We start from the raw sequence: 57,418 nt of genomic DNA on the forward strand, positions 1-57,418 counted from the left end.
AGCGTTTCCTTTATTGAGGACAACGGCTACGAGATGATCGGGCATCAAAGAGAAGCCTATATTGACGGTATCTGGAACAAGGACAGTGAGGACGACTGGCTCACAGAAATCCAGTTTCCTGTACGCAAAATTCAGCGAACCTAACGCATAGAACAGGATACAAAAAAGCATGGAATCTTTTCTAGGAATCCATGCCTTTTTGTATGGCGCTCTTTTTCATTCAGACTCTGCAACATCATAGCAGCCTGCACGTAAGGCAAGCAGCTTCCAGATATCCTGATATACGCTGCCTTCATCCTCCACGTCAATCATCAGCCAGCGCTGTCCATTCCCTTCTGCTGTTTCCTGAATGATTTCCTGCATTGCATCACCGAGGTGCGGCAGCAGTGCTTCCAAATACGGCGCTTCTTTCTTGCCGATGACGATCAGCAGGGTGAAATACTGCTCCCGTGCATACAGGGTACAAAGATTTCTGCCTCTTTTTTTGAACTTCATATTCCATCCGTATTCCCATGTGCATCTGCTGAATTCCATTTGCGGTTCACAGGAAAAGATGTCCTTCATTGCCTGCAGAAATTTTTCAAACAGCTTGTTATGGATGACGGCGTAAAAATCCTCAATCTGCGGGATGTGTGTGCTGTCCTGCTGTATATCCATATAGTACCTCCTCATGCTTCATGTTTACAGTATACTAGGATTTCTTGCGTTTGTCTTGTCACAGAATGCGCAGGTTACAAGATTCGTACCGGATATGCAAGCAGGACTACATAGATGAATGTACGGTTTTATTCAGGGTATGGGCATGGTATAATGGGGGTAGAGATTTATGACGCACTATATTTCAATATATTGTAACGGGTGTTAGTAAGCTATTATGGAAATCGGCACAGAATTCCCTGTCATAGAGAGAAGGCGCTATGAGCCTTGATTATCTGTGATTCTGATGATGGCTGTAGGCTGTAAAGGAAGCGGCAATCCGGGAATCGAAAGGAGTATAGGATGAAATATTTTGGTGAAGGCTTAAGTGAACAGCATAAAAAGCTGCAGCATATGATTCGAAAGGAGCAGGAGCTGGAGGCAGCGAAGGAGCTGTTTCTTTCCCTTCATGCGGCATTGCATGCGTCCGCGGTTTCCGAAATGCCCTGCAATGAGGTGGATGCTCTTTTACAGGATTTACAGGAATATGAGTATGCAATTATGCCGACAAGGGAAGCGGAAACAATTGCCTGGGTTATCTGGCATATCGCACGCATTGAGGATCTGACAATGAATATGCTGGTGGCAAGGCAGGAGCAGGTATGGAATCCCGATTGGAAGCAGCGATTGCAGATCAGGCTGGACGATACAGGTAATGCGTTAACGGATGATGAAATCATGGATTTCAGTAAAACGGTTTGTATTCCTGAGCTGCTGGCATATCGAAATGCAGTCGGACGCAGAAGCAGACAGCTTGTACAGGAGCTTACGTTTGCGGATATGAAGCGTCACGTTTCACAGCAGGACCTCGCACGGATTCGTTTATGCGGGGGTGTAAGTGAGCATCCGGATTCCTTATGGCTTTTGGAATTCTGGGGCAAAAAGGACGTTGCCGGTATTCTTCTCATGCCGCCGACCCGTCATATTCTGCTGCATCTGAATGACTGCTGTCGCTGGAAGCTGGAAATCAGAAACAGAAAGCACCTGTATCGCAGCTGAGGATACAAGGCAAGCGGAGTGCATAGAAAAAGCGGATAGTGAAAGGATACGGTGCTTATTCGATTTCGGGGGATAAATAATAAGAGAATTCAAGCCTGTTGTATTTTTCAATGGAAATGGAATTCTCGTTTTTTTGTACTCTGAAGGAAGAATGAGTCAAGGATAGCTGCTATCCGTTTGTGATAAACAAAATCCGGGTAATCCATATCCATGTTATTGACAACATGATGCAGGGCTGCTGGTTACATGAAGAATGATGTGTGCTTCTACTTTCGTATAGGATTCAAAATGCCTTTACAGCGTGTTTTCTGTATGACGAACCGTACCGCTCAGAAGGCTGTAAAGGTTGCTGTGGGACTGCTTCTGTATGCATGAACTGGAATGGAAAAACGGGAAGGGTCTTTGTCATTCCATAAAGCATTGCGGTATATACAGCTTACTCGAAGAGGACATATTTTTTAGCGAGTGTCTGCCTGCCTTTATAGTTACTTATGGAAGGAAAATAGTATAGAAAACCTTCCATGATATTGTAAGGATTTCCATGATATGAAGAATTGCAGAGAGCTGATTCGATCCGATTTTCCAATACAGCAGCTTTAGAAACAGCAAGCAGAGCTATAGCATCAAGTGCATTCAATTATGCTGCTTTTAAAGACTCACTTAGCGGTGACCATAGCATAAAGGATGATTGAGCATGCGCTTTAGAACGAGGAACATGAGGATCAGCACTACATTCCCTGGGCTTGTCCGGATTCTGATATCCCGATGCCGCAAGGCTGTAAAAAATGGAATAGAAAATCTGTACAGCAGGTCAGATTGTGACAGTTTTGTCACAGACATAGACAGGGTGATATTTATTTTTTATAATACAGAAAAGGAAAGGTAGCGGATGCTTATGAAATTGCTGTTTGTTGAGGATGATCAGGCCATTGCGATGGGTCTTGTGTATACATTGAAAAAGGAAGGCTATGAGGTGGTGTGGTGCGACCATAAACGTTCGGCACTGCAGCAGCTGGATCAGCAGACGTTTGATTTGCTGCTGCTGGATGTCGGTCTTCCTGATGGAAGTGGCTATGATATCTGTACGTATGCAAAAAGCCGGCAGGATGTGCCGGTGCTGTTTTTGACTGCGCTGGATGATGAGGGGAATGTAGTGATGGGGCTGGACATGGGCGGTGACGATTACATTACAAAGCCGTTTCGAATCAATGAGCTGCTCAGCCGGATGCGAAGCGTACAGCGCCGCTATCACCGTCAGGAGGAGGATATTGTTCAGATACAATATCTAAGCATCTATCCTAAACAGGGAAAGGTATACAGGGAACAGGAGGAGGTGCTGCTTACTGCACTGGAATATCGTCTGCTCATGGTGTTTATCAATCATCCTCAGCAGGTGCTCAGCCGCTCTCAGCTGCTGGAGGGAATCTGGGATGCTGCCGGTGATTTTGTCAATGATAATACACTTACCGTTTATATTAAACGTCTTCGTGAAAAGCTGGAGCGCGATCCGCAGAATCCGTCGATCATTGTGACGGTGCGGGGGCTGGGCTACCGTCTGGAGCTTCATCATGCTGCGTAATACAGAGCTGCGTATCGCAATTTGGGCCAGCCTTGCGCTCATGCTGGTTACCGCCTGTCTTTTGCAGCCGATTTCAACCGCCGCCATGCTGATTACTTTTATTACACAGGGGATGCTTCTTACAATATATCTGCTGCTCAGCCGGTACCGCTATGCACAGCTGAAAAAGCTGTCAATGTATTTACAGCAAGTATATCAGGGCGATGGAGCATTTGATATTCCCCAATACAGGGAAGGAGAGCTCAGCATACTGCACAGTGATCTCTATAAAATCACGCGCACGCTGCAGCTGCAAAAGGAGAGTCTGCAGAAGGATAAGCTGTTTCTGGCAGATTCTCTTTCCGATATTTCCCATCAGCTGAAAACACCGCTGACCTCCATGATGATTATGAGTGAGCTGCTTCAGGATGAGGAATTACCCAGAAAGCAGCACAATCAGTTTGCGGATGCTTTGCGCCAGCAGCTGAAACGCATGGAGTGGCTGGTTTCCACACTGCTGAAGCTATCCCGCATTGATGCGCAGGTTTTACAGTTTCACCCGCAGCAGCTATCGGTGTATCAGCTTTTGCAGGAAAGTCTGGAGCCTCTGCATATCATGATGGAGCTGAAGGAGCAGACCTGTACACTCGTCTGTGATGAGGGGCTGGAGGTTACACTGGATATGAAATGGAGTGTGGAGGCATTGGGAAATATACTGAAAAACTGTGTGGAGCATACGCCGCAGCAGGGCAGTATTCATATTTCTGTACAGGATAATCCGCTGCATACCTGTATTCGAATCCAGGATAGCGGAAAGGGGATCCCGGCAGAGGAGCTGCCGCATATTTTTGAACGCTTTTACAGGGGAAGGAATGCCTCGATAGACAGCGCGGGAATCGGTCTTGCCATGAGTAAGGCGGTTTTTCAGCAGCAGAACGGCGATGTGGAGGCGATTGCCAGCGAACAGGGAGCCTGCTTTCTCATTCGCATTTACAAGGATGTGACAATTTTGTAAGCACGCCGTCACGAGGGTGTCATACCGATGCGGTATGCTGTAGAGGAGGAGGTAGCTTATGGAATTTTTAACAAATAACAGGCAGAATTCCCCCATCTCTGCGACGATAAGCAGATGGTGGGATGAATGCAGCCATTTTCCTTTATCCTTCACACAGGATAAATACGATTAAATTTCTTAGATTCAAAAAAAGCAAAAACATTTGAGAAATTTTGCTAATGCTTTTTTATGCATGTTGAGTGAAAAAATCAAGAGATGAGCACAATTACATATATGTGATATGACTTTGTTAAATAAGGAATTCCTGAATAATCTTCCATCTATATCTTAAGTCAAATAAATGCGTAAGTCCTGTCCTTTTTCTTTATGAATATGGTAAATCAGACCGCCTTGTGGTATACTATGAGTATAAAAATAGTTTCGGTCGATATTATGAGATGAGGTGTATTTATGCTAGATTTAGACAGTAATGCTCATTCAGTGTTTGCTCTCCATTACCATTTGATCATGACAACCAAATATCGGCGTCGTGTGTTCGATGATGTCATCAGTGATCGTGCAAAAGATATCTTTCTTCATATTGCCAGATCCTATAACATCTCTCTTCAAGAATGGAATCATGATGTCGATCATATTCATATCCTGTTCTCTGCTCACCCTAACTCTTGTCTTACGAAATTCATCAATGCGTATAAGAGTGCCAGTTCACGTTTATTGAAGAAGGAGTTTCCTGAAATTCGTGAAAAGCTTTGGAAAGAAGCATTTTGGAGTCAGAGCTTCTGTTTGATCAGTACAGGAGGTGTCACCACCGACATCATCAAAGCTTATATCGAAAGTCAAGGTGAGAAGAATGGTGTCAAGAAAAGGGTATCAGTTTAGAATCTATCCAAACAGGGAGCAAGAGATTTTCTTTACCAAAACATTTGGTTGTGTCCGTTTTTTGTATAATCATATGTTAGATGACAAAATCAAATATTATGAAGAAACTAAGAAAATGAAGCAAACGACACCTGCATCCTATAAGAAGGATCATCCATTTCTCAAGGAAGTAGATTCTTTGGCATTAGCAAACGCTCAACTACATTTAGAAGCTGCTTTCAAAAAGTTCTTCAAAGAAACAGATATCGGTTTTCCCAAATGGAAATCAAAGCATCAGGCGAAACAAAGTTACACGACAAATATGGTCAACGGAAATATCCGATTGTTTAGTACGATACAAAACCAGACGACCTATCTACGTTTACCAAAGGCAGGTAATATAAGGATCCATATGCATCGCATACCACAGGGGGTCTTAAAAGCAGTGACGATAAGCAAACAGCAGGACCGTTATATTGCGACATGTCTGTTTGAATATGAAAATAAAGTAGAAAGTAAAGAAGTGGTACATGTGTTAGGTCTTGATTATTCGCAAAAATATTTATATGTAGATAGTGAAGGTCAGGTATGTGACTATCCCCATTTTTATCGTGCGAGTGAGAAGCGATTAGCAAGAGAACAGCGCAAACTTTCCAAGATGGTCAAAGGAAGTAATAACTATAAGAAGCAAAGAAACAAGGTAGCCAAGCTGCATGCCCATGTAGCACAGCAAAGAAAAGATTTTCTACATAAAGAAAGCAGGAAGATAGCCAATTCCTGGGATATGGTAGTTGTAGAAGATATCGACATGAAAGCTATGAGCCAAGGATTACAGCTAGGAAAGAATCTCATGGATAATGGCTTTGGCATCTTGAGAAATTATTTGAAGTACAAGTTAGAAGATGGAGGAAAACGATTTATAAAGGTCGATAAATGGTATGCCAGTACGCAGATATGTAATCACTGTGGAGCAAAGAGAAAGATAGGACTGAATGAAAGAATCTATCAATGTCCGAAATGTGGTCATATAGAGGATCGTGATATCAATGCAGCGAAGAATATACGTGATGAAGGTATACGATTACATAGAGGTTAGAAAATAAGGATTACAAAGAACCGCTGGACGAGCGGGGATAGCTTGCTTATGCTTAGGACATCGGTTCTATCGAACAAGAAGCTCCCACTTCTATGCTAGTCATAGCATAAGTGGTGAGAGTACGTCACGAGTAGAGCATTTAACAAAACGGTACGGACAGGGGGAGGCGCAGGTGAGTGCGCTGGATGATGTGTCCTTCTGTGTGGAGCAGGGTGAATTTGTCGCCATTGTAGGGCCGAGCGGAAGCGGTAAATCCACGCTGCTGCATCTGCTGGGCGGTGTGGATCGGCCAACCGGCGGCAAGGTGTATGTGAGTGATAAGGATATGTATGCACTCGATGAAACCGCACTGGCGATTTTTCGCAGAAGACAGATTGGTCTGATCTATCAGTTTTACAACTTGATTCCGGTACTGAATGTGGAAGAAAACATCACACTTCCCCTGCTGCTGGATAATCGCAGCGTCAATACGCAGCAGCTGGACAGCATGGTAGAGGCACTGGGGCTGAAGAAGCGATTACAGCATCTGCCCAGCCAGCTCAGCGGCGGACAGCAGCAGCGCGTTTCCATCGGTCGTGCACTGATGGCATCTCCGGCCATCGTACTGGCGGATGAGCCGACCGGAAATCTGGATCGGGCCAACAGCAGGGAAATCATCGACCTGCTGAAGCGCCTGCATGATGAGCTTCACCAGACACTGATCATCATCACACATGATGAAGGCATTGCTTTGCAGGCAGATCGGATTTTAAAAATAGAGGACGGTCACATTGTGCGTGATGAGGTGATTCGCCGATGAATATCATACAGAAGGTGACATGGAAATGCATGAAGGCCGCTAAGCGCAGAACGATGGTCACCATCTTTGGTGTTATCCTGTCTGTTGCCATGATTGCGGCCGTTTCAACCATCGCACAGTCCTTTCAGGATTTGATGCTGCGCAATGCCCGTTCCAATTTCGGAGATTTTGAAATGGAATTTTATGATGTTCCTGCCAAACAGGCAGAAAAGCTGGTAAAGGACTCCCGCATAAAGGAAAGTCTGATTTCCTATCACGATACCTGTGCATTCTTGAAGGATGTAAAGGATGCGCAGCGACAATATATACAGCTTCAGGTCTATGATATGGAGCACCTGCATCTGAATGCCTTGCAGCTGGTGAAGGGAACGCTCCCGCGCCAAAAGAATGAAATTCTGTTGTCGGAAAGCTTTATGGAAACAAGCGGTACCGCCTGGAAAATCGGAGACAGTATAACTCTGCCTATCGGTTATACGCTACAAAAGGATGGAAGCCGGTCATATTCCCAATGGAATTCGGATGATGCGACAGGTGAAAGCTTTCATCAAACCGGGGAGCGTACCTTTCGTATCACCGGTATTATGGATGATGGAAAGGTGCATTTCGGAAGCCAGAACTATGCCTTTTATCTGCCGTTTCAGGGAAATGAGGGGACTTTGGAAAACCGGTATGTCATTTCCTTTACGATGAAGGAGCGAACTGCATCCATTTATGAGGATGCACAGCAGCTTGCAGAGGATTACGGTCTGCAGGATGTACAGATCAATCCCAACAATACGCTGCTGATGTTTTACGGTATCAATGACGATAACGGTTTTATGACGACAATTACGCTTGCGACGGGGATGGTGGCTCTCATTATTATGATCGGCTCGATTTCTCTGATTTACAATGCGTTCGCCATTTCGTTATCACAGCGAAGCCGTTATCTGGGAATGCTTGCCAGCATTGGTGCTACGCAGAAACAGAAGCGCTCCTCCGTTTTCTTTGAAGCGTTTGTGATTGGTGCCTTTGCAATTCCAATCGGTATTCTATGCGGCTATGCAGGGATCGGTATCACCTTTCTTTGCATCCAGCCGCTGATTCAGGGGATGTTTGAAACCATGGTGGAGCTGAGGCTTGTCATTACCTGGCAGAGTGTGCTGGTTTCCGTTCTGTTTTCCTTTATCGTCCTGCTGATCAGTGCCTGGCTGCCAGCACGGCGTGCTTCGCGTATCACACCGATCGATGCGCTGCGGCAGAATCAGGATGTCAGTATCCGCGTAAAGGATGTGCGTAGGACACGCTGGATCCGCAAGTGGTTCGGCTTTTCCGCCGCGCTGGGTGCAAAGAACATGAAGCGAAGCAGACACCGCTATTATGCCACATTGTTTTCACTGATTATCAGTATGGTTCTCTTTATGACGGCTTACAGCTTTTCCACCTTTATTTCACAGGCCTTTTCAATGGCACAGGGGGAAATACCGGCTGATGTAACCGGAGGAATGAATGGATACAGCCAGCCGGAAGGGGATGCGATACGAGAACAGCTGTCCCGGCTTCCCTCTGCCGAAGAGTTTCTCTATATGGAAAGTGTGACGCTGCAGGATCATTCGACCGCAGCCTACAGCGATCAGCTGCAGCAGCTTTTGGATGAGCAGGGACGGCATTTTGATGAACCGCAGCAGCGCTTGTCTTTTGAGATTATCGCTTTGAATGATCAGAGCTTTGCCCGCTATGCCGGGGAGGTCAATGCTTCTATGGAAGACTTTACAGGCAGTGATGCTCAGGCGATCCTGCTGAATAAGCTGACCTGCAAAAAAGAGAATACCTTTACCGATTACCGGCTGCTGGAGAATGCGGAAAAGGGAATGACGCTGCAGGCCGCTATGGATAAGCGCTCCTATGAAACAGCGATACATGTTGCGGCAGTCAGTGAAGTGCATCCATGGTTTATGCCGGCCAATGTTGATGATATTCATACGATTTATCTGATAACGAATGAGCAGTCCATGCGGATTTTGAAAAAACAGCTGCAGCTTACACAGGACATGCTTTCCATGAAGTTTCAGTATCGCTCCTCTCAGCCCTATGCACTGGAAAATGAGCTGACACAGCTGCAGTCTCAGCATCCGGCAGGAACGATTTTCAAAAGCAATATCCGGGCATTGAAGGATCGGCAGAATCAGCTGTCGCTGTTTCTGAATGTCTTCCTGTATGGCTTTGTGGCACTGATCCTGCTGGTCAGCGCAGCCAATATTTATAACACGATTTCCACAGGAATCGCCTTGCGCAGACGGGAATTTGCCATGCTGAAATCCATAGGAATCACACCGGGCGCCTTTCGCGCAATGATCCGTATGGAAATTATGCAATATCTGGGCAGGACCATGCTGTTTGGCATACCGCTTACACTGCTTGTCATCTACGGTGTGTACGCAGTTCTGCAGCGTAATTTCGCCTTTGCCTTTGCATTTCCGTGGCAGGGACTGCTGTTTATCATCCTTCTGCTGGCGGCTTTGCTGTTTATGAGCATGCGCCTGGCACTGCAGGCGATGAAGCACGATAATCTGATGGAAACGATTCGACAGGAAAGCATATGACCGGATTGTATGCCGTTGGATACATCCCTGTCAGGAATAGGGAAAGCAATCCGGTTATCGCGAATGCAGCTGTAGGTATCGGTTGGTGAATCCATAAAGCTTCCTTGTTCATGAAATTGAAAAAGGGTGAACAGAGACCTTGGAATCCTGTGTAAACCGCTATCATTCTATGGTATAATGAAAGAAAATAACGAAGGAGGAAGCTTATATGACATCCTATATTATGGCGATTGATCAGGGAACGACCAGTACCCGCGCCATTCTGTTTGATAAAGCCAGCAACATCGTCGGAGTAGCGCAAAAGGAGCTGGAAAATTATTATCCGCATCCGGGCTGGGTGGAACAAAACGCAAACGATATATGGGCAAGTACCATCGGTGTGATGTTTGAGGTGCTGGCCAAAACCGGTGTAAGGGATACCCAGGTGGCTGCCATCGGCATCACCAATCAAAGAGAGACGACAGTTGTCTGGGATAAGGAGAGCGGTCAGCCGATATATTTCGCCATCGTCTGGCAGTCCCGTCAGTCGGACACCTATTGCCAAAAGCTGAAGGAGCAGGGGCTGGAGGGGATGATTCGCGAAAAAACCGGTCTGCTTCTGGATCCGTATTTCTCTGCCAGTAAGATTCGCTGGATACTGGATCATGTGGAGGGTGCTCAAGCGCGTGCGGAAAAAGGGGAGCTGCTGTTCGGAACCATGGATACCTGGCTGCTGTGGAAGCTGACCAAGGGAGCGAAGCATATGAGTGATGTATCCAATGCGTCCCGAACGATGCTGATGAATCTGAAGACGCTGCAATACGATGAGGAGCTGCTGAAGCTATGGAATATTCCCCGCTGTATGCTTCCGGAAATCCGTGATTCCAGTGAGGTGTACGGGGTTACCAGTGGTGTGTTTGATCATCCGGTTCCGGTTGCGGCATTGATCGGTGACCAGCAGGCGGCCCTGTTCGGACAGACCTGCTTTGATGCGGGAAATGTAAAAAACACGTATGGAACCGGCTGTTTCCTGTTGATGAATACAAAGGAGCGCCCGATTCACTCCGCACACGGGCTCGTCAGCTGTGTTGGCTGGAGAATCCGGGGGGAGACGGATTATGTTCTGGAGGGCAGCGTCTTTGTCGCAGGAGCTGCCATACAGTGGCTTCGCGACGGCCTGAAAATTCTGCACAGCAGTGCGGAAAGCGAGCAGCGTGCCCTGCAGGTTGCGGATAGTGACGGTGTATATGTCGTACCGAGCTTTACCGGTCTGGGTGCTCCATACTGGAAGCCGCAGGTAAAGGGCGGTATGTTTGGGCTGACCAGAGGCACAACACAGGAGCATATCATACGTGCTACGCTGGAAGCTCTGGCATATCAGACCAATGATGTACTCCAGGCGATGAAGCAGGACAGCGGACTGGACATCGCACAGATGCAGGTGGATGGTGGTGCCAGCCGCAACGATTATCTGCTGCAGTTTCAAAGTGATATCACCGATACGTGCATTGTACGCTCCACCATCAGTGAAACAACTGCACTGGGGGCTGCCTACCTGTCCGGGCTTGCCATGGGCTTTTGGAAATCCAAGGAAGAAATCCGTTCCCAGTTTCAGGTATCACGGCGCTTTACACCACAGATGGATGCGCAGCAAAGAGCAGCCTGTCTGCAGGGCTGGAACAAAGCAATCCATGCGATTCTTGACTTTTGATGGTTACTGGAAAATATTAACTTGTGAAAACATGAGCAAAACGGTTGACGATTCTTTATCCTATCTGTTACCATAGGATTGCCAGCATCATATCATACGATGAGGGACAATCAAAGCGCTGTTATCATACAGCCACATGGAGGAGAATATTACGATGAAAAAACTCACAGTACTACTAGCAATGACGATGTTACTAGCAGCCTGCGGCGGTAATTCCGAGCCTGAAAAAAAAGGAAACGGTGAATCCGCAAAAGACAAGAATGGAGACTACGCGACTGCTGAAATCACGGTACAGGGTGATGATGTCGTTGCCATCAATCTTGACGAAACAAAAGAGGGAAAATCCAAAAAAGAGCTTGGCGACAAATATGGAATGAAGGCCGCAAGCAAGAAAGCGAAAAAGGAATGGGATGAGCAGGTGGAATTCCTGGAGAATTACATTGAGAAAAACGGTCTGGACAAGGTCGAAATGAATGATGCAGGCTATCCTGTGAATGACGATGTTCTGGCTGGCTGCACCATCAATGTGAAAAATCTGATGGATGCGGCAAAGAACGCAAAGGACAACGCAAAATAAAATAGCCTGTGAAAGACGGAGATACCAGCTATCTTCGTTTTTTTTTGTGCAAATCCGGATTTCAGCTTCCTGTCTGCAATCGGATTCATCGTATTTTTAAAGCTGTATATAGCAAATGTTTTTGCTTTTTTTGAATCTAAGAAATTTAATCGTGTTTATCCTGTGTGAAGGATAAAGGAAAATGGCTGCATTCATCCCACCATCTGCTTATCGTCGCAGAGATAGGGGACTTCTGCCTGTTATTTGTTAAAATGTTACAAAAGGGTACCACCAATCTATGCTTCCTTTTATGATACACGGTTTGCGGCTGCTTTATCAGCTGCTTTGGGCATGGTCTGTCTCAATGTAAGTACACGCATGACATGCATGCACGTAATCATAGAACCGATTTTCAGACAGGTGATTTTTCGCTGTTTGTGTGCCATTTCTCTTAACAGAGCTGTTCTTTTATACTATAATGTACAAATTAAAGGGAAGGAAATTATCTGTATGAAAAAAATACTTATGCTGTGCTGTATGATGGCTATGCTGCTTGGAGGCTGCAGCAGACAGCAACCGGCGCCGCAGCCAAAGCCGAAAAAGGAAAATCCAGTCCGCAGTGTATCACTGAGCTTTACCGGAGATATCCTGATGGAGGACGCATTATACAACTGGATGGGAAAGGGATACAGCTTTAAAAACTATTTTGACAAGGTAACCCCCTATCTGGACAGCGATCTTGTCATCGGGAATCAGGAGGTTGTGCTCGGCGGCCGTGAGCTGGGAATCACAGGCAGTGACTATACCTTTAATGCGCCTGAGGAAATCGCCAAACAGCTTCCAGAGATCGGCTTTAATGTTTTGACCTTCGCTAATAATCACAGCTATGATCGTGGCATGCAGGGAATCGTGAACACCCGAAGGAATCTGGAGGACGCCGGTATCCGAACAACCGGGGCTTATGAAAATAAGGCGCAGCGAGATGATATTCTCGTCGTGGAACGAAACGGGGTACGGTTTGCGATTCTCGCTTATACCTACGACACCAATCAGCCGATTGACGCTGAAAACGGCTTTGCGGTCAATCATTTTCTCAATGAGGGGCATGTGTTTGACGACCGCTGTAAAAAGCAGCTGGCAAAGGATGTGCAGAAAGCAAAAGAGCAAGCGGATGTGGTGATTGCGGCGATGCACTGGGGAACCGAATTCACCTATGAGCTGGATGCTGCGCAGCGCGATGCAGCAGTCTTTCTCAATGAGCAGGGCGTGGATATCATCATCGGTAACCATCCGCATTGTCTGCAAAGGGTGGAGACCTTAACGAATGCACAGGGAAAGGAAACCTTTGTTATGTATTCTCTCGGTAATTTTGTGTCAGCGGCTATGGGGGTTGACCGTGCCAGCGAGCAGTTTACCAATATGTATGAAATCGGCGGTATCGTGCAATGTGATGTGGAGTTTCATACAGAAACAGGAAAAACAGAAGTGAAAAATAAAAAAATGATACCGATCGTCAATCACTTCGATGCCTCCTATGATAACTTTCAGCTGCTTCCGTTTTCTTCCTATAGCGAGGAGCTGGCGGCAGAGCATGGTCAGCGTACCGTCAGCGCTGATTTTACCTATGCATGGCTCAGGGAACAGCTGAAGCAGCTGTATGACGGTGAAATCACATGGCAGTAGTATAAACGGGTGAAATGATCGCATACTAACAGCAGCGAAAGGATGATATGCATGAAAAAGCAGGTAATGATGCTGGGCCTTTCCGTACTGCTGTGCGGCTGCGGCGGAAAGAGCGTGGAAAAGGAAGGTACGGGAACCTATACGAATGACAGCGGGGAAAAGACAACAGCCAGAGTCAAATTGAAAAATGATAAGATTGCCGAGGTCGAAATCGATGAAACCGCCAAGGGAAAGGATAAGACCAAAAAAGAGCTCGGTGAGGACTATGGTATGAAGCAGGCCAGTCCGATCAAAAAGGAATGGAATGAACAGATTGCCTTCTTTGAAAAATATGTCGAAAAGCACGGCATCGATAAAATCAAGCTCAATCAGGATGGCAAGGCAGAGAATAATGATGTGAGAAGCGGCTGTACCATCAGCGTGGACGGCTTTATAAAAGCCATTCAGGATGCAGAGAAAAATGCAAAATAGGTAACAGGATATCTGCGGGCTGTAAAATAGCCGATGCAGATATCTTTTTTTCTTTCAAATGGTGTCAGCTTCTGCATTCTTTCACGAAAAAGGTTTGCAAAGCGTTTTCTCTCGGGTATAATATAAGAATGTTGGAGGATCTATGAATAAAGCGGATAAACTATTTATTATGATCGTCGCAGTTTGTGCCTGTCTGCTGTATGTCCCTTTGATCTGGAGCGCATACCGTGATGCAGGGCGGGAAAAGGAAGTTGTTGTCAGCTATAAGGATCGTGAAATACTCAGAAAGAGCCTGTCACTCAACGATGTGTATACCGTAAAGGGAACACTCGGCGACGTGCAGGTGGAGGTAAAGGATAAACGTGTTCGTGTGGAAAAGGAAAACAGTCCCAATCATCTTTGTTCCATTCAGGGATGGGTGGAGGATGCCAATCGTCCGATTGTGTGTCTGCCCAACAATATCGTCGTACAAATTGAAGCAGGCGATGTGCGAGATGATGATGTGGACACGGTGATACAGTGATGAGCCGCACACAGAGGATGACAACGATCACAATGCTGACGGCTGTCAGTATTCTCTTTCATATGATTGAATCCATGATTCCCGTGCCCGTACCGGTACCGGGATTCAAGCTGGGTCTGGCCAATATTGTCGGCCTGATCGCGTATTATCTGTTTGATGCCAGGGTGATGCTGTCGGTCAACATCATGCGGGTTGTACTGGCCTCTTTGTTGAGAGGGATGCTGTTTGGCACCGGCTTCTGGCTGTCGATGTGCGGCGTACTGCTGTCGACACTGGCCTGTATCCTTGCCAGAAAAACACCGATGAGTATCTATGGTGTCAGTGTTGCGGGAAGCAGCGCCCATGCGATCGGACAGGTCATTGCGGTAACGCTGATTTACCAGCAGTTCTTCATGCAGGCAATCCTGCCGGTACTGATATTGCTGGGCATCCCGACCGGACTGTTTGTGGCACATGTCGCAAAAGCGGTTCTGAAACGAATACACATAGAATGATTGCGGTTGATTGAGGAGGAAATTGGATATGGAAACATTTGTATATAGACCAAAGGGCGTATGCTCAAGAGAAATGCGTTTTGAGATGGACGGCGATATCATTCGCAATGTAACCATCGTTGGCGGCTGTGCCGGCAACCTGCTGGGCATTTCGAGAATTATAAAAGATAAAAAAATAAGTGAAGTACTGGATGCATTTCGTGGGGTTCGCTGCGGAGCGAAGCCGACATCCTGCCCGGATCAGATCGCAGAGGCGTTGAGTGAATACGCCAGAAAGCTGGGATAGGCAGGATCTCTGTGCCTGTGGCACAGGGCTGTGAAGGCATAAGGGAAATAGGCTTATTGCCTATTTTTTTCGTTTATAGAGAGGAAGGGGATTATGAAAAAAATACGATTTGTATGGAGATATGTAAGGCCGTACCGTTATCAGTTTGTACTGATTCTGCTGGATGTGGCTGTATATTCCTTGTTTATGCTGGCAGCGCCGCTGATCATTTCCTGGATGATTGACAATGTCATCAAGGGAGTGCCGTTTGACAATGCTTTTTTACAGCAGCTGGTGGATATGGCAGGCGGTATGGAGGCGTTGCAGTCTCATTTGTGGATTGGTTCCGCGCTGGTCGTGGGAAGCTATCTGATGGTAGCCTTTGCGATCAACCGCAGAAGTATGCATGCCGGTAATGTCGCGGAAACACTGGCATTGAATGTGCGCAATGATTTATATGACCATCTGCAGAAGCTGCCGTTTTCCTATCATAAAAGCAGGGACAGCGGGGATTTGATTCAGCGAAGCACCTCGGATATCGAAACGGTGCGCAGATTTCTGGCGAATCAGTTTTCCGAGATGCTGTTTGCGATTTTGAATGTCACGCTTGCATCACTCATTCTGTTCAGCCGCAGTGTGAAGCTGACACTGGTATCCATTGCACTGATTCCGCTGATTCTGATTGCCAGCTATGTATTCTTTTCCAAAGCGAAGAAAATTTTTCTGGAATGCGATCTGGCGGAAAGCTCCATGACCACCGTGCTGCAGGAAAATCTGAATGCCATGCGTGTGGTAAAGGCGTTTCATCAGGAGCAGCATGAAATTGATAAATTTGAGGAGGCAAATGATGCATACCGCAAAAAATATTTCGATCTGATGCATGCTTTGGCACTGTTTTGGAGCGGTACGGATTTTCTGGGACAGATGCAGATTCTGGTCATGATTGTTTTCGGTATCGGTATGGCGCTGCAGGGAGAGCTGAGTGTCGGTACATTCTTTGTGTTTGTGATGTATGAGAGTACCATTGTATGGCCGCTGCGTCAGCTTGGAAGGATTTTGTCCGATCTTGGTAAGGTCAGCGTTTCCATCACACGAATCGAGGAGGTGCTGCAGGAGGAGGCAGAGGATCTGGAGAGCGGGCTGCGGCCGGATATCAGCGGAAATATCTGCTTCGATCATGTTAGCTTCCGTTATGAGGATGGAAGCCGGCATACGCTGCATGATCTGTCGTTTACCATTCGTGAGGGAGAACGTATTGCCATCATGGGGCCGACGGGGAGCGGAAAATCCAGTCTGGTGCATCTGCTGAGCGGCATCTATGACTATGATCGGGGCAGCATAACCATCAACGGTGTGGAGCTGCGCGATATCGCCAAATCATGGCTGCGCCGTCATGTGCAGATCGTCTTGCAGGAACCGTTTTTGTTTTCCAAGACGATTTATGAGAATATCCATCTGTCCGATCATCATGCGATGAAGGAGGATGTGGTGGAGGCTGCCCGCATGTCCTGTATTCACAATGATATCGAGGAGTTTGATCAGGGCTATGAAACAATGGTTGGAGAAAAGGGGGTTACCCTGTCCGGGGGACAGAAGCAGCGTGTGGCGATTGCACGATCCCTGCTGGCGAAAAGTCCGATCATGGTGTTTGATGATTCTCTGTCCGCACTGGATATGAAAACGGATGCGATGATACAGGAAGCCCTGCAGGATATCCGCTATTCCATGACGATGCTCATGATCACTCATCGTGTGGCTTCCGCACAGAACGCCGATCGTATTCTTGTTTTAGAGCATGGACGTCTGGTACAGGAGGGAACGCACGAGGAGCTGATCAAACAGGACGGCTTGTATCGGCGAATTTATGAAATTCAGAAGGAGGGAGGTGAGGCATATGGCACAGCGCATCATGAAGGAGCAGGAGTTTGAGAGTGATGTATTCGACCGCGGCACGTGGCAAAAGGTTTTCCAGCTGCTGTGGGAGCATAAGAAAAGTGTGATTCCGCTGATATTCTTTAACACCATTCTGGCGGTTACCGATGTCATCATGCCGCTGCTGAACCGCTACGCCCTGAATACGTATGTCGATGATCAAACAGGCGCAGATACCCTGCCGGTATTCATCCTTGTTTATGTCGGAATGATACTGGCTCAGTGTCTGCTGGTATACCTGTTTTTCCGTCTTGCCGCAAGGGTGGAGAGTGATTTTGGTAAAAATCTGCGGGAGAAGTGCTTTCGCAAGCTGCAGGAGCAGACCTTTTCCTATTTTGACCGCACTGCAAACGGCTGGCTGATGGCCAGAATCACCTCGGATACGGCGCGTCTGGCAGAAACGCTGGCATGGGCCTTTGTCGATGTGGTGTGGGGGATCTTCGTCATGCTGGGAATCAGTGTTGTCATGCTGCTTGTCAACTGGCAGATGGCATTGTGTGTACTGGTGGTTGTACCGCTGCTCTGGTTTGTCTCCCTGTATTTTCAGCGCCGCATCCTCTCTGCTCAGCGGCAGTCAAGAAAAGCCAATTCCCGTATTACAGCTTCCTTTGCGGAAGGGATCAACGGTGCCAAGACAACAAAGACATTGGGCATTGAGCATCAGAATTACAATGAATTTCAAAAGAAAACCGATGATATGAAGCGCTATAGCATGCGGGCCTTGCGAATCAATGCCATCTTTCAGCCAATCGTTTATCTGCTGTCTGCTGTCGTTATCGCCCTGCTGCTGTATGTGGGCGGGGAGCAGGTGCTTTTGAAAACCATTCAGTTTGGAACACTGGCGATGTTTATCAACTATGCGCAGCTGTTCTTTGATCCGCTGAAGCAGATTGCCCGTGTGCTTGCGGAGATACAGATGGCGCAGGCAAGTGCGGAGCGCGTGGTTGCATTGCTGGAAGAGGAAATCGAAATCACGGATTATCCGGATGTCATCGAGCGCTATGGAACCCTGCTGAAGGAGCATACAGATGCCTACGAACCCCTTTATGGGGATGTGGTATTTGACCATGTGAATTTCTATTATTATGAAAATGAGTCCGTTCTGCGTGATTTCTGTCTGCAAGTGAAAAAAGGACAGACGGTAGCGCTGGTTGGGGAAACCGGTTCCGGGAAAAGCACCATTGTCAATCTGCTCTGTCGCTTCTATGAGCCCTGCTCGGGACGTATCCTTATGGATGGCAAGAATTTAAGAGAGCGCAGTGTGGGCTGGCTGCATTCCCATATCGGCTATGTACTGCAGACGCCGAATCTGTTCAGCGGCACCATACGGGATAATATTCGTTATGGCCGTCGAGACGCCAGTGATGAAGAGGTGGAGCAGGTTGCCCGCCTGATTCAGGCACATAATTTCATCAGCCGTATGGAAAAGGGCTATGACACTGAAGTCGGTGAGGGCGGAGATCGTCTGTCAACCGGACAGAAGCAGCTGATTTCGTTTGCAAGAGCCATGCTGTGTGATCCCGCTATCGTAATTTTGGACGAGGCGACAAGCTCCATTGATACTGAAAGTGAAAAGGCGATCCAGTATGCGATGGATCAGCTGCTGCACGGTCGTACAAGCTTTGTGGTTGCGCACCGTCTGAGTACGATTGTTTCAGCGGATATCATTGTCGTGCTGCAGCACGGGGTGATCATCGAGCAGGGAACACACGAGGAGCTGATGGCAAAGCAGGGATATTACTATGAATTGTTTACTTCTCAGTATCGCCAGGAGCGCATACAGCGCTGTATGGAATGATACCTGTATGAAACAGATGCTGATCAGATATCCTTATCTGCAGGCACAGATTACCGCAATGGGTGAATCTGTGCCTGTTTTGCATACAGAAACACGGCATTGGGAGGCTATGGAAGCACGGTGGCGCTGTTATCCAGCAGGATAGAGTCTGCTTGAAAATTTATATATACAGCAGGTAAACAGTATGGTTTCTGTGGTAGAATAAATAGGAATGTAAGGAGGTATCCGATATGGAGAAAATAGCGAAATTTCATAAGGTGAGCATGCAGCGGTTTGAGAAGGACTGGGGCACTGCATTTCCCGGGACCGATGCGGCAGAAATTCAGAGAATATATGAGGCGTTAAGGCTGCCTGTGCGTGCGACAAAGGGATCAGCCGGCTATGATTTTTTTGCACCTGCGGCAGTTTCCCTGAAACCAAGGGAAACGATAAAAATACCAACCGGTATCCGTGCGGAAATTCAGGAGGGCTGGGTGCTGCAGCTGTTTCCCCGCAGCTCGCTGGGCTTTACCTATCGTCTGCAGTTTAACAACACGGTAGGAATTATTGACAGCGATTATTTTGAAAGCGACAACGAAGGGCATATCTTCATAAAAATGATGAACGATTCCACAGAGGGAAAAACCGTTCAGATTCGCAAAGGAGACGGCTTTGCGCAGGGGATTTTTCTTCCGTTTGGCATTTGTGAGGATGATGATGTGCAAAAGCAGCGAAACGGCGGCTTTGGTAGTACGAATGAGTAGCTGCAGGACATTGAATCTGCAGCTTTTTTTGCTTCGTGCGATATGTGCACAGCATGTAAGCATACACATTTTGGGTATAAATAAATATATATGTAAAGTTTTTATGGAAACATGGCGTATCGTGTGACAGATATGTTATACTTATTAAATAAAGGCTATGAGGTGAATATGTATGCATAAAATCAAGAGAAAGGTACAGCAGAAGCAGGAAAGCCGAATCCTCTCGTTTACACCGGTTCGTACCTATTTTCTGCTTTTTTTGATGCTGTATCTGCTTCTGGTGATATGCGCGGGATCACTGCTGACGATTCATTCGATGAAGCAGTCGGCGCAGGCGGCACAGCAAAGTGCAGCAGCGCAGATATCGCAGCGGATTGATGAATCCCTGAAACTTTTAAACGCACTTGCGGCACTTCCTGAATTTTATGATCCCTCTGTAAAATGGGAGGAAAAGGTGGAAAAGCTGGACAGCATCAATACACAGTTCGGCTATATGTTTATCTGCTACGTTGATGAGGATATACAGGTTTACACATTGGGGGGAGGAACCGGCCAGTCTGGCTGCTCGTGAGCATATGCAGAAGCTGTATGCCACAAAGCAGCCGATTGTTACCGACAGCTTTGTTGCCGGTGCAGACGGCGTTACCCTGAACTATACGGTTGCTGTTCCGCTGCTTCAGGACGGTGTTATGACCGGAAGCCTGTTTTGCTCGATATATTTTGATGATACCGTAGAGCTATTGAAAAAGGCGGCATCCGCAAATCAAAGCGAAGCTGTTCTAATTGGTTCTAAGGGACAGATCATGTCATCGACAAATGGGTTATCCTATGGATCCTCCTATGTGGATCAACTGCAGGATGTCCGTATGTACAGCATGACGACGGATACACTGGAAACTAAACTGCTGGCGCGTGAATCCGGCTCTTTCTATAGTAGGAAAGACGGAAATCTGATGTATACTGCATACGGCCCTGTCAAAAATACAAATTGGGATATTCTGATAACAATCGACTTCTTTCGCCTGTTTTCATCTATGCTGCCCCATCTGCTGCTGATTGCTGCGATTACTGCTGCAATCACACTCTCTCTTTATCTGCTGGTGAGAGCATACAGCCGGCAGCAAAAAGCGAATATGGAAAGCATGGTAGCTGCCGTCCACAGGATGGAGCGGAAATTGTATAAGAACAGCATTCCCGAACAAGTGGATTATGATGATTTGCTGCAAATGAGCAGTACAGGACTGCGGGACGGATTGACCGGCGTCGTAACGCGAACGGTATTCCTAAGCAGGATGCAGAAGCTGCTGGAGAGTGGAGAATACGGGAGCTGTACGACACTTTGCTTTGTTGATCTTGATGACCTGAAAACGCTGAACGATACACACGGGCATCAGGCAGGTGATAGTGCTTTAAGAAAAATCGGTTCCATTCTACGGGAATATGAAATGAAATACGAGGGCATTGTCGGGCGCTATGGCGGAGACGAATTCATTCTTGTTTTAAACGATGTAGATACCGCACAGGAGGTTCATGCCGTATTATCCGAGCTTGTTGAAAAACTGAATTTCTCAATCGCTGTAAGTCAGGCAGATGTGGCCGTGCATTGCAGTATCGGTGCCTGTATCTGGAACAAAACAGATTCTTTGGATGTGCTGATTGCAAAGGCGGATAAGGCCCTGTATGATGTGAAACGGCATGGCAAAAAAGCGTATTCCCTCTTTCTGAAGGGAGAGTCCTGATATGAGGCGGATGTCATTAAAAAGAAAACTCCCCGTACTTTTCTTGGTTATCCTTGTACTGGGGCTGAGTCTGCATACCGGAAAAAGCATACAGGCAGCATTGATCAGCAAACGGCGGCAGGCTGCGGAAACCGTCATTGAGCTTTTCGGCAAGCATCTGATACAGCAATTGGAAGCAGAGAATTTCGCATCCAAATTGATGTTTGCACTGGATACAAAGGAGAAAGCAAATCTGACACTGTTTGAAGAGAAGGCAGCGAAGCTTCAAAGGGACCATGCCGAAATCCGTTTTCTGTCCTACTTTGAGCAGGATACCTTACAGGCAATTTATCCGAGAGAGAAATACAAATCGGCAATCGGCATGAAATTACATGACGTATCCTATAGCTATACCCTTGCAAAGGTGATAAAGGACGGAGTTATTGCCGGACCGGAGAAACTGTCTTCGACAAAGGAGGAGGTATTTCTCTTTATTGAGCCGCTGTATGAAAATAATCAGTACAAGGGAGAGATTATCGCGGCAGTGGATAGTGCGTATCTTATAAAAGCCATGAATCTGGAATATCTCCAGAAAAGAGGCTATGAGTATGAGCTGTGGAGAGTAAATGCGCTTGGTGAAAAAAAGACGGTCGTGAGGGTGTCTGATCCGAGTGTTGATTTCTCCGAGGCTGTAAAGCTGGAGGTTAGTTTACCTGCGACATGGAATCTCAGCATTCTGCCAGAGAATGGTTGGCTGCCTTATTCCGTGAAGCTTGCGATCAACGGCATATGCTTACTCAACGCTTTGCTCATCCTCGCCCTTGTATACCTCGCACTGCGTGTGCATGTACAGAAAAAGCAATTGATAAGGGAATCCTATACTGATGCAGACAGCGGCCTGCTGACTCGTGAGGGATTCTTCTATTTTATGAAGCGTGCGAAACAAATGCAGGGGGACAAGGAGGTATCTGTACTGTATATTCAGCTGTATAATTTTTATAAGCTGCGCAAAAACTGCAGTATGGAGGAAATGCAGGCATATTTGCAAATCATACAACAGGGTGTTCAGGAGCATCTGCCTGTGGGAAGTATTGCTGCCCGTCTGAGTGAAGAGGAATTCGTCATAGCAATCTTCGAAGATACGAGGAGTGAGAAGGCAATGGAGGCAATCGAGGATTTTATACTACAGCTATTCTGGAAAAAGAAAATACAAGGGAAAAAGGTCTTTGTGGAACCGAAAAGCGCTATTGTCCGCTGTGTGGCAAAGAAAACAGATGCAGAGGAGCTTTTGAAGCTTGCTTCGATGCGATTAAATGCATTGTATGATCTGCATTCCTGAATCTGGACGGTGAGTATCGTTTTATTCATATACGAAGGGACTACAGGTATATCTGTCGGATAGCCTGTAGTTTTTTTTGTATATGATCCGTTCTATTCTGCAATCCACAGTATTACTTTTATTTTAGTACTTGACAATGCAAAGTACTAAGGGTATTATAATAGTGGAGGTGATGCTGGTGAACACACAATTTAAGAAGGGTGTTCTGGAACTGATTGTGCTGCTTTGCGTATATAAAAAGGATATGTACGGATATGAGCTGGTGTCCGAGGTCAGTAAGGTTATCAATGTGAATGAGGGGACCATCTACCCGCTGTTGAAGCGTCTGACCAATGAGCACTATTTTGAAACCTACCTCAGTGAATCCACGGAGGGACCTCCGCGAAAATATTATCGCATAACCGGGAATGGAAAAACGAGGACAACGGAGCTGCTGCAGGAATGGAATGAATTCCATGAACAGGTCAGCAGATTTATAAAGGAGAGTGAAATCGATGACGAAAGATGAATTTCTGCGATTGCTGGATCGCAAGCTGGATGTGATCAATGAAAGGGAACGACGTGATATCATTGATGAGTACCGCACGCATATTGAAATGAAAATGAAAGAGGGGAAATCGGAGGAAGAGGCGATTGAGGATTTTGGAAATATCGATGAACTGGTGGATGATATTCTGGATGCCTATAAAATCAATACGGATCGTGTCAACCGCTCCTTCGATACCAAGCTGAACCGTTTTATGGATGATCTGTTCAACGGCTTTCAGCGGTTTCTGGGCTCCTTTACCTCCCTGCAGATGGATGATGTCGTACGCCTGGTGTTTGAAATCCTGGTGATACTGATTCTGCTGGCTGTTCTGCATATTCCGTTCCGTATGATTTCTTCTCTGGGAAGCAGCCTGCTGCATTCCGTGGCGGGCTTTGGAATCGGGAGTCTGCTGGCGGCGATATGGAAATTTATTATCGGTGTCGCCTATGTGGCAATCTTTGTTGTCGTGCTGGTCAACCTGTGTACAAAGCGGCTGAACCGCTATCGCAGTCATTCGAGAAACGGGGAGGGAGCCAGTGTATTTGATGATTTCAAGGAAAGCTTTGATTTTGATCAGGCAAAGAAGACGGTTCATTCCTTTACAAACGATCGCAGCACGCGTCGCGAAACGGTATATGATGAGCGAGATGATATAAAATATCAGGAAAGAGATACGCAGCGTGGCGAAACGGATGATGAATATGAGGATGAAAGCATGTATGAGGAACCCCGCAGAAGAGAATATCGCCGAAGCTATGAAGGTGATCACATGGAACGCGGTGTAACAAGTGTTGCGACGATTCTGATGCGGATATTCTTCTGTCTGATGATGATTCCTTTTGTCGGTATCATTGTGGCATTGTGCTGCGCTCTGGGGGCCATGATCGTGCTCAGCTTTGAAGGACTGACCCTGTTTGGTGCATACTTTATCGTAATCGGTGCATTGGTGGCAACCGGAGGCTTCCTGTCACTGCTGTACAGCGTCTTATGGAGAAGGGGGTAGGCATATGAAAAAATTTCTGATATCCCTGATTGTCGGTATTACGATGATGGCGATTGGAACGACCATGCTGGTTTTTGAAATCAAGGAATTTGAGTTTGTGGACGGAAGAAGTGCCTATTATGGCTCTGATACGGTAAAGACACAGACCTTCCGTGTAAAGGATCAGGATTTGAATATCGTGTTTGAGGATGATTATTACACTGGCTATGAGTGGAAATATGATGAGAGCATGAAGGATGAGGTTCGTATTGAATATACTTCGGACATGCAGGTGAAAACGAACGGCAATACGATGATTATTGAAGAGCGCTACAATCATGAATGGGGTGTCAATGACGGCATGGATTTCCTGAATACCTTTCTGGATGGCCTGAAGCAACGCAAGGTTTATACGATGGATTACAGAGACAATGTTGTCATTGTATCCTCCTCACAGATGCGTGATCGTGTACATGTGATTTCGGATTGATTGATGTGAAACAAAGGAAAACGCGGAATTACACCGCGTTTTTTTCATCCTTATATGTGTGTTTGATGCGGGCATGCTGCTTTTAATCGGCGGATATCACCGCTTTGCAGTGCCGCGAGATTGCTTTGGATCAGCTCAATCGGCCAATCCCACCATTTCAGGGTGAGCAGCTCCGCTATGGTTTCCTCAGGAAACCGCAGGCGTAGTTCTCTGGCAGGCACACCGCCGACGATGGTATAGGGCGCAACATCCCTTGTGACAAGTGCCCGTGTTCCGATAATGGCGCCGTCACCGATCGTAACACCGGCCAGTATCACTGCTTCGTATCCGATCCATACATCATTGCCAATCACGATATCCCCCCCTGTTATCCCAGGCATCCCGGACATCCTTTGGCTGTTGCTGCCATTCCTCGAAAAATATGGGAAAGGGATAGGTTGACAGGGATTGCAGTGCATGATTAGCACTGTTTAATAAAAATTTTGCACCGCAGGCAATGGAACAGAATTTTCCGATGATCAGCTGATCGCAATTGGCAGGGTACTGGTATAAAACGTTATGCTTTTCAAAATCACGGGGATCCTGTGCATGGTCATTGTACATCGAAAAATCACCTGCCGTAATTTCCGGTCGGGTTATGACATTTTTGATATAGACGGTATTTGGATCACCGCTGCGTGGATAAATCAGATGTTTATTCATGTTTGTTCTCCTTTTTACCAGTTCATTGTATGGGAAGAGGTGCGGATGCGGCAAGCCACAAAATCGTACAGACCTGTTTTGTAGAAAAAAAGAATGCCGCAGCATTCTTATGATTTTTGATAAATGATTTTCTTGATAGCATGTGCCGATAATGCATACTGAGTGGAAAGCTCCTCAATCGTGCAGCCGGACACATAGCGTTGCCGGATGCCTTCATTTCGCAGCTGTAGCTCGGTTCGATAGCCGCTGTGCTCTCCCCAGCGTTTTTTCTTTCCGGCAGCAGGAATATAAATGTATCCTGCCTGTATATACTTCTGCAGCTCCTCCACCAGGTCTTTCGGTAAAATCGTATGGGCATTTACATATTTCATGCAGGCTCCTCCTTTACAATTCTGTTCAGGATGCAAAGCCGGCAAATGCTGCGACTTGTTTACTCCATGCAGGTGTCGCAGCAATCCGGCGTTGCATGGAGTCTTGCTTCATTTAGCTTCATGTTATCACACTTCCTTGTGGCTTCAGTATAGCATGCTTTCGTATAATCTACAATGCAGCTGCCGTAAAAAGAAAGCTATGCAAGGTAGCGCACAATGTATAAAATTAGAAAGCAGACCTCCAAAATGCCAAAGGGGATGATCCACAGGTAGGCAGCCCCGACATGAACAGATGCAGGAGAAACATGCTGTGTGCGGATGGGAATTCCTGCTTCCTCCTGTGCAATCAGCTTTTGTTCCTGCTGTACAAGCTGATCCTTTTGTTCCAGCAGGTAAACCCGGCTGTTCAGGACGAAGTAGCATGTGGTGAGAAGCAGGGCAAGCATGATGGTCAGCATCCATTTGCCAGGTATGCTTTTAAGTCTTTTCATAGGTGTTCTCCTTTTCATCATGTTGTGTTAAACGTAGTATAGCATGGCTGCTGCAGCGTGACAAGTTACGGAAGGATGGTTCGACCTGCGGCATGTACAGAGCACAGCAGTGTAGGAGATAAAGCAAGTACAGCTGCTTATATAAGAAATCTATGTTGAAGCTTGTTGCTTCGCCGTTATAAAATTCAAGCTCGATGGAAGTGTCTGAAGCTGAGACCTTCGCGAGTTTCAAAGTTATCTGTTTAGTTCCATTCACATGCTGAAAAGCAACGCTTTCTACCTCTGTGATTTTCTAAGCGTATTGACAATATCGTTAAACGATAATATAATGATAACAGAGATATATCGTTAAACGATATTGGAGGTGGTGCTGTGCCGAAGAAACAGCTGGAAACATTGACAGAGCCAATGTACTATACGCTGATTGCGCTGCTTCAGGCACGCTGCGGGATGGAGATTACAGAGTTTGTTCTGAAGCTGACCAGGGGAAGAGTACACCTAGTACCGGGAACCCTGTATACCATGCTGTCGAAGTTTGAAAATGAAGATATGATTCGGGAAACGGAGTCGGATGGCAGGAAACGGTTCTATCTGATTACAGAAAAAGGAAAGGAAATGCTGATGCAGGAATACAGGCGCTTGAAAACCATGCTGCAGGATGGGGAAGTATGGATTGAAAAGCAAAGCGATGAAAAGGAGGCGGCATCATGAAACGAAGGAAGAAACATGTATGGCTGATTGTATATCCGTTTGAATACCCGGCTTTACAGGCATATCTGAATGACATGGCGGAGAAGGGCTGGAAGCTGGTAAGCTTAAAAGGGGACCGCTCCTGCTGGCTCACATTTGAAGCGGATGCTTCACAGAAGGAGTATTACCTTGTGGACTATACAAAGGATTACTCCATGATTATACCGGATTCAGAAACAGCGGATGCCCATAAGTATCGCACCTTTGTTGAAGAATTCGGGTATACGTTTGTCGGATCAAATGGCCCGCTCATGGTGTATCGCTGCGATGATCCTAACCTTACCTTGCGAGAGGGAACACAGGAGGATCGCCGTATCATGAATGTGAGTATGCATAAGACAGCTGTATGGCTTTTCATATCATGGGCGCTGTATGTACTGCTGTTGCTGCAAAGCTATCACGGACTTCTTTGGAGCATGTACGCCGATGGTTCCCAGTTTCAGAATTTTCTTTTGATGGCCGCATTGAATATTACATGGCTGATCCATCTTCTCCCTTACTTTATATGGCTTGTGCGCAGAAGGAATATGACCTCTTCAAAAATGCTGCTTCGGCAGTCAAGAATCGTGTATGGCAGTGTAGTGCTGCTGATCTGTATGCTGATCGGCTCTTTGTTCACAGTCAATGTTCTTTATGTGATCGCATTCACTGTGATCTTTCTGGTCTTCGGCTGGCTCATTTACCGTTTTTGGAAAACCAGATATCCAATGGGATTCAAGGTGATTGGCAGTATAGCACTGCTTTGGGTAACCTTTGCGATAGGCGTGAATATCACACTTACCAGCACCTATGATTCGCTTTCGTTTCAAAAGCCGATGGAACAGACAAGGTTATCGGATTTTGTCCTGCAGCATGTAAATACCGCAGGTCTGACTCTGGACAGCTACAGCGAATCTTCCATGCTGAGCGAGCATATGTCCTTCAGTGCCTACAGTGAGAAAGAGGATGCAGCGGATAAGAATTTGTATATTGATTGGTATCGCATCCGCGATGGGTTTTTCAGGGATTGGACGAAGCGCCGTTATCAAAGTGAGAATGGAATGGAGCAGATGTGCAGGGGATATGGTGAGCCGATAAAGACACAGGGGGTCACCATGTATAAGGGAGAGTATGAGGTGTTGTTCATCCGTGATGATACGTATGTATGTATCAATGACGATTTTTTGCTGGATGATGACGGATGGAAGCTCATACATGAATTGTTGAATCTGTGAAAATATTTTCAGAAATAAAATGAATAAAAATTGAAAAATGTGTTGAAAGTGTGGTTTCTTCGTGGTATACTGTAAGCAGATTTCATAAGAATCTGCCAATGGACTTTTTATTCAGAATCTTTGTATGAACGTGTCGAGCTCATCCTCCTTATTTATAAACTTTCCTAATTACCGTGATTCGAAATAAAAAGTACACATAAAAATCGCCAATGGCGGTTTTTTTTGTTATAATATGATACGATACTGTTTTGTGTGCTTTTTAAAGGATAGCCCACAGAACATATAAGGAAAGGTGAATCGCATGAAGGCTAAGCATATTCTGATGATGGCGGCAGTACTACTGCTGGATCAGCTGAGCAAGTGGGGCGTACAGACGTCCATGCAAATAGATGAGAGCTTTGACGTAATTCCGGGATTTTTCAGAATTACGTATCTGCACAATACAGGGGCAGCCTGGAGCATGCTGGAAGGAAAGATGGTTTTCTTTTATCTGATTTCCATTGTTTTTCTGATTGGCATGCTGTATTTTTACCGTACTACAGATCACAGGGACAGACTGACACGCATTGGTGTGGTATTGATGATGGCCGGTACACTGGGAAATTTTATTGATCGTCTTATTTTCCAGTATGTTCGTGATTTTCTGGATTTCATTATCTTCGGATATGATTTTCCGGTATTCAACGTCGCTGACATATCACTTTGTGTCGGTGTAGGGCTCATTGTTTTATCAATGGTTCTGGAAACATATGGAGGTCGTAGGATATGCGCGAAATAAAGATTATCGCCGCTGCAGAGGATGCAGGGGCTCGCATTGATAAATACATCAGTGAGCAGGAGGATTTATCCCGCAGCCGGGTGCAGGCGCTGCTGGCTGAAGGAAGCATTCTGGTCAATCAGAATGCGGTGAAGGCAAATTATAAGGTGAAGGCAGACGATTGCATTACGGCCGTATTCAATGATGAAATGGAAATGGAAGCCCGTCCGGAAAAAATGGAGCTGGACGTGCGATATGAGGATGAAGATGTGATCGTCATCAATAAGCCAAAAAACATTGTCGTGCATCCTGCTGCAGGAAATCAAAGCGGGACACTTGTCAACGGACTGCTGTATCACTGTAAGGATCTTTCCGGAATCAATGGTACACTGCGTCCGGGAATCGTGCATCGCATTGATAAGGATACAACGGGACTGCTGATTATCGCTAAAAATGATCTCGCCCATGCGTCATTGTCCAAACAGCTGCAAAGCAAGACAGTGAACCGTTTGTATTATGCGCTGGTACACGGTGTGATTCAGCATGATTTCGGTACCATTGACGCGCCGATAGGACGGGATGTGAAGGATCGCCAGAAGATGGCGGTAACGGCAACCAACTCAAAGGATGCGCGTACACATTTCCAGGTGATTGAGCGATTTGAAAATTATACCCTGGTGGAATGTCGTCTGGAAACCGGACGAACGCATCAGATACGTGTTCATATGCAGTATATCGGACATCCGGTAGTGGGGGATGAGAAATACAGCTATCGCAAGACCATGCAGACAAACGGACAACTCCTGCATGCGCACCAGCTTACCTTTCAGCATCCGAGAACGGGGGAAGTGATGACAGTGGAAGCAGAGCTGCCGAAGCAGTTTGCGGACATACTGGAAGAACTGCGACAGGAATCGAGGTGACTGGATGCAGATTAGTGAATATGATTTGTTTGCCTATCAGCTGCTGCATTACCTGGTCGTACAACAGCATTATCGCATTGTAAGGGTTCAGCAGCACAAGGATGATCTGTGGCTGATGAATGAAAATCATCAGGTATATCCGGTGATCCGCATTTCATCCAGCGGCAATGCCGGAACCTTTGCGGACACGGATTATGTGCGCAACGTTCACCGCATCATACTCAATCTGATGCACAGAGAGGGACCGATGCTGATATTGAATACCAATCCGCAATCCAGTCCGGTGCACAATGCGTTTCTGACACAGATTTGCATCACTCCTTCAGCCCTCAGTGAACCGCAGCTGACCAGCGTCTTTCATGGCATTGACCGTGTCGTGCATCGCGTGGCAGATCCGGATAAGGAAAGCAGTACACTCATGGCTCAGGTGGAAGAGGCAGAGCTGAAGCAGCAGCAGGATTTCATAAAAAAAGCGCGTAAGAAAAGTATTCCACGCTGCACAGTTGCTATAATGGCGATTTGTACGATATTTCTCGTACTGGAATATCTACTGGCCTATCTGGACGGTAATATGGAAAGTGCCATCGTGGCTGTCGGCGGTTACTATAAGATGAGTATTGTTGCGGCGCATGAATACTGGCGTATTCTCAGCGGCGGCTTTGTACATAACGGTGTTGTTCATTTCGTCATCAGCCTGTATGCCCTGTATGCGACCGGAAAGCTGTGTGAACAGCGTTTGGGAAGAGGCTGGTATATGGCGGTTTTTCTTTCCTCTGTGATTTTGGGGAATGCTGCACAGCTGATTGCGGCACCCAACGGGATTGCGACTGGTATGAGTGCCGGGATCTTTGGTGTGGCGGCAGCCTATCTCACCAGTCAGCTGCTGTCGCATACACTGCGACATCCACTACTGCGTATTCCGCTGTATAACTGTATGGCAATTCTGGCCGTACTCGCACTGGTGCCCTCGGTGTCCTTTATCGCCTGTATTGCGGGGATTCTGTGCGGAATTCTGTACGGCTTATGGATGCATGGCAGACAGAGTGAATCCGGTATGAAGCAGCATGCCTGTCTGGCGCTTGTTCTGTATGCGGCAAGTCTGTTTGCCTATGGTGCTGCTGTGGATACGGTTGCACCGCTGGATCGGCATTTGGATGAAGCCATAATCAGTGTTTACCGTCATACACCGCTCAATGCCTATGCAGAATATCTGCAGGAGCATTTTCATCAGCAGTATGAAAAAACAGGAGGTATTTAATGAAACGGGAAGATGTACTAACTTGGGATGAATATTTCATGGGACTGGCGCACCTGAGTGCCAAACGGAGCAAGGATCCTTCCACACAGGTGGGGGCTGTCATTGTCAGCAGTGAGCATCGTGTTGTCAGTATCGGCTATAACGGATTTCCAAACGGCTGCAGCGATGATGAGTTTCCGTGGGATCGGGAAGGGGATTTCGGTAACACCAAATATCCCTATGTCGTGCATGCGGAGCTGAATGCGATTTTAAACAGCAAACATGATTTAAAAGGATGCAGTATTTATGTGTCGCTGTTTCCATGCAATGAGTGCGCAAAGGCGATCATACAGAGCGGAATCAGCCGTATTGTGTATGAGTCCGATAAGTATGCACATACGGAAGGGACGATTGCCAGCAAGCGGATGCTGCGCAGTGCGGGGGTAGAGCTGGTACAGCTTCCCTATGCCATTGATTTGCAGGTATCCAGAAAAATCAATCCGACAATACGATAAGAAGGTTCAGGCAATCATAGGACCAGCATTCCTTGTGTGAATACCAATTGTTCGCTGTGCATTTATGCGATTGTTATGTATGCTCGTACTTATAGAATCCTTCAGTATGAAGAAAAGCTATTTCACGATAAAAGTTTAAGTGAAATAGCTTTTTTGTTATATGCTGGTATTCATATGATATCAGAATTTATGATTGCTGCATTTTCGCAAATGCAAATACACCGTGTTTTTTGAAATGTTCAAAAGCTTAGCGATAACTGTAACAGCGTCTTTGATTTGGAAAATTCCTTTATTATACAGGTCATAAATAATTTCTTTGTTTTTATTTGACGAGCTTATAGCAGGGTCATTGTATATCCTCTCTTTTACGGTATTTAATGTTGATGTAATCATATCATCTACATTACTGGCAAAGGTTTCTGTTGCGGAATCATTTTCTGCTGTGAGGGTTTCTTTTTGTACGAACGTATGAATGAAATCATAAAAACTGATATTCATATAAAAATTCATACACAATAAACCGATAATGCGGTCATTTTCTCCTTTGATGGCAATCGTTGTGCTTTTCAGAGGTTCTCCCTTTGCATTGACCGAATAATAGGTTTCCTGTTTCGAGCTGTTCTCACTGAACTTGATGAGAAAGTCTAATGCCTTATCTGTAATCGGGGCACCGACCTTTCTGCCGGTATGCTCACCATGGTTGATATAAATGACGGAGTGCTGAAAGTCCTCCAGACTATGAAGCACGATTTCATAGGCCTCTCCCAAATAGTTGCCCAGACCTTCAACCATTGAGCGGTAGCTTTGCAGAATCATCTTATCAATCAGGGTTAATTGAACTTCTTGTGGTTTCATGGTATCCTCCACTCCCTTCGCTGTCTATTATAGCGTACTAATTTCATTTATTCAAAACAATTTCAAAAAAAATTTATTAAGTAAACTAAATAAATGCGAAAATTGCTTAATGCTGCTAAAGTTTTGTAATCTTAAAATATAATTCATCTAAAAAATGATAATTATTTTATTGACTAAAATAAAATAATGTATTATAGTATAAGAGTAAAAAATATTTCATTAGAAAGGAGAAGGGAATGAACAAAATTATTGATGCCGATAGCGCACCTGCTGCAATCGGCCCCTATTCACAGGCAGTCACGAATGGCAATTTGTTGTTTGTATCCGGACAGCTTCCGATAGAACCCGGGCAGGGGGTGATCGTGAGCGGGGATATTGCTGAACAGGCAAGACAATCACTTGAAAATGTGAAGGCGATTTTGGAAAAGGCCGGCTATGAAATGAGGGATGTTGTAAAGACGACATGTTACTTGACAGAAATGGAGAATTTTGCTGTGGTAAATGAAATTTATGCTGAGTATTTTGTAGGAAATTATCCGGCAAGATCCTGTGTATCCGTGAAGGAGCTTCCGAAACAGGCATTGTTTGAATTAGAAGTTATTGCGTGTAAATAACAAGGAGAGAACTTATGAAAATTTTGTTAATGTGCGGAGCAGGTGCGTCCAGTGGTTTTATGGCGCAGGCAATGCGAAAAGCCGCAAAAGAACAGGGAATTGAAAATTTTGAAATAATTGCACGAAGTGAAGCAGAAATGATGAACAATTTACAGGGGACAGATCTTGTCATGTTTGGTCCTCATCTAGCGTTTAAAAGGGAAGCGCTTGAAAAGGATTTAAAAAAGTTTAATATTCCGTTTGCCTTTATTGACAAGGATGCGTATGGAAGTATTGATGGAGCTGCCACGCTGAAGCAGGCATTGGATGCGTTGCGGGAAGTAAAAAAGCCTGTCGAAGAAATCTCTGTAAAAGAGGAAAAACCAACGCAGAGCAGTGAGGCTTCGGAGGAACCGGCGAAGGGCTTTATGGGATGGATTACCAAATCACTGGCTCCTAAACTGGATAAGCTTACACAGAATATTTATATATCCGCAATACAACAATCCATCATGAGTATACTGCCAATGATTATGATCGGTTCAGTTTCCTCAATCGTCGGTGTATTCCGTAACTTTGAGGTGATGAGCTGGATTCCGGATATCTCCATGCTGAATACATATTCCTTTGGCTTGATTGCAGTATTTCTGGCTATTCTGGTACCGATGAAGGTACTGGAAAAAAGAGGGAATGAGAAATTGAAAATTTCTGCGATGCTGACCAGTCTTGCTCTCTTCTTTATCATCACACTTCCGGTCATAGATGGAGAAGCCGGTACGATGAATTTCATCATGGATAAAATTGGAACAGGTGGTATGCTGACAGCAGTTGTGACATCCGTTTTTACAGCATGGATTTTTAATTTTGCTTCTAGGCACTCTATGTTTAAGGAGGATACGGTTATGCCGGATATGGTTGTGGCATGGATGGATGCACTTGTTCCTGTAACAATCACACTGGCCATCGGTTTATTTATTATGAGCACCGGATTTGATTTACCACTGTTTATCCGTGGCTTGTTTGCACCGATTTCTTCCTTTGGACAGACCTGGCTTGGTCTTGTTATGATTTGTTTCTTCACCTGCTTCCTGTATTCCTTTGGCTTTACCTGGATTCTGTTCCCCATCGCATGGGCAATCTGGATGGAGGGTATGGATGCCAATATGGCTGCGGTTGCGGCAGGACAGGCGGCGTCAAGTATTAACCTTATGGAAACGGTAATGGGAATCACCTATATCGGTGGACAGGGGTGTACGCTTGCATTGGTTCTGATGTGTATGCGTTCAAATGTAAAAAAACTGAAATCCATCGGGCGCGTTTGTATCTTCCCTGCAATCTTCAATATCAATGAGCCAATTGTGTTTGGTGCTCCTGTTGTATGGAATCCGATCCTTATGATTCCACTGTGCCTTAATTCAATTATTATTCCAAGTCTTATGTATCTTGTTATGCGCATCGGCCTTGTTCCTATTCCGAGTGCACCTATGCAGATGTGGTATCTTCCAAATATCGTACAAGGCTATCTGACAACGAACAGTATGTCCGGGGTTATTCTGGTAATTGCATTGTTTGCTGTATCCTGGCTGATTTGGATGCCATTCTTTAGGGTATTTGAAAAACAGCAGTACAAAGAAGAGCTGGAAAACAGAAAGGAAAGGGAGATCATATGAAATTAGAAAATGCGCAGGCGGCAATGCAGATCATCCTGCATGCCGGCGATGCCCGCTTGAAAACAGCAGAGGCATTAAAATCTTTAAAAACCTTTGATATAGAACGTGCAAAGCAGCAGCTTTTGGATGCAAATGAAGATATTGTGGCTGCGCACCAATCACAGACAGCCTCTCTGCAGGCGGAATCAAATGGAGAAGAAATTGAGTATTCGATTCTATTCACACATGCACAGGATACGTGTATGACCGTATGCAGTGAAATCAACATCGCACAGCAGCTCGTGGATATCTGCGAAGCAATTGATGAGCGGTTTAAGAAATTGGAAAAATAGAACCGGAATTTTTGGCAGAGTTTTCTGCCAAAAATTTTAGAATTGGAGGAACGATATGAATTACTTTGATAACAGCAACATTAAGCTCGATATATTAAAAAAGAAAGCATACAATCTGCGCTGGGCGGAGGTAGCGGATGGAACTATCCCACTCACTGCTGCCGATATGGATTACCCATGTGCTCCGGCGATTAAACAGGCATTGCTTGCGTACGTGGAGGAAGGCTATTTCTCCTATACACCGAAACTGGGCCTGCCTGCGTTTAATCAGGCATTTTCAAATTATGTGAAGGAAACAAAGGGGGAGGAAATCAAAGCGGAGCAGGTACTGGCGGTAGACAGTGCAGCAAGAGCGATGTTCATCGTGGCGAAGGCTTTTTTGAAGCCTGGAGATGAAATGATTGTCTTTGATCCCTGCGATTTCCTTTTCCGGGAATCCTGTTTAGCGGCTGGAGCAACTCCAATCAGCTACGCAGCAAAGCTTGATACGGAGAATAGGAAAATGGATCTTTCAAGACTGGAGGAGTGCATAAGCGAGAGAACCAAAATGATTGGATTGTGTAATCCGCATAACCCATACGGTCTTGTCTATACGAAGGAGGAGCTGGAGGCAATCATGCGATTGTGTGAGAAACATGATCTACTGATTATGAACGATGAAATATGGTCGGATATCCTGTATCCCGATGCACAGTTCAACAGCATTTATTGTTTAGGCGAGGAGCGCTGTAAACGCGTAGTATCTGTATTTGGGTTCTCTAAGAGCTTTGGTCTTGCCGGATTGAGAATTGGCTGCGTTTATGCGAACGATGATGAAAAATTCCAGAAGCTGGTTGATGCTTCCGATGTGCTGTCTACTGCGGGTGGTGCTACCTCACTATCGCAGATTGCCGCGATTGCGGCTATGGAAGAAACGCAAGAATGGCGTGCGGCATTTTTAAAGCATATCACAAAAAACCGGGATTATGCAGTGGCGTTTATCAATGAACATATTCCGGGCTTACATGCCTACAGACCACAGGCGACATTCCTGCTGTATGTAGATATTCGGGAGCTTCATGTTACAGGAGCTGAATTTGTCGAATTTCTGAAAGAGGAAGTGCAGCTGGCGATTGTACCGGGAGGACACCAATACTTCGGTGATGAGTCGGAGGGGCATGTTCGTATTTGTCTTGCCACCAGTATGGAAATTCTCAGCGAAGGTCTGAATCGATTAAAAAAGGGTGTTGAAATGCTAATAGAAAGGAGAACACAGCATGCATAAGATACAGTTTCCGGAAAATTTTTTGTGGGGAGGGGCAACTTCCGCCTATCAGTGTGAGGGAGCCTGGAAAGAGGATGGAAAAGGCTTTGCGGTCACTGATTTGTTGACAGCGGGAAGTCGAGAAATCCCAAGAGAGTTTACACCAGTTGAAAAGGATTGTTATTATCCGGCAGCGATAGCTATTGATCACTATCATCATTACAAGGAAGATATCGCGTTGTTTGCGGAAATGGGATTTAAGGTATACCGCATGTCGATTTCCTGGGTAAGAATCTTTCCCAACGGTGATGACGAGGTGCCCAATCCTGCTGGTCTTGCATTCTATCATAAAATATTTCAGGAGTGCAAAAAATATGATATCGAGCCGCTGGTTACCATTTCTCATCACGATGTACCGCTGGCACTGGCATTGAAACAGGATGGATGGCTAAGCAGAAAGACGATTCCTGCCTTTGTCACGTACTGTAAAACGATTTTCCGCGAGTATCGGGATGAAGTGAAGTATTGGATCACGTTTAATGAAATCAATATGATGACAAATTATTTCGGCGATATATATACAGGTGGGATTCTTTCTAACGGAACCCGATATTTGGATATCGCACAGGCGAGTGAGGAGTCTTTGTCTGCAGATAAAATGACGAAACGCTTTACGGCTCTGCATCATCAGTTTATCGCCAGTGCGCTGGCTGTACAGGCAGGTCATGACATCAATCCGGACTTTCAAATCGGTTCCATGGTTGCGGGGGATGCGCATTACCCATATTCCTGTAACCCCGTGAATGTCATTGAAGCACAGCAAAGCATGAACCGCCTCTGGTATTGTGGGGACGTGATGGTACGCGGAGAATATTCCTATGCCAGCAGACATTATCTGAAAGGCAAGGGTGTCGATATAGAAGCACTTGGAATCACCGAGGAGGACAAGTGTATTTTGAAAAAAGGGACGATTGATTTTCTGGCATTCAGCTACTATACATCCGGCTGTCATGCAGTGGATGAGCATCATGAAACAACTGCAGGTAATTTCTCTTTAGGGGTTGCCAATCCGTATCTGAAAAAATCTGACTGGGGCTGGGTGTTTGATCCGCAGGGGCTTCGCTGGATGCTGAATGAGTTGTATGGAAGATATCATATTCCGGTGTTTATCGCTGAAAACGGCTTAGGCGCAATTGATGAGGTAAGTGAGGATGGAAAGGTTCATGATCCTTATCGTATCCAGTATCTGAATGAACATGTGTCCGCAATGCGGGATGCATTGGAGGATGGTGTTGATTTGCTTGGGTATACGTGGTGGGGACCCATTGATCTGGTTAGTGCATCTACCGGTGAAATGAAAAAGCGTTATGGGTTTATTTATGTAGATATGGATGATCAGGGGAAGGGAAGCCTGAAAAGAATCAGAAAGGATTCCTTCTATCATTATCAAAAAATCATTCAGACAAACGGCAGCTGCATTGAGTAGTGTGCCTGTAAGGAAGAGGGATATGCAGAAAATTGTTTTTACAACGGTTGAAACGCATACATTGGGAGAACCTACCCGCATTATCACTTCTGGCTTTCCAGATATACCGGGCATTACAATGATGGAGAAAAAGGAGATCCTTGAACAACGGTATGACCATCTGCGCCGTGCCTTGATGTGTGAGCCGAGGGGACATAAGGATATGGTTGGGGCGCTTATTCTGCCTGCAGAGCATACAGCATCTGCATTCGGTGTTGTTTTCATGGATGCGAAGAGATGGGTAAATATGTGCGGGCATGCATCCATCGGTTGTGCTATGTATGCGGTGGAGGCCGGGCTAGTACCTGTGTGCGAACCGCATACAGAGGTTGTGATGGATACGCCATCAGGAACTATATGCGCAAGTGTAAGGGTGGAGAATAAAAAAGCGCAGGAGGTTACCTTGCATAATGTTCCTTCATTTCTGTTTGCTGATGAGGTAAAGGTAAGGGTAGATGGCAAGGAATATAGGGTTGCGATTTCTTTTGGCGGTACGTTCTTTGCTTTGTTTGATGCTGCACAGCTTTCATTGCAGCTGGATGCAAAGGATATTGAGTTTCTGATACCCTTTACAAGGAAACTGCTGGCTCAGCTGAATAAGCAATATGAGATAAAGCATCCCTCACTTGCAATCACACGCGTTGTAAATGCTGAATATTATGTAGCTACTGGAGAAAAGAAACAGAAGAATATCGTTATTGCCGAGGAAGGTCAGATCGATCGCTCACCATGTGGGACAGGAACAAGTGCAAAGCTGGCATATTTGCATGCGAAAGGAAACTTATCTGCAAACGAAATTTTTGTGAATGAAAGCTTTACCGGAGCAAAATTTTATGGACGGTATGAAGCGGAGGATGTTATCGGACACTATCGTGGTATTCAACCGATGATTACAGGTAGTGCCTATATCACGGGGAAGGCAGTATATGTGATCGATGAGAATGACCCTTTGACCTATGGCTTTACGATTTGAGTCTGCTTTTGCATCATGATTTATAAAAAGATACAGAGGGCCTTCGAGTTTTGCTGGCCTTCTGCCCTTTTATTGATTCTGTCTTTCTATTTCATTTGTGCTTTGGCAGATGAAGGCATACGAAAAACCCGTTTTCTGTTCATGCAGGAAACGGGTTTGTTTTAGCCTAAGGCTTTTTTTGTGTTTGCAAAATGCAGCTTGGCAACCTGGAGCAGTGCCTCTTTTCCGTGCATTGCCACAAACTCACGAATATTCTGATCCACCTTGCTGCCGGCACCCTTCAGAAAGGTGAAGTCGTACTGCTCACACATCGCATCGAAGGCCTTCAAAAACGCATACCGGGCAATGATTGATCCGGCTGCAACCGACAGATACTTATTTTCCGCCTTGGTTTCAAAATGAATATCATAGACGACCTCGCGCTCATGTTTCAGATAGCGGTAATAGGAAGTCTTCTGCACGAACTGGTCAATGATGCAGAACTGCGGCAGTGATCCCATCTTTTTACGCAGATGTACGTAGGCCTGGTTATGCATACGGGATTTAATAGCAACCATATTATTTTCACCGTGAATTCGATTATAGGTGGCATTGTCCAAAATCAAAAGACTGTGAGGCAGTCGTTCCATCAGCTTGGGAGCCATGCGCCGTATGGCGGTATCATCAATGGCCTTGGAGTCTTGTATCCCAAGACTGCGTAAAAACTCCACATCCTCATGACGGACACAGGTTGCACAAACGGTCACGGGACCGAAATAATCACCGGTCCCAACCTCATCGCTGCCGGCCTGCGGATAGATTGCTTTCGGCTGTCCCTGTGTTTTTTTTGCTGTTGTCCCGCTCTGCGTTTTCTGTATGGCAGACGGGGCAATCAGCGCTGCACATTCCTCGGCGCCATTTCCCTGAAATACGAGCTTGCCGGACTCATAAGCGGTAATGACACAATCCCTCGTCTTGATCTGATAAATCGCATAGGGCGGTGTCTTACGGATTTCCGCAGTTTTCAACCGCTGCTTCAGCGCCATCATGCTGGATCGATCTGTCTGTATGGTACATGTTCCCATGGTATTCCTCCTCATAACTTTTCCATTTTAGCATAAAATGAGACAACAGGATACAGAAATCGGGTGTTCCCATTCATTTTTTTATGCGTTCATGGTAAAATAATGAGACGGACAAAAGAAAGTAGGTGATGCCTGTGTCCCTGATTATGCTAGTAAATATGGTCATCCTGTGTGTGCTTTGTGCACTCGTATTCGGCGGATACCGCGACGGCTTCCTATTAAAGCTGCTGAGCATACTGTCTTTCTTTGTATGCGGCTTTCTGGCATGGTGGGCATCCTCCTATGTCGGCAGTTTTATCCACCTGTATCCCAAGCATGCGCTCCCATTGCAGGATACACCGCTGGAGGCTGTCCTGTATGACAACCTGAATCGCCTGCTCATTTTCGTGATTCTCTTTGTCCTGCTGCAGCTGGCGGTGCTGGTTATAAAGCCGTTTACAAAGGCGGCCAATCATGTACCGGTCGTATCCGGTATCAACCGGCTTCTGGGAGCTGCGCTGGGGGCACTGCAGGCCGTGCTGCTGATGGTGCTGGCTGCCATGGTCTGCCGTCTGCCATTCTGGAAAACCGGGAATGAGATTGCATCCGCATCTCTTTTGCGATACAGCGATGGGATGATGGATGCCCTGACCTTTTATGCCAGGGAACCGCTGCAGGAGTTATCCAGACTGACATCGGCATTGGATGAAAAACAAACGCTCAGTACAGCAGAAAAGGAGAATATCCGCAGCTGGCTGCTGGAGCAGAATATGAAGAAAGAAGACGTGGACACGCTGCTGTCTGCGCTGCAATAGAGGTAAGAATATGAAAGATATGTATGAGCCGTTGGAGCTGCATGAGGTAAAGGAGCAGGTTGCGAAACACGCGTCCTTTTCCCTGGGAAAACAGCTGATTCGACAAATGATGCCGCGCTTTGATGCCCTTTGGGTCAGGCGTGAGCTGGCAAGAGTAAAAGAGGCCTATGCCCTCGTCGTGCGATTTGGGAACATGCCGTTTGGCGGTATCCATGATACGCGTGACAGCATAGAGGCAGCCATGAAGGACATGACACTGACACCGCATGAGCTGCGCGGAATTGCGGATAGTACACGCGGTGTGGAGCAGGTTCGCAAATATATGAAAGCAAGTGATCTGGATACACCACTGATCAAGGAGCTGTGTGATTCCTTTGCGGAGCATCAGCAGCTGGCTTCCTCGATCGATCGCTGCATTTCCTTAAATGCGGAGGTTCTGGATTCCGCAAGCCCGGCATTGAAAAGTATCCGGAAATCCATTTTGTCCTGCAATGCGGATATCAGCAGCGAGGTACAGCGGTTTCTCTCACGCAATGCAAGCAAGCTGATGGATACGATCACGACGATGCGCAACAACCGTACCTGCGTGCTTGTGAAAATCAGTGAGAAAAACAGTGTGGACGGCTTTGTTCACGGAGAGAGTGCTTCCGGTCAGACGGCCTATGTTGAGCCACGCAGTCTGCTGGTGCTCAATAACCGTCTGCAAACGCTGAAAAGTCAGGAGCAGGAGGAAATCACACGCATCCTGTTTGAATTAAGTCAGCAGGTCAAGTCGGTTGGTCATGAGCTGCTGTCCAATCTGGAAACCTTCGCTCTGCTGGACAGTATCTTTGCCCGCGGGCTATGGACGAAGGAAATGGACGGCTGCATTGCCGAGCTGAATACAAAGGATGACCATCTGTATCTGAAGACAGCCAGACATCCGCTGATCGATCCGCAGAAGGTTGTCGCAAATACATACGAAATCCGCTCACCGCATCACAGCCTTCTGATTACCGGAAGCAATACCGGAGGAAAGACGGTGACACTGAAAACCATCGGTCTGTTTGTCGCCCTGACGATGAGCGGTCTGCCGCTGAGTGCGGAGCAGGCCGTCGTACCGCTGTTTGACGCCCTGTATGTGGATATCGGTGACGATCAGTCCATTCAGGAATCCCTGTCCACCTTTTCATCCCATATATCCAAAATGGCGGATATTTGTGATCATGCGACGGCACGCTCTCTCGTCCTTCTGGATGAGCTTGGAAGCGGGACGGACCCGAAGGAGGGGGAACCGCTGGCGGTTGCTGTACTGGATCATCTGCGTGCCATCGGTGCCATGGTGATTGCCACAACCCATTACTCCGCATTGAAAACCTATGGTGCGGATAATGAGGACATCCTGTTGTCCAGTGTGGAATTCGATATGGAAAAAATGCTGCCGACCTACCGGTATATCGAGGGAATCAGCGGACAGTCCAATGCATTTGAAATCGCCCGCCGTTATGGCTTGAAGGAAAGCATCATTCGATTTGCGAGGGAACGCAAGGAAGCGGACCGCAGCAAGGCGGACATCGCGATGGAAAAGCTGGAACAATCCCTGATGGAAAATTACGAGCTGAAGGAAAAGCTGGCTGCCAGACTAAAGGATGTCAGGCAGCTGCAGGCAGATCTGGAGCAGGAGAAAAAACAGCTGGCGCAGCGGCGGGAGGAAATTCTGGAAACGGTCAGAGAGGATGCCAGAAAACAGCTGGAGTCCTCTCTGGAGGAAGCACAGGATATCATTGATGAGCTGAAGCATATGCACAGTGAAGCCAAGCCGCATGAAATCAGTGACCGCAAGGCCAGATTAAAGCAGCTGTCTTCGATGGACGATGCGGAAACAGACGCTACACCGCAAAAGCTGCCTTCCTATCAGGTGGGGGATTATGTAAAAATCAGCAAGCTGAGCTATTATGGAGAAATTATTTCCATGAACAAGGATAAGGTCTGCGTACTGGCAAACGGTATGAAAATGAATACAACGCTGCAGGAAATCGAACCGGCTGTGAAGCAGGTGCAGAAAACAAAGAAAAAGGGATACGCCAAGGCAGGCGTGCGCTCCTTTTCCATGGAATGCAACGTCATCGGTATGCGGGTGGCGGAAGCCCTGCCGATCATTGATAAATATCTGGATAATGCAATGCTTGCAAAAGCGAACAATGTCCGCATCATTCACGGTATGGGAACCGGAGCCCTGCGCAAGGGGGTACATGACTTTCTGAAGCGCAATCCGCGTGTGGAGAGCTTTCGCATGGGAGGTCAGGGCGAAGGCGGTCTGGGAGCGACTGTTGTTGTTTTAAAGCAGAAGGGAAGCGGTAAATAATGGCAAATATGGCCAAAATCGAGGATAAGCTGAAAATTCTTCCTGCTATGCCTGGCTGCTATTTAATGAAAAACAAGGACGGAGATATCATTTATGTCGGAAAAGCAAAAAAGCTGAAGCAGCGCGTACGGCAGTATTTTGTCGGCGCCCACGATTTTAAAACCACCCGCCTTGTCAGTAATATCGACGATTTTGAATATATTGTAACATCCAGTGAAAAAGAGGCGCTGCTGCTGGAAATCAATCTGATCAAAAAGCATACACCACCATACAACATCATGTTTATGGATGATAAATCCTATCCGTATCTGAAGCTCACAAAGGAAAATGCTCCGGTATTAAAGGTGGTGCGCAATACGAAGGATCGTAAGGCCCATTACTTCGGACCGTTTCCGGATTCCGGGGCGGCCTGGGAAACAGCAAAGCTGCTGAATCGTATCTATCCGCTGAGAAAGTGCAGGCGGATGCCGAAAAAGGAATGTCTGTACTATCACATGGGACAGTGTCTGGCTCCCTGCATCAGGGACATTGATGAGCGTGTGTACGCGGATATGGTCAGCGGCATTCAGAAATTCATGCGGGGGGATGTCCGGGAGATGCTGGATACCCTGCATCGGGAAATGGAGCAGGCAAGTGAGGAGCTGCTGTTTGAAAAGGCACAGGAGAAGCTGAGCCTGATTCATGCGATTGAGCATGTGACGGCAAAGCAGCAGATCGACTTTAAGGACCGCAAGGACCGGGATGTATTTGGCTATTATGTCGACAAGGGCTATATATCCATTCAGGGCTTTTTCCTGCGTGGAGGAAAGCTGCTGGAGCGTACGCTTTCCATTGAGCCGCTGTATGAGAATGAAGCGGATGCCTTTGTATCCTTTATTCTGCAGTATTATGCGAATAATCCGCTGCCGCAGGAAATTCTAATACCAAAGGAATATGATATTACGCATCTGGAGGAAATTCTGGACACGAAGATATTGCAGCCGCTTCGCGGAGACAAGCTGAAGCTGGTGGATATGGTGCTTGCGAATGCCAAAAATGCGCATGAACAGAAGTTTGAGCTGGTAGAGCGCAAGGAAAGCCGGCGCTATGAGGGAATGGAACAGCTCTGCAATCTGCTGCAGAAGGAGATTCATCGCATCGAGCTGTTTGATAACTCGCATATCTCCGGTACGCACAATGTCAGCGGCATGGTGGTATATCGGGACGGTGAGCCAAGCAAGAAGGACTATCGTACCTTTCGTCTGGGCGAATACATAAGCGACCTTGACTCTATGAAGGAGGTCATCTATCGGCGGTACTTTCGGCTGTTGAAGGAAGGTGCACGCTTTCCCGATCTGCTGATTGTCGATGGAGGCTATCTCCAGATCGAGGCGGCCAGAGAAATTATCGAGGCACTGGATATTCCCTTAACGATCTGCGGACTGGTGAAGGATGACAATCACAGGACGAGCAATCTGATGGATGTGAATGGGAATATTCTGCCGGTAAAACGCGATAGCTCTCTGTTTTTCTTGCTGACCCAGATGCAGGACGAGGTACACCGTTTCGCCATTTCCTATCATCGTAAGCTCAGAGGAAAAGCCATGACGAAGTCCATTCTGGATGAGGTGGAAGGGATTGGTGAAGTCCGGAAAAAGGAAATCTGGAAGCATTTCAAATCCCTAAAACGCCTGAAAGAGGCCACGATTGAGGAAATACGTCAGGTGGTTCCCGAGAAAGTAGCACAAAACATCTACAATATCCTGCATAATACAGACCAAAAATCGGAAGATGCATAAGATAAAGGTAGGTAGGAACGTTAGGGGGTAAGTGCTACGCAAAAAATACTGACGCAACGTGAAAAAGAGGTTTTTGAATTACTGATTGCCAATTACAGCACCAAGGAAATAGCGAAACTGATGAACATATCCGATAAAACGGTTAGAAACCATATATCCAATGTTATGTTGAAGCTTGGAGTAAAAGGAAGAGCCCAGGCGGTCGTGGAGCTGCTGAAATTGGAGGAATTAACGCTTGAATAGGCAGGACGTGAAAACGTTCTGCTTTTCTTCTGCAATATTAGGGTACAGCGAACAGGTGAGGGCATACAGGACGCAATGTTCGAAATGCAAGGGTATGAAGCAGCAGTATGGGAACGTAAATCGATCCGTGTATGAATGCGAACAAAGGAAAAGCTCCTGTCGGTCATGTGTCTTCCTATAGGGAAAGAACAGCTTCTGAAAATTTCCAAATATTGTAAAAAACTATAGTTTTTTGGATTCTTTTGCCGTAAGGATTGATTCTGCCATACAGATGGTGTAGAATGACGTAAGACGATGACTCACCGGACAGTCATGCTGTTTACTGACTGCGGGTGACAAAGAAAAATGGAATAGGAAGGAAATACGCATATGAATTATTTTTATACTTATGTGGAGGATGAGCAGGAGGTGTCCAGCCTGCAGCAAATACAAACGGAAATGCAAAGGAAAAACGCGGCTGTCTGCTTTTTTGATTATGGCAGTACAGCGCAGTGGGAACAGCTGCAAGCCGTATGGAAGCAATCGGATATCCTGTACATTCAGGATATTGCACACCTTGCCAGTGAGGTACAGGAGCTGAAGCACAGACTGAGCACTCTGCAAAAAAGCGGCGTTTGTGTCAGGCTGCGCGATGAGCGCAGTGTCGATCTGGAACAGATGCTGCAGCTGATTGACTTTGTGACAGGAACGATTCGCAAGCGCAACTATGCCCTGCAGCTGGAGGGGATTCAAAAGGCACTGGAGAAGAAAAGGAACGGGGAAGGCAGCTACGGCAGACCGAAAATGGTATTACCCCAGGATTTTGAAGAAAATATACGGAAGATCATGCGTAAGGAAATGAAGCATGAGGACTATCAGAAGCAGCTGGGCTTTAAGCGCTCCACCTATTTCAAGATGGTGAAGGAGCTTCGGGACGGCTGGAAAGCACAGGACGAGGAGAATGAAACCGCAGCGCTGACCCAAGAGTGAGTATCTTGCTCTTTTTTTCGTTTTGAAAGTCGTGTATAATAAAGAACGAGGTGAGCCTATGCTACTGAAACGAAGTGTGTTTGTCATCCTGCTGATCGCACTGTTCAGCGGATGCTTTTATATCATGAACCAGCATTATGATGAACTGGCCAGATATCCGCATGAGCTAAGTGAGGAGGAACGAAAGCTGGTGCTGTCCCATCTCAGCACCGAGCAGATCAATTATCTGGTATCTCAAAAGATAGAACCGAAGCAGTTTCTGCCATTTATCGAAATCAAGGACTTTGAGCTGAATAATACACTCTGGTATGATGTGGCATATCAGACACAGAAGCCGTCGCATACGGAGAGCGACCAGGAGGTTAAGGAATACATCGTGAGCTTTATCAACCGCTACCGTGCGCGTATGGAGTATCAGGAGCTGCATGACCTGCTGATGAACTATACCTATAATGTCCTGACCCGCTTTTTTGATGAGGGGGATCCGAATATTGAAAACGCTCATCTGATTGCGAAGCCCAATGATCCGTATCTGGTGCTGGGCAGTAAAAATACGCTGTATACCTATGAACCGAAGGATCTGGTATCCATCAATGATCTGCCCCACGCCTCCCTTGTTCCGCAGGCCAATGACATCACAATCAAGAAAGAGGTCGTTAAGCCGCTGAAGGAGCTGATGGCGGCTGCAGGGGAAGTCAACCAGAAGGAAAACGGTGATATGAAGGTGATAGCCGGCTATATTTCCTATGAGGATCAGATGAAGCTGTTTGAGAAAGCAAAGCTCGTTTATGGAGAGGATGTGCTGCAGCATTGGGATTATCCGGGACAGAGTGAATTTCAGCTCGGCTATACGGTGCGCCTGCTTCCAAACGGCCTGACGACGGAATTTGATGAGAAAAAGGAAAGCGACAAGGATAAAGATGCAGGAAAGAAGGAGGAAGCGAAGAGCTCGGATAAGAAGGAAAAGAAAAATCCGAGTGAGGAGGAGCGCGATCAGGAAATCTGGCTGAAGGACAACGCCTATAAATTCGGCTTCATTATCCGCTATCCTAAACAGAAGGAGGATGCGACAGGAAAACGCTATCAGCCCTACACCCTGCGCTATGTCGGTAAGGAAATCGCGAAAAAGCTGCATGATGAGGGCTATGTCCTGGATGAAGTGAATATCAGTGATTTGAAGGAGTAAGAACAGGTCGGACCTGTTCTTTTTTCTGTTCCTGCCACATACATTGAACTAGAGGTGAACAACGTATGAAGAAAACCTTCAAGAAACAGATGGCCGTGGTATTCGGGGCCATCGCCATGATCGGATATCTGTCGGTACGCTTTTTCCCGGCACAGGAACAAAGTGCATCCCCGGTGATTTCCACAAAGGATGAAACAAAGCATATGCAGATTTATATGATGGACAGTGATAAGACACTGGTTCCGTTATCCATACCGGTCAGTGAGGAGATGAGCGAGGAGGATAAGCTGGCACTCATGTTTTCCTATATGAGCGGGAAGCAGGAAATCAAGGGCTTTACACCATTGTTTACAAAGGAGTGCACCCTGCAGTCCTCTTCTATCAAAAACGGCATTGTATCCCTGTATTTTGATGATTCTCTGAAAAACTATGATAAGGAGAATGAGCTGCGTATTCTGGAGGCAATCACATGGGGAGCTACGCAGTTTCATGATATCGAGCAGGTAAAGCTCTATCTGAATGATAAACAGCTGACCAGTATGCCGAATGCACAGACACCGATTCCGGAAATCCTCAACCGCAGTATCGGTATCAATCATTTCGAAACCTCAACAACCACATTGCATGACTCTGCCTCCTTGACGGTATTCTATACAAAAAAGGTACAGGGGAATGAATACATGGTTCCCAAAAGTAAGCGGGTTGCACAGAGTCAGGGGGATGCCTTGAAGGCGAGTGTTGAAAACATTCTTTCCGATATCAGTGTCTCCAGTGCGCTTGATCAGCCGCTGTATGCCGATGATATCAAGGTCAGCAGCTTTGATGTTTATGACGGCTCCCTGATTGTGAATCTGAATAAGAATATCCTTGCCAGCAACCGCACGGTGAAGCAGGATGTGTACAATGCCCTGGTGCTATCTCTGGCTGCACTGCCCGGCATTGAAAAGGTCGAGGTACGCGTGGACGGGGTCACGGTTTCACCGAAGGATCAGAAGGAGGATATGGTATCGGTGTATGCTTTGACGTATAATGAGGTACAGTTCTAGCGTATTTAAAAAAAACACTTCTAAATGTCTGCATTTTTTGGTATGATAATAGCGGTGGTAAAAATGAAGATAGTAGTAGTCAGTGACAGTCACGGCCGTGATGATGCGCTGGAATATGTTCTGCAGCAGCATGGGGATGCCTATGCATATATTCACTGCGGAGATATCGATGCGGATCCGGGGGCATTTCCCCGTTTTGTGACGGTTGGCGGTAACAATGATATATTTTATGATTATCCGGATGAGCAGATTTTGAGTATCGGGACTCATCGTATCTTTATTGTACATTCCCATCAGTTTATGTATTCACGCAGAAGCCAGCAGCTGGCGGATGCCGCAAAGGAGCGCAGCTGTGATATTGTCTGTTATGGACATACGCATATCGCGGCGGATGAAACAGTGGATGGTATCCGTTTGATCAATCCCGGATCGCTGTGGCGAAGCAGGGATGGCAGAGGTCCCAGCTATGCGCTGTTAAACATAGATGGTGACACAGTGGATGTACAATTTGAATTTCTGCCGCAAAAGCAGAAGAAAAGCAAGTTTTTCTGGTAGGACAAACCGTACATGATGCGGTTTTTCTTGCGTTATCAGGGTTTCAAATCACAAGGGTGATTGAAATAGATGGAAGATACACAAAGTAAAGAAAGGTGTTAGAGATTATGGAAAGAAAAATAGGAACGGTATCCAGAGGTGTGCGCTGTCCGATTATCCGTGAAGGAGATGATCTGGCTGCCATCGTTTCACAAAGCGTATTGTCAGCTGCAGAAGCGGAGGGCTTTGAACTGCGTGACCGTGATGTTATTGCGGTAACGGAGTCCATCGTTGCCAGAGCACAGGGAAATTATGCGTCAGTGGATGCAATTGCCGCTGATGTTAAGGAAAAGCTGGGAGGAGAAACCATTGGTGTTATGTTCCCGATCCTGAGCCGTAACCGGTTTGCAATCTGTCTGAAGGGAATTGCAAAGGGGGCGAAAAAGGTCGTTCTGATGCTCAGCTACCCAAGCGATGAGGTTGGAAACGAGCTGGTATCCATCGATAAGCTGGATGAAGCCGGAATCAATCCGTACAGCGATGTCCTGAGTCTGGAAACATATCGGAAGCTCTTTGGTGAAAACCGTCATGAATTTACCGGAATTGACTATGTGAGCTACTATGGTGATCTGATCCGATCCTGCGGTGCCGAGGTGGAAATCATTTTCGCCAACCATCCAAAGGAAATTCTTAAGTATACAAAAAATGTTCTAACCTGTGACATTCACACAAGAGCTAGAACAAAACGCATCCTGAAAGCAAACGGTGCCGAGCGTGTCTGCGGCCTGGATGATATTATGACGGCATCCGTTGACGGGTCCGGATACAATGAAGCCTTTGGTCTTTTGGGATCCAACAAATCTACAGAGGACATGGTGAAGCTGTTTCCGAGAAACTGCCAGCCGCTGGTACAGGATATTCAGAAGCAGGTACTGCAGGCATGCGGGAAGCATGTGGAGGTTATGGTGTACGGTGACGGTGCCTTTAAGGATCCTGTCGGGAAAATCTGGGAGCTTGCGGACCCTTGTGTTTCTCCTGCATACACCCCAGGACTGGAGGGGACTCCGAATGAACTGAAGCTGAAATATCTGGCAGACAATGATTTTGCACAGCTGAAGGGAGAGGAGCTGCAGAAGGCAATCGAGGCGAAAATCCGTGAAAAGGAAGACAACCTGGTCGGAAACATGGCTTCTCAGGGAACAACTCCAAGACGTTTGACAGACTTGATCGGCTCTCTCTGTGATCTGACGAGCGGTTCCGGAGACAAAGGAACACCGATCGTACTCGTTCAGGGATATTTCGATAATTTCACAAACTAAAGGGTGAACAGCTGATACATAAAGCACCATTGCGCGGCAATGGTGTTTTGCTGTACACGCGTTAAGGAATTATAATCGAAGCAGCTGCCTGTGCTGCCGACTTTATCAGAAGGGGACGTTTACGATAGATGTCATCAGCATCGTGAAGAAAATCTGAAAGGGACAGGACAGGCGTATAAAAGTCCGCAATTGTTCTGAACATCGCAATAAACACAGACTTTCGAAAAAGAAACGGCGCAAGGTGGTGGTATGCATGATACGTGTGGATGCGAGAAGGAAGCTTTTCTTTATAATGAAATATCATAGCTTTGTACAGCTAGGAAACAGGTACATGAATGGATATTGTATGGGAATGCTCAGCAGGCAGGGGTCTGCTGTTTTTAATTTATGATTAGAAAACAGTCGTTTCAGTCTGCAATTTGTATTTGACCTCATAATCCTGTAAGGCATCAATAAAGGAATAAGCGCGGTTCTATTTCTGACAGGACTGCATACCATAGGATAGAGGTGATGCTATGTCGTTTTTATCGTTTCAGGAGTTTCTCACGTATTTTTCAAAGGATATAACCATGCTTGCTCATAGCGGACAGCTGGAAGGGTATCTGAAGCAGTATGTGGATTTCTGCAGTAAGCATCATATCCAGCCCAATCTGCTTGAATTGCACAGGGAGTATGCGAACATGCATGTCTGAGTGTCGAAGCCTGCCGGTTTTTATCGGTTTGCGTATGGCGAATATCGACAGATTCATAACATAGCCAGGTGTATACTGTGCCATGAAGGAGGGATGCTTGTATGGAGAGCTATGTAGAGGTCAGTATGCTGCATAACACCGCAACCATTCTGCTGTCATTTTTAATGGCATCCTATGCCTGTGTACAACCGCTGCCGATACGGAAAATGCTGGTTTATGCACTTGCTCTCAGCATACCGGGCTGTCTGCTGTTCTTTCCTGGCTCCTGGCTGTTTCTGGTGCTGGAGGAAGTCGTCTTTTTTTTCTGGCAGTTTCGTTTCTGTGCCAAAAGCTGGATGATGATGCAGGGAATCCGCATACTCTGGTACATGACATCCTTTGCGTTTTATCAGGGTGGTTTTCATAACTTTCTCTGGTTTGTCCCGCTCCATGCGTCGGTGTACTGGCTGTGGCTGGTATATGGCGGAATGTTCCTTCTGCTCCATGTGAAATGGAAGGATATGCTGGCACGCATGAATTACCTGTACCGACTGCATATTGAGCTTGCGGATACGACGCTGCATTTGAAGGGATGGCTGGACAGCGGAAATCTGCTGAGCTATGAAGGAATACCGGTCCTGTTTATTTCTTCCTCCTATGAGACATATTTTAAGAAACAGGACATAGAATTGGTAGTAATGAATACCGTTGACGATACCTCTGTCATACGCTGCTATGCATGCTTGGCGGCGATAGAGGGATGCCATAAGCACAGGGTGCTGGTCTGCTGCAGAAACCATGTAAGCCTTCCGCTGAACTGCGAAGTATTGCTGAACATGAATATGATGACACTGGGGTGATGATGATGAAAAAACTGCTGCAACTCATTCGCTTTTTATTTATTAAACAGGATGTCATGGAGGTCTATTACATCCAGGGAAATGATGTACTTCCCAAGCCGCTGGACAAGGAAGAGGAGCTGGCTGCACTGATTGCTCTGGAAAACGGAGATGAGGAGGCCCGCAACACACTGATTGAACATAATCTTCGCCTTGTCGTATACATCGCAAAGCGCTATGAAACCAATCCGATTTTTATGGAGGATCTGATCAGTATCGGAAGCATTGGGCTGATCAAGGCGGTCAATACCTTTAAACGGGATAAGAATATCAAGCTGGTGACCTATGCGTCACGCTGTATTGAAAATGAAATCCTGATGTTTCTGCGCAAGAAAAGCCGCCGCAAGGTGGAGGTCAGCTTCGATGAACCACTCAATATTGATTATGACGGAAATGAGCTTCTGCTCTCGGATATTCTGGGAACCGATGATGATGTCGTGACCAAGGAGTTTGAAAAAAAGGAAAACAAGCGGGAGCTGCTGGAGGCGATGTCGACGCTGAAGGAGCGGGAACGCCAGATATTGCAGATGCGCTACGGCATTCAGCATGAAGAGCTGACCCAGAAGGATATCGCCAAGCGTCTGGGTATCTCCCAGTCCTATATATCCCGTTTGGAAAAGCGCATTATCGCCAAGCTGAAGGTACAGATGAAGAACTCACAGTAAAACAACGGTTCAGCTGCAGCAACGGATTATGAAATTTGAAAAATACGAGGAACCATGCACTGAAAAAAACCTTATAAACAGTCGGACAGACGTTTGATCCGGCTGTTTTTATCTTACTATTGTCAAGACTGTTTTCCTGCCAATTACTTACAGGAAAAGCTGCCTGCTTTTACGCATAACAAAGAAACGGCTCGGGCACACTGCTAGTACAGACACTAGGAGGCAAAGAGCATATGAGTCGTTATAAAGTAGAAATCAGCGGTATCAATACCGCACAGTTAAAGGTCTTGACAAATGCAGAAATGAAGGAGCTGTTTGTGAAGCTCCAGCAGGGCGATGAAAGTGCCAAGGAAACACTGATCAATGGAAATCTGAAGCTGGTGCTGTCCATTGTGCAGCGCTTTTCCAATCGCTGTGAAAATATGGATGATCTGTTTCAGGTTGGCTGCATCGGGCTTGTGAAGTCCATCGACAATTTTGATCTGAAGCATGAAGTGCGCTTTTCCACCTATGCGGTGCCGATGATCATGGGTGAAATCAAACGCTATCTGCGCGATAATCAGGTGATCCGGGTATCCCGCCATTTAAAGGATCTGGCGTATAGGGCCTTCAAGCTGAAGGAGGAGTATGTACATAAGCATCAAAAGGAACCAAGTGTTTCCTGGCTTGCCCAGCAGCTGGAGGTTAAGGAAAAGGATATCGTGGATGCACTGGATTCTACACAGAGCGTGCTTTCGATCTTTGAACCGGTATACAATTCTGACGGAGATGAGCTGTTTTTGCTGGATCAGATCAAGGATGACAAGGATGAAATCGAGCATCTGAACAATTTGATGGCGTTAAAGCGCAGTCTGACACGCTTAAAGGGGAAGGAGCTGGATATCATACAGAAACGCTATTATCAGGATATGACGCAGACAGAGATTGCCGGAGAGCTGGGCATCTCGCAGGCACAGGTGTCACGTCTGGAAAAAAACGCCATTGCGGTTTTGAAAAAAGAATTTGATTCCTAGGCAACACCTGCGGGTGAAGGGCATATACTGAAACAGGTGATAGAATTGAAATATACGGATATTTGCGGAAGACAGGTCATCAATGTGATGGATGGCAGTATGATCGGACTCGTCAATGATGTGGAATTTGATCCATGCACGTATGTGATTCATTCCATATTTGTCCATCCCACGCAGTCCTTTGTGAAAAAGCTGTTTCCCTGGTTCTTCCCGTGTGATGAAATCGAGATTCCCACGCAGGAAATCGAAAATATCGCGGGTGATGTTATTCTTGTGAAATTTCGATGCTGAAGTTTTTTTACAAAAAGGAGGGCTTTTGAAACAGTTTGCGGCACTTGTATAAATTTCATGAAAAATCCCTTTTTATAAAGGGATTTTTGTGCTAGAATATACATAATGTATAGGAGGGACGCGTAAATGAGCATCAGTCAGAAATTCAAAGAATTTATAGCGCCAATGGATGAAGATGACGTTTTAGAAGTAGAACAGGAAGAGGATACTCCTTCTATTTCTGAATATGAAAGACCGAAATCAAAAGTAAATCACTTGCCAACCGATACGAAAATGGTTCTGTTTGAGCCTCGTTCCTTTGATGAGTCCGAAGAAATCGCAAAACGCCTGAAGGAAAACAAGGCGGCTGTTGTCAATCTGCACAAGCTGCAGCGTGACTATGCACAGCGTACCATTGATTTTTTAACCGGTGTAATCTTCGCTCTGGATGGAAGCATTCAGAAGATCGGGCATAATGTGATTCTGTGTACGCCGCGCAGCGTGGCGGTACATGGGGAAATCAGCCTTGACGCAAGCGAGGAAGACTAACCATTGTCTGTCGCAATAGAGCATTATCGGGGTAACGAGGAATTCGTCCGGCGCCTGCAGGATCAGATTGATCGCATGGAACGCTGGAACCGGGTTGTTGTTACACCCTTTTTTTCGCCTGATCAGATACAGATAGCCGAACGCTTTTGCGGACATCGGATTTTGTATCGCAAAGATGGCGGCTATGCGCAGGCCGAACGCTGCCGGCTTGCTTTTCTGCCCTGGGAGGAAGAGGTACAGATTCCTGTGCTTCATCTAAAGGCGAAGATTTCTTACAGCTTTGGAAAGCTGGCACACCGTGATGTGCTCGGGGCGTTGATGAATCTGGGGATTGAGCGGGATAAAACCGGGGATCTTATCGTTGAACAGGATGCGGTGCATATGTTTGTGGATCCGGATATCGGCAATTATCTGATTGCCAATCTGACGCAAATCAAACGCTGTGCCGTCCATCTGGAGCCGAGTGAGGAGTCTGTCAGCTATGAACCGGATATTGCCTACAAATCACTGATAGTATCCTCTCTTCGACTGGATACGCTGGTCGCTGCGCTCGCCAGACTCAGCAGGGCAAAGGCTGCAGATCTCATACGGAGCAAACAGGTAAAAGTTGATCATGTAATACTTGAACAAACGTCCTATTTGTGCGATAATACTTGTGTTATTTCCATTCGCGGACATGGAAGATTCCAGCTGAAAGAGGTTGTGAAGGAAACAAAAAAGGGAAATCTTGTCATTGAGGTTGGCATGTATCAGTGAATAGGAGAGGGATTATGGACAGATACGCATTTGATACAATGAAAAATGGATATAATCGCTATCAGGTGGAGGATTACATTCAGACACAGAAGCTGCAGATGGAAAGCCTTCAGAAAAAACTGGAAAAAGCCAACTTACTGAAAGAAGAACTAACCAGAGAATATCAGGAGCTGGAAACACGCTACCGGGATGTCAGTGAGAATCTCGAGGTCAAGGAAAAAGCTGCGGACGAAATGACACGCATGGCGATGAAGGAAGCAAATATGATCGTCGATACGGCACACCGCAATGCCGATGCCATTGTAAAGGAATCCTTAATGATGGCGCGTGGAATTTTGATGGAGGTGGCCCGCCTTGGAGATGAGGCGAACGATCTGAAGGGCAGTATGCGTAAGGAACTGCAGAAAATCACGCAGGCACTGGATGATTTTGAAACCCCTGAAATACCGGATCTTGATTTATTGAAAAAAGAAATATAAATGCTGAGATAAAGACATGCTTCTATATGTGGACTTGAAGAGAGCTGACGGTTGGTGAGAGTCGGCAGGAAGGATATAGAAGATATCACTTTGGAGCAGATTTCCTGAAAGCAGTAGGGAAATACGATACGCTTGTCGTTATAAGCTGAGGGCACATGAGCTTCATGTGAACTAAGGTGGTACCGCGTTACAAGACGTCCTTAGATAGAAGGCGTCTTTTTTTCATAAAAGGAGGAAATGATATGGAATACAAGGATACACTGTTAATGCCGAAGACAAGGTTTGAAATGCGTGGAAAATTACCGACAAAGGAGCCAAACTTTCAGAAGCGCTGGAAGGAAAGCGAAATCTATGAAAAAATGCTGGAGAACCGTGAGGGCTGTGAAGCGTTTGTTTTGCATGACGGGCCACCGTATGCGAACGGGGATATCCATCTGGGACATGCCCTGAATAAGATTTTGAAGGATGTCATCATCCGTAACCGCTATATGGCCGGTTACAAGGTGCCGTATGTGCCGGGCTGGGATACGCATGGTCTGCCGATTGAAACTGCAATTCAGAAGCTGGGACATAACCGCAAGGAGATGGAATTATCCGATTTCCGCAAGCTGTGCTATGACTATGCTCTGGAACAGGTGGACCGTCAGAAAAAGGGATTTTTATCACTGGGTGTTGTCGGCGATTACGATCATCCGTATATCACACTGACCAAGGATTTTGAAGCACATCAGATTGAAATTTTTGCCTCCATGGCGATGGACGGTCTGATTTATAAGGGATTGAAGCCGGTTTACTGGAGTCCTTCCAGTGAAACCGCACTGGCGGAAGCGGAAATTGAATACAAGGATATCAAAAGTCCGACGATTTTCGTGAAATTTGCGGTGAAGGATGGCAAGGGCGTTCTGGACAGCGATACTTCCTTTGTCATCTGGACAACGACACCATGGACCATTCCTGCCAATCTGGGAATCTGTCTGAATAAGGACTACACCTATGCGCTTGTGGAAAGCGAAAAGGGCAAGCTGATCGTTCTGGAAGAGCTGGTGGATGCGTTGTGGGAGAAGTTTGGTCTGGAAACAAAGAAGAAGCTGGCAACCTATAAGGGAAGCGAGCTGGAAATGATCACCTGTCAGCACCCGCTGTATGATCGCGAATCCCTGGTAATTCTGGGGGATCATGTAACGGCAGATGCAGGTACCGGCTGTGTACATACGGCACCGGGCTTTGGTGCCGATGACTTCTTCATCGGACAGAAATACGGTCTGCCTGCGTATTGCAATGTGGATGAGCACGGCTGCATGATGGAGGATGCCGGTGACTGGCTGAAGGGACAGTATGTCGATGATGCCAACAAGACGGTAACACAGAGACTGGATGCAATGGGCGCATTGTTAAAGCTGGAGTTCATTACGCACTCCTATCCGCATGACTGGAGAACAAAGAAGCCGATTATCTTCCGTGCAACAACGCAGTGGTTTGCGTCGATTGATAAGATTCGTGAAAAGCTGCTGACAGAGATTGCGAATGTTGACTGGATTCCGAAGTGGGGACAGCAGCGCATGCACAATATGATTGCCGATCGCGGTGACTGGTGTATTTCCCGTCAGCGTGCATGGGGTGTTCCGATTCCGATTTTCTATGCGGAGGATGATACGCCGATTATGGATGAGGCTGTATTTGCCCATGTGGCAGAGCTGTTCCGTGAGCATGGCAGCAATATCTGGTTTGAAAAGGACGCGAAGGAGCTGTTGCCGCAGGGCTATACACACCCAGGCTCCCCAAATGGAGAATTCCGCAAGGAAACCGATACGATGGATGTATGGTTTGACTCCGGAAGCTCTCATACTGGAGCCATGATGGAACGCGGACTGG

Annotated in this window: 60 protein-coding genes, 1 pseudogene and 1 other annotated feature (2 of these 62 cut by a window edge); of the genes and pseudogenes, 55 read left to right on the forward strand and 6 right to left on the reverse strand. The window is 46.4% G+C overall.

Annotated elements, in window-relative coordinates:
- Positions 1-144: the end of a MerR family transcriptional regulator gene (locus tag ACG3M1_RS10820; protein ID WP_395815388.1), read on the forward strand. 708 nt of this gene lie to the left of the window's left edge; only the last 144 of its 852 coding nucleotides appear in the window; the start codon falls outside the window, past its left edge; the stop codon is at positions 142-144.
- Between the two features lie 72 nt (positions 145-216).
- Here the strand turns inward: ACG3M1_RS10820 and ACG3M1_RS10825 are convergent, their stop codons facing one another.
- The gene (locus ACG3M1_RS10825) at positions 217-657 is read right to left on the reverse strand and encodes a DUF3788 domain-containing protein (protein WP_055200792.1); all 441 of its coding nucleotides are present in this window, start codon (positions 655-657) and stop codon (positions 217-219) included.
- 342 nt (positions 658-999) lie between these two features.
- On the opposite strand from ACG3M1_RS10825, the gene ACG3M1_RS10830 reads away from it, so the two are divergent.
- From ACG3M1_RS10830 to ACG3M1_RS10945, 24 genes are all read left to right on the forward strand, one after another.
- Complete coding sequence (locus ACG3M1_RS10830; RefSeq protein WP_161128977.1) at positions 1,000-1,695, forward strand: DinB family protein; 696 nt, start codon at positions 1,000-1,002, stop codon at positions 1,693-1,695.
- 889 nt (positions 1,696-2,584) lie between these two features.
- Positions 2,585-3,274: a response regulator transcription factor gene (locus ACG3M1_RS10835; RefSeq protein ID WP_002608748.1), complete on the forward strand. Its 690-nt coding sequence runs from the start codon at positions 2,585-2,587 to the stop codon at positions 3,272-3,274.
- Complete coding sequence (locus ACG3M1_RS10840; RefSeq protein ID WP_009269220.1) at positions 3,264-4,268, forward strand: sensor histidine kinase; 1,005 nt, start codon at positions 3,264-3,266, stop codon at positions 4,266-4,268. Before ACG3M1_RS10835 ends, ACG3M1_RS10840 begins: the two co-directional genes overlap by 11 nt.
- Before the next feature lie 450 nt (positions 4,269-4,718).
- Complete coding sequence (gene tnpA, locus ACG3M1_RS10845; RefSeq protein WP_002606802.1) at positions 4,719-5,147, forward strand: IS200/IS605 family transposase; 429 nt, start codon at positions 4,719-4,721, stop codon at positions 5,145-5,147.
- Entirely contained in the window at positions 5,119-6,222 is a 1,104-nt protein-coding gene (locus tag ACG3M1_RS10850) for an RNA-guided endonuclease TnpB family protein (protein ID WP_009269219.1), read from the forward strand. Before tnpA ends, ACG3M1_RS10850 begins: the two co-directional genes overlap by 29 nt.
- Positions 6,223-6,394: 172 nt before the next feature.
- On the forward strand, positions 6,395-7,021 hold the full coding sequence (locus tag ACG3M1_RS10855) for an ABC transporter ATP-binding protein (protein ID WP_009269218.1): 627 nt from the start codon (positions 6,395-6,397) through the stop codon (positions 7,019-7,021).
- Complete coding sequence (locus ACG3M1_RS10860; RefSeq protein ID WP_009269217.1) at positions 7,018-9,603, forward strand: ABC transporter permease; 2,586 nt, start codon at positions 7,018-7,020, stop codon at positions 9,601-9,603. The genes ACG3M1_RS10855 and ACG3M1_RS10860 overlap by 4 nt, the downstream gene beginning before the upstream one ends.
- Positions 9,604-9,811: 208 nt before the next feature.
- On the forward strand, positions 9,812-11,293 hold the full coding sequence (gene glpK / locus ACG3M1_RS10865; protein WP_009269216.1) for a glycerol kinase GlpK: 1,482 nt from the start codon (positions 9,812-9,814) through the stop codon (positions 11,291-11,293).
- Between the two features lie 154 nt (positions 11,294-11,447).
- Complete coding sequence (locus tag ACG3M1_RS10870) at positions 11,448-11,870, forward strand: hypothetical protein (protein ID WP_008819319.1); 423 nt, start codon at positions 11,448-11,450, stop codon at positions 11,868-11,870.
- A gap of 489 nt (positions 11,871-12,359) precedes the next feature.
- Complete coding sequence (locus ACG3M1_RS10875) at positions 12,360-13,532, forward strand: CapA family protein (RefSeq protein ID WP_009269215.1); 1,173 nt, start codon at positions 12,360-12,362, stop codon at positions 13,530-13,532.
- A 51-nt stretch (positions 13,533-13,583) separates the two neighbouring features.
- The gene (locus tag ACG3M1_RS10880) at positions 13,584-14,003 is read left to right on the forward strand and encodes an FMN-binding protein (protein ID WP_008819317.1); all 420 of its coding nucleotides are present in this window, start codon (positions 13,584-13,586) and stop codon (positions 14,001-14,003) included.
- A 142-nt stretch (positions 14,004-14,145) separates the two neighbouring features.
- The gene (locus ACG3M1_RS10885; RefSeq protein ID WP_008819316.1) at positions 14,146-14,526 is read left to right on the forward strand and encodes a NusG domain II-containing protein; all 381 of its coding nucleotides are present in this window, start codon (positions 14,146-14,148) and stop codon (positions 14,524-14,526) included.
- Complete coding sequence (locus tag ACG3M1_RS10890; RefSeq protein WP_008819315.1) at positions 14,526-15,020, forward strand: Gx transporter family protein; 495 nt, start codon at positions 14,526-14,528, stop codon at positions 15,018-15,020. The genes ACG3M1_RS10885 and ACG3M1_RS10890 overlap by 1 nt, the downstream gene beginning before the upstream one ends.
- A 28-nt stretch (positions 15,021-15,048) precedes the next feature.
- Entirely contained in the window at positions 15,049-15,306 is a 258-nt protein-coding gene (locus ACG3M1_RS10895; RefSeq protein ID WP_002608758.1) for a TIGR03905 family TSCPD domain-containing protein, read from the forward strand.
- A gap of 93 nt (positions 15,307-15,399) precedes the next feature.
- Positions 15,400-17,214 carry an ABC transporter ATP-binding protein gene (locus ACG3M1_RS10900; protein ID WP_008819314.1) on the forward strand — a complete coding sequence of 605 codons (1,815 nt, stop codon included), beginning with the start codon at positions 15,400-15,402 and terminating at the stop codon, positions 17,212-17,214.
- Positions 17,180-19,015 carry an ABC transporter ATP-binding protein gene (locus ACG3M1_RS10905; RefSeq protein WP_395815391.1) on the forward strand — a complete coding sequence of 612 codons (1,836 nt, stop codon included), beginning with the start codon at positions 17,180-17,182 and terminating at the stop codon, positions 19,013-19,015. The genes ACG3M1_RS10900 and ACG3M1_RS10905 overlap by 35 nt, the downstream gene beginning before the upstream one ends.
- 7 nt (positions 19,016-19,022) lie before the next feature.
- Positions 19,023-19,160 (forward strand): hypothetical protein, encoded by a 138-nt coding sequence (locus tag ACG3M1_RS10910; protein WP_009588382.1) that lies wholly within the window; start codon positions 19,023-19,025, stop codon positions 19,158-19,160.
- An 85-nt stretch (positions 19,161-19,245) separates the two neighbouring features.
- Complete coding sequence (locus ACG3M1_RS10915) at positions 19,246-19,758, forward strand: dUTP diphosphatase (protein ID WP_008819311.1); 513 nt, start codon at positions 19,246-19,248, stop codon at positions 19,756-19,758.
- 172 nt (positions 19,759-19,930) lie between these two features.
- Positions 19,931-20,329, forward strand: a complete 399-nt coding sequence (locus ACG3M1_RS10920) for a hypothetical protein (protein ID WP_242407894.1) — start codon at positions 19,931-19,933, stop codon at positions 20,327-20,329.
- Positions 20,271-21,497: a sensor domain-containing diguanylate cyclase gene (locus ACG3M1_RS10925; protein ID WP_395815394.1), complete on the forward strand. Its 1,227-nt coding sequence runs from the start codon at positions 20,271-20,273 to the stop codon at positions 21,495-21,497. The genes ACG3M1_RS10920 and ACG3M1_RS10925 overlap by 59 nt, the downstream gene beginning before the upstream one ends.
- A 1-nt stretch (position 21,498) precedes the next feature.
- Positions 21,499-22,815: a GGDEF domain-containing protein gene (locus ACG3M1_RS10930; RefSeq protein ID WP_074748081.1), complete on the forward strand. Its 1,317-nt coding sequence runs from the start codon at positions 21,499-21,501 to the stop codon at positions 22,813-22,815.
- A 172-nt stretch (positions 22,816-22,987) separates the two neighbouring features.
- Positions 22,988-23,323 (forward strand): PadR family transcriptional regulator, encoded by a 336-nt coding sequence (locus ACG3M1_RS10935; protein WP_009588381.1) that lies wholly within the window; start codon positions 22,988-22,990, stop codon positions 23,321-23,323.
- Positions 23,310-24,347 (forward strand): DUF1700 domain-containing protein, encoded by a 1,038-nt coding sequence (locus ACG3M1_RS10940; RefSeq protein WP_008819308.1) that lies wholly within the window; start codon positions 23,310-23,312, stop codon positions 24,345-24,347. The genes ACG3M1_RS10935 and ACG3M1_RS10940 overlap by 14 nt, the downstream gene beginning before the upstream one ends.
- A 4-nt stretch (positions 24,348-24,351) precedes the next feature.
- A complete protein-coding gene (locus ACG3M1_RS10945; RefSeq protein ID WP_008819307.1) occupies positions 24,352-24,816 on the forward strand; it encodes a hypothetical protein in 465 nt (154 codons plus the stop codon).
- Positions 24,817-24,866: 50 nt separating this feature from the next.
- Here ACG3M1_RS10945 and ACG3M1_RS10950 read toward each other — a convergent pair.
- From ACG3M1_RS10950 to ACG3M1_RS10960, 3 genes and pseudogenes are all read right to left on the reverse strand, one after another.
- Positions 24,867-25,518, reverse strand: a pseudogene (locus tag ACG3M1_RS10950) (CatB-related O-acetyltransferase).
- 107 nt (positions 25,519-25,625) lie between these two features.
- Positions 25,626-25,889 (reverse strand): CD3324 family protein, encoded by a 264-nt coding sequence (locus ACG3M1_RS10955; RefSeq protein WP_008817446.1) that lies wholly within the window; start codon positions 25,887-25,889, stop codon positions 25,626-25,628.
- 197 nt (positions 25,890-26,086) lie between these two features.
- Positions 26,087-26,380 (reverse strand): hypothetical protein, encoded by a 294-nt coding sequence (locus ACG3M1_RS10960; RefSeq protein ID WP_008817445.1) that lies wholly within the window; start codon positions 26,378-26,380, stop codon positions 26,087-26,089.
- Between the two features lie 372 nt (positions 26,381-26,752).
- Here ACG3M1_RS10960 and ACG3M1_RS10965 point away from each other — a divergent pair, with 372 nt between their 5' ends.
- The 6 genes from ACG3M1_RS10965 to ACG3M1_RS10990 all read left to right on the forward strand — a co-directional run bounded on the left by ACG3M1_RS10965 (position 26,753) and on the right by ACG3M1_RS10990 (position 31,776).
- The gene (locus tag ACG3M1_RS10965) at positions 26,753-27,091 is read left to right on the forward strand and encodes a PadR family transcriptional regulator (protein WP_008817444.1); all 339 of its coding nucleotides are present in this window, start codon (positions 26,753-26,755) and stop codon (positions 27,089-27,091) included.
- The gene (locus tag ACG3M1_RS10970) at positions 27,088-28,344 is read left to right on the forward strand and encodes a DUF2812 domain-containing protein (RefSeq protein ID WP_008817443.1); all 1,257 of its coding nucleotides are present in this window, start codon (positions 27,088-27,090) and stop codon (positions 28,342-28,344) included. The genes ACG3M1_RS10965 and ACG3M1_RS10970 overlap by 4 nt, the downstream gene beginning before the upstream one ends.
- A gap of 301 nt (positions 28,345-28,645) precedes the next feature.
- The gene (gene lspA / locus ACG3M1_RS10975) at positions 28,646-29,122 is read left to right on the forward strand and encodes a signal peptidase II (protein ID WP_002608770.1); all 477 of its coding nucleotides are present in this window, start codon (positions 28,646-28,648) and stop codon (positions 29,120-29,122) included.
- The gene (locus tag ACG3M1_RS10980) at positions 29,110-30,024 is read left to right on the forward strand and encodes an RluA family pseudouridine synthase (RefSeq protein ID WP_009269208.1); all 915 of its coding nucleotides are present in this window, start codon (positions 29,110-29,112) and stop codon (positions 30,022-30,024) included. Before lspA ends, ACG3M1_RS10980 begins: the two co-directional genes overlap by 13 nt.
- A gap of 4 nt (positions 30,025-30,028) precedes the next feature.
- Positions 30,029-31,282 (forward strand): rhomboid family intramembrane serine protease, encoded by a 1,254-nt coding sequence (locus ACG3M1_RS10985; RefSeq protein WP_008817441.1) that lies wholly within the window; start codon positions 30,029-30,031, stop codon positions 31,280-31,282.
- Complete coding sequence (locus tag ACG3M1_RS10990; protein ID WP_002608773.1) at positions 31,282-31,776, forward strand: deoxycytidylate deaminase; 495 nt, start codon at positions 31,282-31,284, stop codon at positions 31,774-31,776. The genes ACG3M1_RS10985 and ACG3M1_RS10990 overlap by 1 nt, the downstream gene beginning before the upstream one ends.
- Positions 31,777-31,956: 180 nt before the next feature.
- Here ACG3M1_RS10990 and ACG3M1_RS10995 read toward each other — a convergent pair whose 3' ends face one another.
- Entirely contained in the window at positions 31,957-32,631 is a 675-nt protein-coding gene (locus ACG3M1_RS10995) for a helix-turn-helix transcriptional regulator (protein ID WP_002608774.1), read from the reverse strand.
- A gap of 236 nt (positions 32,632-32,867) precedes the next feature.
- On the opposite strand from ACG3M1_RS10995, the gene ACG3M1_RS11000 reads away from it, so the two are divergent.
- The 6 genes from ACG3M1_RS11000 to ACG3M1_RS11025 are packed head-to-tail and all read left to right on the forward strand — an operon-like array spanning position 32,868 to position 38,967.
- Entirely contained in the window at positions 32,868-33,245 is a 378-nt protein-coding gene (locus ACG3M1_RS11000) for a RidA family protein (protein WP_002608775.1), read from the forward strand.
- Between the two features lie 14 nt (positions 33,246-33,259).
- Positions 33,260-34,894, forward strand: a complete 1,635-nt coding sequence (locus ACG3M1_RS11005) for a PTS transporter subunit EIIC (RefSeq protein ID WP_008817440.1) — start codon at positions 33,260-33,262, stop codon at positions 34,892-34,894.
- Entirely contained in the window at positions 34,891-35,226 is a 336-nt protein-coding gene (locus tag ACG3M1_RS11010; RefSeq protein WP_002608777.1) for a PTS lactose/cellobiose transporter subunit IIA, read from the forward strand. The genes ACG3M1_RS11005 and ACG3M1_RS11010 overlap by 4 nt, the downstream gene beginning before the upstream one ends.
- 55 nt (positions 35,227-35,281) lie before the next feature.
- Positions 35,282-36,490 (forward strand): pyridoxal phosphate-dependent aminotransferase, encoded by a 1,209-nt coding sequence (locus ACG3M1_RS11015; protein ID WP_008817439.1) that lies wholly within the window; start codon positions 35,282-35,284, stop codon positions 36,488-36,490.
- Positions 36,483-37,955 (forward strand): glycoside hydrolase family 1 protein, encoded by a 1,473-nt coding sequence (locus ACG3M1_RS11020; protein ID WP_008817438.1) that lies wholly within the window; start codon positions 36,483-36,485, stop codon positions 37,953-37,955. Before ACG3M1_RS11015 ends, ACG3M1_RS11020 begins: the two co-directional genes overlap by 8 nt.
- Positions 37,956-37,977: 22 nt before the next feature.
- Complete coding sequence (locus ACG3M1_RS11025; RefSeq protein WP_008817437.1) at positions 37,978-38,967, forward strand: proline racemase family protein; 990 nt, start codon at positions 37,978-37,980, stop codon at positions 38,965-38,967.
- A gap of 161 nt (positions 38,968-39,128) precedes the next feature.
- On the opposite strand, the gene rnhC is transcribed toward ACG3M1_RS11025, so the two are convergent.
- Positions 39,129-40,031 (reverse strand): ribonuclease HIII, encoded by a 903-nt coding sequence (gene rnhC / locus ACG3M1_RS11030; protein ID WP_008817436.1) that lies wholly within the window; start codon positions 40,029-40,031, stop codon positions 39,129-39,131.
- A 128-nt stretch (positions 40,032-40,159) separates the two neighbouring features.
- Between rnhC and ACG3M1_RS11035 the strand changes: the two genes are divergently transcribed.
- The 18 genes from ACG3M1_RS11035 to ileS form a co-directional block, all read left to right on the forward strand.
- Positions 40,160-40,825 (forward strand): CvpA family protein, encoded by a 666-nt coding sequence (locus ACG3M1_RS11035; RefSeq protein WP_154410760.1) that lies wholly within the window; start codon positions 40,160-40,162, stop codon positions 40,823-40,825.
- Between the two features lie 10 nt (positions 40,826-40,835).
- The gene (locus ACG3M1_RS11040) at positions 40,836-43,169 is read left to right on the forward strand and encodes an endonuclease MutS2 (protein WP_008817434.1); all 2,334 of its coding nucleotides are present in this window, start codon (positions 40,836-40,838) and stop codon (positions 43,167-43,169) included.
- Positions 43,169-44,947 (forward strand): excinuclease ABC subunit UvrC, encoded by a 1,779-nt coding sequence (gene uvrC, locus ACG3M1_RS11045; RefSeq protein ID WP_008817433.1) that lies wholly within the window; start codon positions 43,169-43,171, stop codon positions 44,945-44,947. The genes ACG3M1_RS11040 and uvrC overlap by 1 nt, the downstream gene beginning before the upstream one ends.
- 48 nt (positions 44,948-44,995) lie before the next feature.
- On the forward strand, positions 44,996-45,190 hold the full coding sequence (locus ACG3M1_RS11050; protein WP_079747667.1) for a helix-turn-helix domain-containing protein: 195 nt from the start codon (positions 44,996-44,998) through the stop codon (positions 45,188-45,190).
- 369 nt (positions 45,191-45,559) lie between these two features.
- The gene (locus ACG3M1_RS11055; protein WP_008817432.1) at positions 45,560-46,159 is read left to right on the forward strand and encodes a hypothetical protein; all 600 of its coding nucleotides are present in this window, start codon (positions 45,560-45,562) and stop codon (positions 46,157-46,159) included.
- Positions 46,160-46,217: 58 nt separating this feature from the next.
- Positions 46,218-47,345, forward strand: coding sequence for a M15 family metallopeptidase (locus ACG3M1_RS11060; RefSeq protein WP_008817431.1), 1,128 nt, complete (start codon positions 46,218-46,220; stop codon positions 47,343-47,345).
- A gap of 65 nt (positions 47,346-47,410) precedes the next feature.
- Complete coding sequence (locus tag ACG3M1_RS11065; RefSeq protein ID WP_008817430.1) at positions 47,411-48,391, forward strand: GerMN domain-containing protein; 981 nt, start codon at positions 47,411-47,413, stop codon at positions 48,389-48,391.
- 63 nt (positions 48,392-48,454) lie between these two features.
- Positions 48,455-48,946, forward strand: coding sequence for a metallophosphoesterase family protein (locus ACG3M1_RS11070; RefSeq protein WP_002608788.1), 492 nt, complete (start codon positions 48,455-48,457; stop codon positions 48,944-48,946).
- A gap of 107 nt (positions 48,947-49,053) precedes the next feature.
- Complete coding sequence (locus ACG3M1_RS11075; RefSeq protein WP_008817429.1) at positions 49,054-50,244, forward strand: coenzyme F420-0:L-glutamate ligase; 1,191 nt, start codon at positions 49,054-49,056, stop codon at positions 50,242-50,244.
- A gap of 515 nt (positions 50,245-50,759) precedes the next feature.
- The gene (locus tag ACG3M1_RS11080) at positions 50,760-50,936 is read left to right on the forward strand and encodes a hypothetical protein (RefSeq protein ID WP_008817428.1); all 177 of its coding nucleotides are present in this window, start codon (positions 50,760-50,762) and stop codon (positions 50,934-50,936) included.
- A 101-nt stretch (positions 50,937-51,037) separates the two neighbouring features.
- Positions 51,038-51,775, forward strand: coding sequence for a sigma-E processing peptidase SpoIIGA (locus tag ACG3M1_RS11085; protein ID WP_008817427.1), 738 nt, complete (start codon positions 51,038-51,040; stop codon positions 51,773-51,775).
- Positions 51,776-51,780: 5 nt separating this feature from the next.
- Positions 51,781-52,479 (forward strand): RNA polymerase sporulation sigma factor SigK, encoded by a 699-nt coding sequence (gene sigK, locus ACG3M1_RS11090; protein ID WP_035304019.1) that lies wholly within the window; start codon positions 51,781-51,783, stop codon positions 52,477-52,479.
- A gap of 233 nt (positions 52,480-52,712) precedes the next feature.
- Positions 52,713-53,492: a SigB/SigF/SigG family RNA polymerase sigma factor gene (locus tag ACG3M1_RS11095; protein ID WP_002608793.1), complete on the forward strand. Its 780-nt coding sequence runs from the start codon at positions 52,713-52,715 to the stop codon at positions 53,490-53,492.
- Between the two features lie 36 nt (positions 53,493-53,528).
- Entirely contained in the window at positions 53,529-53,783 is a 255-nt protein-coding gene (locus tag ACG3M1_RS11100; RefSeq protein WP_224720950.1) for a PRC-barrel domain-containing protein, read from the forward strand.
- A 126-nt stretch (positions 53,784-53,909) separates the two neighbouring features.
- Entirely contained in the window at positions 53,910-54,311 is a 402-nt protein-coding gene (locus ACG3M1_RS11105) for a cell division protein SepF (protein WP_002608795.1), read from the forward strand.
- 3 nt (positions 54,312-54,314) lie between these two features.
- Positions 54,315-55,067, forward strand: coding sequence for an RNA-binding protein (locus ACG3M1_RS11110; protein WP_002608796.1), 753 nt, complete (start codon positions 54,315-54,317; stop codon positions 55,065-55,067).
- Between the two features lie 14 nt (positions 55,068-55,081).
- A complete protein-coding gene (locus ACG3M1_RS11115; protein ID WP_008817426.1) occupies positions 55,082-55,546 on the forward strand; it encodes a DivIVA domain-containing protein in 465 nt (154 codons plus the stop codon).
- Positions 55,543-55,751: a binding site (T-box leader), on the forward strand. It overlaps the preceding gene by 4 nt.
- 37 nt (positions 55,752-55,788) lie before the next feature.
- Positions 55,789-57,418, forward strand: the 5' portion of a protein-coding gene (gene ileS, locus ACG3M1_RS11120; protein WP_008817425.1) for an isoleucine--tRNA ligase. Its footprint extends 1,097 nt past the window's final position; only the first 1,630 of its 2,727 coding nucleotides appear in the window; its start codon is at positions 55,789-55,791; the stop codon falls past the right edge of the window.

Origin of the sequence: Clostridium sp. 10cd* (assembly GCF_044336395.1) — a bacterium.
GTDB lineage: Bacteria > Bacillota_I > Bacilli_A > Erysipelotrichales > Erysipelotrichaceae > Clostridium_AQ > Clostridium_AQ innocuum.

Coding starts and splice junctions, on each gene's coding strand:
- ACG3M1_RS10945 (WP_008819307.1), top strand. CDS start 24,352: ATGAAAAAATTTCTGATATCCCTGATTGTCGGTATTACGATGATGGCG.
- ACG3M1_RS10900 (WP_008819314.1), top strand. CDS start 15,400: ATGAAAAAAATACGATTTGTATGGAGATATGTAAGGCCGTACCGTTAT.
- ACG3M1_RS11075 (WP_008817429.1), top strand. CDS start 49,054: ATGGAAAGAAAAATAGGAACGGTATCCAGAGGTGTGCGCTGTCCGATT.
- ACG3M1_RS11000 (WP_002608775.1), top strand. CDS start 32,868: ATGAACAAAATTATTGATGCCGATAGCGCACCTGCTGCAATCGGCCCC.
- ACG3M1_RS10850 (WP_009269219.1), top strand. CDS start 5,119: ATGGTGTCAAGAAAAGGGTATCAGTTTAGAATCTATCCAAACAGGGAG.
- ACG3M1_RS11025 (WP_008817437.1), top strand. CDS start 37,978: ATGCAGAAAATTGTTTTTACAACGGTTGAAACGCATACATTGGGAGAA.
- ACG3M1_RS10870 (WP_008819319.1), top strand. CDS start 11,448: ATGAAAAAACTCACAGTACTACTAGCAATGACGATGTTACTAGCAGCC.
- ACG3M1_RS10970 (WP_008817443.1), top strand. CDS start 27,088: ATGAAACGAAGGAAGAAACATGTATGGCTGATTGTATATCCGTTTGAA.
- ACG3M1_RS11055 (WP_008817432.1), top strand. CDS start 45,560: ATGAATTATTTTTATACTTATGTGGAGGATGAGCAGGAGGTGTCCAGC.
- rnhC (WP_008817436.1), bottom strand. CDS start 40,031: ATGGGAACATGTACCATACAGACAGATCGATCCAGCATGATGGCGCTG.
- ACG3M1_RS10875 (WP_009269215.1), top strand. CDS start 12,360: ATGAAAAAAATACTTATGCTGTGCTGTATGATGGCTATGCTGCTTGGA.
- ACG3M1_RS10910 (WP_009588382.1), top strand. CDS start 19,023: ATGAAACAGATGCTGATCAGATATCCTTATCTGCAGGCACAGATTACC.
- ACG3M1_RS11085 (WP_008817427.1), top strand. CDS start 51,038: ATGGAGAGCTATGTAGAGGTCAGTATGCTGCATAACACCGCAACCATT.
- ACG3M1_RS10915 (WP_008819311.1), top strand. CDS start 19,246: ATGGAGAAAATAGCGAAATTTCATAAGGTGAGCATGCAGCGGTTTGAG.
- ACG3M1_RS11015 (WP_008817439.1), top strand. CDS start 35,282: ATGAATTACTTTGATAACAGCAACATTAAGCTCGATATATTAAAAAAG.
- ACG3M1_RS10920 (WP_242407894.1), top strand. CDS start 19,931: ATGCATAAAATCAAGAGAAAGGTACAGCAGAAGCAGGAAAGCCGAATC.
- ACG3M1_RS11020 (WP_008817438.1), top strand. CDS start 36,483: ATGCATAAGATACAGTTTCCGGAAAATTTTTTGTGGGGAGGGGCAACT.
- ACG3M1_RS10840 (WP_009269220.1), top strand. CDS start 3,264: ATGCTGCGTAATACAGAGCTGCGTATCGCAATTTGGGCCAGCCTTGCG.
- ACG3M1_RS10825 (WP_055200792.1), bottom strand. CDS start 657: ATGGATATACAGCAGGACAGCACACACATCCCGCAGATTGAGGATTTT.
- ACG3M1_RS11010 (WP_002608777.1), top strand. CDS start 34,891: ATGAAATTAGAAAATGCGCAGGCGGCAATGCAGATCATCCTGCATGCC.
- ACG3M1_RS11095 (WP_002608793.1), top strand. CDS start 52,713: ATGAGTCGTTATAAAGTAGAAATCAGCGGTATCAATACCGCACAGTTA.
- ACG3M1_RS10830 (WP_161128977.1), top strand. CDS start 1,000: ATGAAATATTTTGGTGAAGGCTTAAGTGAACAGCATAAAAAGCTGCAG.
- ACG3M1_RS11070 (WP_002608788.1), top strand. CDS start 48,455: ATGAAGATAGTAGTAGTCAGTGACAGTCACGGCCGTGATGATGCGCTG.
- ACG3M1_RS11040 (WP_008817434.1), top strand. CDS start 40,836: ATGAAAGATATGTATGAGCCGTTGGAGCTGCATGAGGTAAAGGAGCAG.
- ACG3M1_RS11065 (WP_008817430.1), top strand. CDS start 47,411: ATGAAGAAAACCTTCAAGAAACAGATGGCCGTGGTATTCGGGGCCATC.
- uvrC (WP_008817433.1), top strand. CDS start 43,169: ATGGCAAATATGGCCAAAATCGAGGATAAGCTGAAAATTCTTCCTGCT.
- lspA (WP_002608770.1), top strand. CDS start 28,646: ATGAAGGCTAAGCATATTCTGATGATGGCGGCAGTACTACTGCTGGAT.
- ACG3M1_RS10990 (WP_002608773.1), top strand. CDS start 31,282: ATGAAACGGGAAGATGTACTAACTTGGGATGAATATTTCATGGGACTG.
- ACG3M1_RS10925 (WP_395815394.1), top strand. CDS start 20,271: ATGAGGATATACAGGTTTACACATTGGGGGGAGGAACCGGCCAGTCTG.
- ACG3M1_RS10905 (WP_395815391.1), top strand. CDS start 17,180: ATGGCACAGCGCATCATGAAGGAGCAGGAGTTTGAGAGTGATGTATTC.
- ACG3M1_RS10935 (WP_009588381.1), top strand. CDS start 22,988: ATGCTGGTGAACACACAATTTAAGAAGGGTGTTCTGGAACTGATTGTG.
- glpK (WP_009269216.1), top strand. CDS start 9,812: ATGACATCCTATATTATGGCGATTGATCAGGGAACGACCAGTACCCGC.
- ACG3M1_RS10895 (WP_002608758.1), top strand. CDS start 15,049: ATGGAAACATTTGTATATAGACCAAAGGGCGTATGCTCAAGAGAAATG.
- ACG3M1_RS10880 (WP_008819317.1), top strand. CDS start 13,584: ATGAAAAAGCAGGTAATGATGCTGGGCCTTTCCGTACTGCTGTGCGGC.
- ACG3M1_RS10995 (WP_002608774.1), bottom strand. CDS start 32,631: ATGAAACCACAAGAAGTTCAATTAACCCTGATTGATAAGATGATTCTG.
- ACG3M1_RS11115 (WP_008817426.1), top strand. CDS start 55,082: ATGGACAGATACGCATTTGATACAATGAAAAATGGATATAATCGCTAT.
- ACG3M1_RS10930 (WP_074748081.1), top strand. CDS start 21,499: ATGAGGCGGATGTCATTAAAAAGAAAACTCCCCGTACTTTTCTTGGTT.
- ACG3M1_RS10835 (WP_002608748.1), top strand. CDS start 2,585: ATGCTTATGAAATTGCTGTTTGTTGAGGATGATCAGGCCATTGCGATG.
- ACG3M1_RS10890 (WP_008819315.1), top strand. CDS start 14,526: ATGAGCCGCACACAGAGGATGACAACGATCACAATGCTGACGGCTGTC.
- ACG3M1_RS10885 (WP_008819316.1), top strand. CDS start 14,146: ATGAATAAAGCGGATAAACTATTTATTATGATCGTCGCAGTTTGTGCC.
- ACG3M1_RS10940 (WP_008819308.1), top strand. CDS start 23,310: ATGACGAAAGATGAATTTCTGCGATTGCTGGATCGCAAGCTGGATGTG.
- ACG3M1_RS11005 (WP_008817440.1), top strand. CDS start 33,260: ATGAAAATTTTGTTAATGTGCGGAGCAGGTGCGTCCAGTGGTTTTATG.
- ACG3M1_RS10860 (WP_009269217.1), top strand. CDS start 7,018: ATGAATATCATACAGAAGGTGACATGGAAATGCATGAAGGCCGCTAAG.
- ACG3M1_RS10955 (WP_008817446.1), bottom strand. CDS start 25,889: ATGAAATATGTAAATGCCCATACGATTTTACCGAAAGACCTGGTGGAG.
- tnpA (WP_002606802.1), top strand. CDS start 4,719: ATGCTAGATTTAGACAGTAATGCTCATTCAGTGTTTGCTCTCCATTAC.
- ACG3M1_RS10960 (WP_008817445.1), bottom strand. CDS start 26,380: ATGAAAAGACTTAAAAGCATACCTGGCAAATGGATGCTGACCATCATG.
- ACG3M1_RS11080 (WP_008817428.1), top strand. CDS start 50,760: ATGTCGTTTTTATCGTTTCAGGAGTTTCTCACGTATTTTTCAAAGGAT.
- ACG3M1_RS10980 (WP_009269208.1), top strand. CDS start 29,110: ATGCGCGAAATAAAGATTATCGCCGCTGCAGAGGATGCAGGGGCTCGC.
- ACG3M1_RS10985 (WP_008817441.1), top strand. CDS start 30,029: ATGCAGATTAGTGAATATGATTTGTTTGCCTATCAGCTGCTGCATTAC.
- ACG3M1_RS11035 (WP_154410760.1), top strand. CDS start 40,160: ATGCCTGTGTCCCTGATTATGCTAGTAAATATGGTCATCCTGTGTGTG.
- ACG3M1_RS11105 (WP_002608795.1), top strand. CDS start 53,910: ATGAGCATCAGTCAGAAATTCAAAGAATTTATAGCGCCAATGGATGAA.
- sigK (WP_035304019.1), top strand. CDS start 51,781: ATGAAAAAACTGCTGCAACTCATTCGCTTTTTATTTATTAAACAGGAT.
- ACG3M1_RS11060 (WP_008817431.1), top strand. CDS start 46,218: ATGCTACTGAAACGAAGTGTGTTTGTCATCCTGCTGATCGCACTGTTC.